Genomic DNA, 57,671 nt, shown 5'->3' with positions numbered 1-57,671 from the left:
CCTTGCCCTATGTGCCGAATTGGGAACTTTCCTGACTGTACCCATCGCATCTGCATTGGGACTGTCCTTGAAAGAAAGCGCTTCCGTAGCCATGGTAGGAGGTGCGGACGGACCGATGGTGCTTTTCACTTCCTTGGCCCTGGCCAAACATCTGTTTGTACCCATCACAGTAGTGGCCTATCTCTATCTGGGACTGACATATGGCGGTTACCCCTATCTGGTGAAGCTGCTGGTGCCGAAACGCCTGCGCGCCATCAAGATGACGAGCAAGAAGCCGCCCAAAAACTATGATGCCAAAGTAAAACTGGCTTTCTCGGCTATATTGTGTGCTGTACTGTGTTTTCTGTTCCCGGTTGCCTCACCGCTGTTCTTCTCCTTGTTCCTCGGAGTGGCAGTACGCGAATCGGGGATGAAGCATATCTACGATTTTGTAAGCGGTCCGCTGTTGTATGGTTCTACTTTCATGCTCGGCCTGTTGTTGGGCGTACTTTGCGACGCACATCTGCTGCTCGACCCTAAAATTCTTAAATTGTTGGTATTGGGCATGGGCGCACTGTTGCTCTCCGGTATCGGCGGAATCATTGGAGGATACATCATGTACTTCATCAAGCGGGGCAATTACAATCCGGTCATCGGAATTGCAGCCGTGAGCTGCGTGCCTACTACGGCGAAGGTTGCCCAGAAGATAGTAAGCAAGGACAACCCCAATTCCTTCATCTTGGGAGATGCCTTGGGGGCTAATATTTCAGGAGTAATCACTTCGGCCATCATTACGGGTATCTATATTACTATAATTCCCTATCTGTAGCCTGCGTAGTGGGTTTAGGTGACGGAAAGAGGTTGTGGTAATCACAATCTCTTTCTTTTTATGATACATGGGGCAAGCTGTTGCATTTCAGATAAAATCCTTTACCTTTGCCGGCAAACACATTTATCAAGATATCAGGATGAAGAAAGTATTTAAATTGGCCGGAGGATTCATGGTCGGGGCATGCATCGGCTTTGTAGGAATAATAGGTGTAAGAGTCCTGGTTTTGGGAGACTCGTTCGACGGTTTACACAGCAAGTTTGCCGAAACCGGCATGCTGGAGACAGTAGGAGTTTCCTTGTTAGCCATACTGATTCTGCTGTTCTCCATCTTCCTGCAAGTGCTTCTGCACGAAGGCGGGCATCTTGTCTGCGGACTGGCAACCGGCTACCGCTTCGTCTCCTTCCGCATCTTCAACCTTACCTTCATACGGAAAGACGGGAAATTATGCATCAAGCGTTTCAGCCTTGCCGGAACGGGAGGCCAATGCCTGCTTACCCCACCCGAAAGGCCTCTTGAAGATATCCCAACCACCTTGTACAACCTGGGTGGAGTGCTTGCCAACCTGCTGACCGCCATCCTTGCCTTCCTCCCCCTGCTGACCGTAGACGGGCTGCCTTACCTGCTGAAATTCTTCCTTCTGATGCTCTCTTTGATTGGCATTCTCCTTGCAGGGATGAACGGCATCCCCATGAAGATGGGCGGCATCGGCAATGATGCCGACAACATGCGCCTGCTTCTCAAGGACAGCAAGAGCAAGCAGGCACTGGTCACCCAGCTGCGCATCAACGCACTGGTGCAAGAGGGCATGCGTCCTAAGGACATGCCTGCCGAATGGTTCAGCCAAACGGAAGACATCAACTACAAAGATGCCCTGCAGGTCACCATAGCCTTGATGAGCGCCTCGCGCCTGCTCGACTGCGAAGAATGGGAAGCCGCCTACAATGCATTTGAGAAAATAATGAGCCACCGGCACGAAGTCATCGGACTTTTGATAAAGGAAAACGCTTGCGAGCTGCTCTTCACCGCATTGGTGACAAAGAGGACCGCACGGGCAGAAGAATTATATACCGATGAGCTGGATACCTACATCCGGCAATATAAGGATGTGACGTCTTCCAAACAGCGGCTGCTCTGCGCCCTGGCACTCTACCGGGACAAGGACACAGCAAAAGCAAAGGAGATTTACGAAGCCACCTGCCAACGGAAAAACAAATACTTGATGCAGGGAGAAGTCAGTTCGGACATAGCCTTGATGAAATCAATCCTTACCGCCAAGAATGCCTTGTAAGATGGAACGATATTTCTTTTACTTGTTATATCTGCTGCTTGGCTGCTCACTATGCGGTTGTAGCAGAAAACAAGCGCCAAAGCAGGCACAAGACCCAGATACGGAGACCACCATCCCGTACGCCGACACCATAGCGGCACCCGTCCCTCCGGCTCCGGTTAAAAGCCGGACAGCCCGCTACCTGGACTCCCTCGGTTTCGTCAACATCGCCGAAGCGGACAGCAGCATCGCCATCGACTTGATGTACACCCGTGCCGACAACTTCACCGGAACCCTATTATACGAAGACCTGAAAGAAGCCTACCTGCACCCCGATGCCATGAAAAGCCTGAAGCGGGCACAACGCCTACTGAAAGAACAGTACCCCGGCTACAGCCTCATCGTCTACGACGCAGCGCGCCCCTTGTCCGTACAGCAGAAGATGTGGGACGTAGTGAAAGGAACCTCCAAATACATCTATGTCTCCAACCCCTCACGCGGCGGCGGCCTGCACAACTACGGATTGGCGGTGGACATCAGCATACTCGACGATAAAGGAACTCCTCTGCCCATGGGCACCCCGGTAGACCATCTGGGCAGGGAAGCCCACATCACAGAAGAAGCCGTGCTCGTGGCACAAGGCAAGCTGACGGAACAAGAACGTGAAAACCGGCTGCTGCTCCGGCAGGTAATGAAAGAAGCCGGATTCCACCCGCTACCCAGCGAATGGTGGCACTTCAACCGCGTCAGCAGGCAGACGGCAAAGGAGCGATACCGGGTCATCCCTTAACTCTCACCCCCAGCTTGTCCGGAAACTTAAATTTGCTATCGCTTTGACGCGGATGACGCAGATGACGCGGATTTTTATATTCTTAATCTGTATTATCAGCGTCATCTGTGTCTGAAAAATAATCAGACAGAAAGCTGCGAATTTATGCCCCACTTTGTCCTTTTTGAGATAACTTTGCATCAGAATAAATAAGCCAAGCCATGCCTTTATCCCAAGACACCCTCCGCTTCATCCGCGAGCATCGCCGCGACGACGTGCGCAGCCTTGCCTTGCAGGCACGCCGCTACCCTTCGGTAGACATGCCCGCCGCCATCACACAGATTTCCGGCTGGCAGATTGCCAAAGAGAAGATACCCGCATGGGCCGAGAACGAGCATATACTCTACCCCGCCCACCTTTCTCTGGAACAATGCTCCTCCCAAGCAACGGCACAGTATAAAGCGGAGATTATAACTAACCTGCTACATACAGAACAAGAACATCCCGCGCAGAACAGTACCCCCGCATCAGCCGGCACCTTTACCGACCTCACCGGAGGTTTCGGCATCGACTGCGCCTATCTCTCCTCCCGCTTCGGGCATGCCACTTACGTCGAGCGCCAGGAAACCCTCTGCCAGATAGCCGCGCACAACTTCCCTGTCCTCGGCCTGAACCACATCTCCGTCTGCCACGCAGACAGCGTCTGCCATCTGCAAGAGATGGAGCCCGTGGACTGTATATTCATAGACCCTGCCCGCCGCGACGGACACGGTGGAAAGACCGTAGCCATCGGCGACTGCGAACCCGATATAGCCGCCCTCGAAGAACTGCTGCTGCGCAAGGCAAGACACGTACTGGTAAAACTCTCCCCCATGCTCGACCTCACCCTTGCCCTGAACGATTTGAAGCATGTCCACCAGGCACACATCGTCTCCGTGGGCAACGAATGCAAGGAACTGCTGCTCTTGCTGGGACAAGGCGAAGGAGTGCCGGCAGACGACATCCCCATCCATTGCGTCAACTTCACCGGTGTACCGGCTCCCCAAGCCCTCGTCTTCACCCGCCGGCAGGAGAAGGAGCGTGCATGCCCCTACACCCCTCAACTGAAATCATACCTCTACGAACCGAATGCCTCCGTGCTGAAAGCCAGTGCATTCCGCAGCCTCTCCTCATTGTATAAGGTGGAAAAACTGCATCCCAACAGCCACCTCTACACCTCGGACCACTTCCTGCCGGACTTCCCCGGCCGCAAGTTCCGGATTACCTCCTCCTGCGGCTTCGGCAAGAAAGAAGTGAAAGAGATGCTGGCTGCCGAGAAAAAGGCGAACCTCACCGTGCGCAACTTCCCCGCCACCGTGGCCGAACTGCGCAAACGACTGAAATTGGCCGAAGGGGGAGGCACTTATCTCTTTGCCACTACTCTGGCAGACGAGAAGAAGGTACTTATCCGCTGCCAGGCTACGGGATAAGACACCAACCCCTATACCTTCCCCTGCACGAGATGTACATCTCATGTTGCTCGATATGTACATCTCATACAGTCCGAGATGCACATCTCGTGCATCTTTAGCATCAGTCTGCCAGATGACGGCAAAGGGAGATACCGCCGAAAGGGTACTACCTTCAAGAATTTATGTAACCTCATTGTAACTGAATCGTTATCTGTTCTTCAACGCTCCGCAACCTCCACGTAACGGCAACCCTCTACTTTTGCGGCAGATTATTAACAGATAATAACAAGTATGAAACAGATTTTGAGAGCATTCTTATTCTTACTCCTATTCACCGCCACCGTCAATACGGCCATTGCCGACGAAAAAGCAAATGTCACGAAACAAGGAACTGTACGTGGACGCATCATCGACGCCACTAAACAAACTCTCCCGGGCGCATCCATCTACATCGAGAAACTACACACTGGCGTGACGAGCGACGTCAACGGCTTCTACACTTTCTCTAACCTTGACCCGGGAACCTATACAGTAAAGGTGAGCTACGTGGGCTACTCTCCCGTAGAACTGAAAATCACCATCCCCGCAGGCCGTACACTGGAAAAAGACGTCGTACTGAACGAAGGCGTGGAGTTGCAGGAAGTGGTGGTAGGCGGCGCCTTCCAGGGACAGCGCCGTGCCATCAACTCACAGAAAAACAACATGGGGATTACGAATGTAGTCTCTGCCGACCAGGTAGGCAAGTTCCCCGACTCCAACATCGGTGACGCCCTTAAACGCATCTCCGGCATCAACGTGCAGTACGACCAAGGCGAGGCACGCTTCGGGCAAGTGCGGGGCACGAGTGCTGACCTCAGCTCCGTCACCATCAACGGCAACCGCGTTCCCTCTGCCGAAGGCGATACGCGCAACGTACAGCTCGACCTCATTCCGGCAGACATGATTCAGACCATCGAAGTGAACAAGGTAGTAACCGCCGATATGGACGGCGACGCCATCGGCGGCAGCATCAACCTCGTCACCAAGAACTCCCCCTACAAGCGTACCATTGCCGCCACCGCCGGAACCGGCTACAACTGGGTGAGCGAAAAGGCGCAACTGAACCTTGGCTTCACCTACGGCGACCGCTTCTTCAACGACAAACTCGGCTTGATTGTATCGGCCTCCTATCAGAACTCACCTTCTGGTTCCTACGACACCGAATTTGTATGGGAGCAGGATGACAACGGCAAGACGTACGTCAACGACTACCAAATCCGCCAATACTACGTCACCCGCGAACGCCAAAGCTACTCCGCCGCACTGGACTGGGACATCAATGCCAACCACAAACTCACCTTCAAAGGCATCTTCAACAACCGCAACGACTGGGAGAACCGCTACCGTACCACGCTGAAAGACCTTGACCCCGACGGCAACGCCACCGTACGCATACAGACCAAAGCCGGTACGCCGGACAACCGTAACGCCCGCCTGGAACGCCAGCGCACCATGGACTTTGCCCTCGGCGGCGAACACCTCTTCGGCGCCCTCTCCATGGACTGGCACGCCAGCTATGCCAAAGCCAGCGAAGAACGTCCCAACGAACGCTACATCGACTTCCAACTGAAGAAACAGAAGTTCGACATGGACCTGAGCGACGAACGCCAACCCTTTGCCAGCCCCAAAACAGGCTCTACCATGACATTGAACGATGAATTCAGCCTGAAAGAGCTGACGGAACAGCAGGAAGACATCAAGGAGCAGGACCTGAAGTTCTCCGCCAACTTCAAACTTCCCTTCAAGAACGGCAACAAGCTGAAGTTCGGCGCAAAGGTAGTGCGCAAGACCAAGGATAAAGAAGTGGACTTCTACGAATACTCTCCTCTGGACGAGGATGCCTTCATGACGAACAGCCTAGCAAATACAGTGGACCAGACCAACAAGAACTTCATGCCCAACAACAAATACCAGGCAGGCATCTACGCCAGCAAGGAATACACCGGCTCTTTAGACTTGAACAACGCTTCCCTCTTTGAGAAAGAGCAGGTACAGGAAGAACTTGCCGGAAACTTCAACGCCCGCGAAACCGTGACTTCCGGCTACCTCCGCTTCGACCAAAAACTGACAAAAGACGTGGAACTGATGACCGGACTTCGCATAGAGAACACCAACCTTGCCTATACGGGACGCACCTACGATGCCGACGAAGACCTCACCAGCAAGACCGACCGTCAGCGCAACAGCTACATCAACTTCCTGCCGTCGCTGCTCGTAAAGTGGAATGTAAACGATGACTTCAAAGTGCGCGGTTCGTTTACCCAAACCTTGTCACGCCCCAAATACTCGGCCCTCGTGCCCAGTGTGAACATCAAGCGTTCCGACAACGAAATCACCATCGGAAACCCGGAGCTGAAACCTACCGTCTCCTACAACTTCGACTTGAGTGCCGACTACTACTTCCGCAGCATCGGTCTGATAAGTGCCGGCATCTTCTACAAGAAGATAGACGACTTCATCGTAGACCAGGTGAGCACCAACTACGAATACCAGGGTAACACCTACACCCGCTTCACCCAACCCAAGAATGCGGGCAACGCCAACCTGGTAGGGGTAGAGTTATCCTACCAGCGCGACTTCAGCTTCATTGCTCCCGCTCTGAAATGTGTAGGTTTCTACGGAACGTACACCTACACCCACTCCCGTGTGGAAGACTTCAACTTCGAAGGCCGCGAGAATGAGAAAGACTTGAGCATGCCAGGCTCTCCGGAGCATACCGCAAATGCTTCCCTATACTTTGAGAAAGGTGGTCTGAATCTGCGCCTGAGCTATAACTTCGCTTCCGACTTCATCGACGAAATGGGAGAAAGCACCTTCTACGACCGCTACTACGACAAGGTGAACTATATGGACGTAAACGCCAGCTATACCTTCGGAAAGAAGTTCAAGACTACCTTCTACGCCGAAGCCAACAACCTGCTGAACCAGCCGCTACGCTACTACCAGGGCACAAAAGACCGTACCATGCAGGCAGAATACTACGGCGTGAAAGTGAATGCGGGAGTGAAGATTAATTTTTAAACAGCGAATTCTATCTCAACAAGTTATCAACATTAACTACTCAACAATTTAATAATGACAATGAAGAAAATATTCCTTTTACTGTTTATTGCCCTACTCGGCAACGCAGCCATTGCCCAAATCACCGATTACTCCATCTTCGACAAGAAGTTCAACTTCTACGTAGCCAACGACCTCGGCCGTAACGGCTACTACGACCAAAAGCCCATCGCCGAACTGATGGGACAAATGGCAGAAGAAGTAGGCCCCGAATTCGTTCTTGCCACCGGCGATGTACACCACTTTGAAGGCGTACGTAGCGTGAACGATCCGCTTTGGATGACCAACTACGAACTTATTTACAGCCACCCGGAGCTGATGATAGACTGGTTTCCCCTGCTGGGCAACCACGAATACCGCGGTAATACGCAGGCTGTGCTCGACTACAGTAATATCAGCCGCCGCTGGACCATGCCCGCCCGTTATTATACCAAGACGTTCGAGGACAACGGCGCTACCATCCGCATCCTTTGGGTAGACACCGCCCCGATGATTGACAAATACCGCAACGAAAGCGAGACCTATCCCGATGCCTGCAAGCAGGATTACCAGCAACAACTTTCCTGGATAGATTCCGTACTGACTGCCGCCAAAGAGGACTGGGTTATCGTTGCCGGACACCATCCCATCTATGCCGAAACCCCGAAGGACGAGAGCGAACGCGCGGATATGCAGGCACGTCTCGATCCCATCCTGCGCAAGCACAAGGTGGATATGTACATCTGCGGGCACATCCACAACTTCCAGCACGTACGCGTGGCAGGCAGCGACATCGACTATATCACCAATTCTGCCGGTTCGCTCGCCCGCAAGGTGAAGCCCATCGAAGGGACCGTATTCTGCAGCCCCGAACCGGGTTTCTCCATTGTATCGGCCAGCAAAAAGACACTGGAACTGCGCATGATTGACAAGAAAGGGAATGTATTGCACACGGTGACGCGCAGCAAATAATCCAAGCCGGCACGCAAGCAGGCGCATTCCCCCGAAGCCCTGCCGAACAACCACTTTCCTCCCACGAAGCAAAAGACCATGTTTCGTAGGAGGATTTTTCCATCTCATACGACAAAAACAAAGCCTATCCGCAGGAATACAAGAAAAAGCCCTATATTTGCATTTGTCAATACATAACTATGATGAAGAAGATACACTTCCTGCTACTAATCAGCCTGCTACTTGCCGCTTGCAGTGATGACGACAAAGAGAAACAACCCGCTTTTGTGACCAATATCACCATATCCGATGCCGGAAAGACCTTCAATCCCGGTGATGCCGTGACCGTCAAAGCCGACGGCTTGCAGAGCGGCGACCAAATCATATTGGACATCTACTGGCCGATAGCCGACAATCCTCTCTTTCCCGAAGGGTATTCACGCTACACACGCGCCGTTACCACGGAGCAAACCACCAACAGCATTACTTTCCTTGCCCCCGGACACTGGCCCGCCTCACGGGTAGAAATGTTCCTGGAACGGGCAGGACAGCTTCAGCCTCTCGGCCAGATTTCGGTAGCCGACGGACAATCCCCCGAAGAACCATATCTCTACGGTATCACCAACTCCCACGCCATTTACACACCGACCGTTCCCCGCGGCATCACCCGTATCGACCTGGTAACACAAGAAATATCGGAAGTAATCCAGTTCCATGACGGCGAAGATTTCTGCCTTGCCGCCAACATCCCCGGCACCAACATCCTCTGCGGGATACGGGAGAAAGACGGCAGTAGTTTCATCGACGGATACGACCTCTGCATGCACTATTGGTGTAACCCGGTAGAACGTAACGCAATTACCATCTGCTCGGACTTCAACAACACTGTTTCCCTGGAAATGGCCGGAGATAAGCTCCTCACCTACTGTAGCATCTCTTATCCGGTATATACCCGGTTGAATATGCCACCGATACATACTCCCGAAATACCATTACCGGATGGACTGAAGCCCGAATCCCTCTCACGCTATCCGGGCGTGATAGCCGACGTCCACATGCTGCTCTCGGCCAACAACGGCGACGGCACCTTCTCGCCCGTCGTGATAGACATCGCCAAAGAAAAGATGCACTGCTACGACCCCATCAAAGCCGAAGCCTTGATACCTTTCCGGATTATGGAACCATCCCCCGAAAACCCAAACAGCCTGCAATGCAAAGGAGGCTATATCGTTTCCCGTGCCAATGGTGGAGATACGCAATTCTGCTTATGGGATACTACTGCCGGAAACTTGAAAGAGCCTTTCGCCACCTACCCCAACGCCGTACGCTCCGCTGCCATGTACTACTCCAAGGACGGGCAGACAAGGAAACTCTACGTGCAGTTTGCAGGCTATCGTGAAGGCGACTTCATCGAAACTTATGATTTCCAGACAAAGGAATGGAGGATGTTTATGTTCTACGTACCGTTTGCAGAGATTTTACTGGCACGATAACCGGCTCCCTTACTGCTTTTTCTCCCGTAAGTCATCCTTGGGTATGGTCGTCTCACTGCCGTCACGCGTAGCTATGTAGTGAGGAGACATGATTTCGATGCCTGCTTCGTTGAAGGCATCCTGGATATTCTGATGCAAATCAGAGTAAATCTGGCTAAGGCTGTTGGCATCCCTGATATAGGCATTCACTTGATAAACCGGATAATAATCCTGAAGGGAAGTCTCCAATACAAACGGACGGGGATCATCTATCACTCCAGGAGTATTCAATGCAGCCTCTATCAACAGCTGATGTGTCTTCCGCCACGGAACATCGTAGCCAATACTGACCTCCGAATGGATAATCAATCCATACTCACGGGCAGACTGGCTGTAATTGACCGTATGGGAAGACATGATGAAAGAGTTCGGAATGGTCACCACCTCATTCTTCGGAGTACGGATGCGGGTGACGAGCGGTGTTTTCTCAATGATGTTGCCCGTAGTATCGTTCAGCTTGATGCGGTCACCCAGCTTGAAAGGCCGCATGTAGGTTATGACCAGTCCTGCAATGATATTGCCGATAACCGTACTGGAACCGAGCGAAACAATCAAGCCGACAAACACGGAGATTCCCTGGAAGACTCCCGACTTGGAACCCGGCAGATAAGGGTAAATCATGGCAATCATAAACGCATAAAGCAAGAAGCGCACAATATGATAGGTAGGAATGGCCCAATCCGGATAGAAGCCGTTTATCTTCAGCCGTTCAGCCTGCACCTCATTGGCAAGATAACGCACCAGTCTGACCAGATACTTCACCGCATAGCATATCACAAAGATAGTGAACAGATTGGGTATATAGTCGGCTATTCCATTCAAGATGACCTTTATAGGATTCCAAATGTAGGAGAATAATGTATAAGCCAAGCTCTTGGTCTGAGGGAAAATGGAGAATAATAACGGAACCGTCAGCAGCAACTGCAACAGCATGACTACATAACGCACCAGGTTGGCAACAAACACCAGCAGGTTGACCTGCTTCTGCGTATCCAGCAATTCATAATCCTGAATAGAGATCGGTTTCAGCTTGGTATCCTTCAGCTTCTGAATGCGTAGTTTGAGTTTTCTGAACAGCCAGTTGGTAAACTTGAACAAGAAGAACTGTCCCACAAGCACCAGGATAAAGTACAAGATACGCTTACCCAACTGCCACAAGCTATGCTCCTTCTGCATGGCTTTCAGTTTGTCCACCACGACATGCCTCTTGCTGGCGGCCAGCTGGTCGCGGGTACAGTTTTCCCACAAAGCATCCTGATCGGTAAAGGAAATGATGACCTTTTCGCCATACATCAAGTCCGTAACAATATCCGTACTCTCTAAATAAACAGAGTCCGGACGCAGATTGAAACGCGTGCCCAATGCTTCGATGACGTTGCTTACATCTTTGGCTCGCTGTTGGGGCGTATGCCCTCCACGCTTGGCATACAGATAGAACAAAGTGTCCTTCTCCACCACCACCGGAATACCCGGTGTCACCGTCCGCAACGAATCAATGCGTTGTTTCTGCAATGCCAGCTTCACCGAATCGGCCGCATAGCCCGCCAACTTCATCTGCTCCATTTCCATCCGCAGGTTCGCCTCATTCAGCCGGGCTGTTTCCAACTCCTGCCGGACAAGCGACAACTGAATCGAATCGGAGTCAGTCCTTGCCACTGTGACACTCCCCACACTATCCTCACCTAAAACACTGAGCACTTTATCTACCAACTGAGCTGACACTCCGTCTGCCAGCATCAACAGCCAACAAAGACAGAAAGCACGGATAACCTTCATATATAAACTTCTTGATTTGATTCTTTAATTATGCAAATATACCCAATAAATGCTTCAAACATACGGAATGTTTTTAACTTCCTATCCTAATCAACATAACTTTTTCATGCAAACATGAAAGTTCTGTATCCGGTTTGCATTATCTTTGTACTCAAAATTGACATACCTATGGATATATTGTTTCTTGTCGGAGGACTGCTCCTCATTCTTCTGGGTGCCAATGGCTTGACAGACGGTGCCGCATCCGTTGCCAAACGTTTCCATATACCGTCCATCGTCATCGGGCTTACCATTGTCGCCTTCGGTACTTCCGCACCGGAACTCACCGTCAGCATATCCTCTGCCCTAAAAGGCAGTGCAGACATTGCCATCGGCAATGTGGTGGGAAGCAATACGTTCAATACCCTGATGATTGTGGGTTGTACGGCCCTTTTTGCCCCGATAGCCATTACCCGTAACACACTGAAACGCGAAATACCCCTTTGCATCCTTTCATCCTTCGCCCTGCTGATTTGTGCCAACGACGTCTTACTGGACAGCAGTGGGGAGAACATACTCAGCATCACCGACGGCCTATTGCTGCTATGCTTCTTTACCATTTTTCTGAGTTATACTTTTGCCATTGCAAAAAGGGATGGAAGTATGAAGGAACCGGAAAAGGAGCACTTACAGGAAGAAGACGAAATCAGGCTGTTACCCGCGTGGAAATCCGCCCTATACATTCTCGGCGGACTTGCCGGCCTCATCATCGGAGGTAATTTCTTTGTAGACGGTGCCAGCGGCATAGCCCGCGGATTGGGTGTCAGCGAATCCATCATCGGTCTCACGCTCGTAGCAGGCGGCACTTCATTACCCGAACTCGCCACCTCCATCGTAGCCGCCTTGAAGAAAAACCCCGAAATAGCCATCGGAAACGTCATCGGAAGTAATCTCTTCAATATATTCTTCGTACTGGGTTGTTCGGCCTCCATCACTCCACTGCGTCTGACGGGCATCACCAATTTCGATTTGTGGGTACTCGTAGGGTCCAGCATCCTGCTTTGGCTGTTCGGTATCTTTTTCGGGAAACGCATCATCACCCGGGTGGAAGGAAGCATTCTGATTCTCTGCTACATTGCCTACACAGCGGTACTGATATACAACCTCTAACAGCAAATTTACAAACACCCTACGCGGTATTTTAAAGATTATCACGTATTTTTAAATAAGGCAAGCTGTACCTCGGCATAAAAAATAAGCAAGCTTATTTTGTTCTGCTCTCAGTTTGCATTACCTTTGTGGTCTCAATATTGAACAACTATGGCAATTACAATCAAGAAAGTAACCACAAGACGGGAACTGGAGCGCTTTATCCGTTTCAACTACCTGCTATACAAAAACAACCCTTATTCCGTCCCCGACCTTTTCGATGACATGCTCAACACCTTCAACAAGAAGAAAAACGCTGCATTCGAATTTTGTGAAGCCGACTATTTCCTGGCTTATCGGGAAGGTAAAATCGTAGGACGTGTAGCTGCCATCATCAACCACAAGGCAAACCAAACCTGGAACAAAAAGGAAGTCCGCTTCGGCTGGATAGACTTCATCGATGATGCGGAAGTCTCCGATGCCCTGATTCGCACCGTGGAAGAATGGGGAAAAGAACGGGGAATGACACATATACAAGGCCCGCTGGGATTCACAGATTTCGATGCCGAAGGTATGCTCATCGAAGGATTCGACCAGCTCAGCACCATGGCCACCATTTATAACTATCCCTACTATCCGCAACATCTGGAACGCATGGGCTTTGAGAAGGATGCCGATTGGGTGGAGTACAAAATCTACATTCCCGACGCCATACCCGACAAGCACAAGCGCATCTCCGACCTCATCCAGCGCAAGTATAACCTCAAGGTAAAGAAATACACATCTGCCAAGAAGATTGCCCAAGACTACGGTCAGGCCATCTTCGAACTGATGAACGAAGCCTATCAGCCACTCTATGGCTATTCTGCACTGAGCCAACGGCAGATTGACCAATACGTCAAGATGTACCTGCCCATCCTCGACCTACGCATGGTGACATTGATTACCGATGCCGATGACCAGCTGCTTGCCGTAGGCATTTCCATGCCGTCACTCGCCGAAGCGTTGCAAAAAGCCCACGGGCGCCTGCTTCCTATGGGTTGGTATCACCTGGCCAAGACCATCTTCTTGAAGAAATATCCCAAGATGCTCGATTTGCTGCTGGTTGCCGTGAAACCGGAGTATCAGAACAAGGGGGTAAATGCATTGTTGTTCTCCGACCTTATCCCCGTCTATCAGCAACTTGGTTTCGAGTATGCCGAGAGTAATCCGGAGCTGGAGCTGAACGGCAAGGTGCAAGCGCAGTGGGAGTACTTCAAGACGGAACAGCATAAACGGAGAAGATGCTTTGTGAAAGGAATAAAATAAGTTCTAAATCCAGAATATAAGCTTGTCAGAAGTCCATAAAAGACATTATTTTTTTGCGAACCCCCGAATTTCTCATTACCTTTGTCGCAATGCGCAATATGAAGGAATAACGTACTTATGGAAGATAACAACAATATGACCCTGCCGCTGGAAGAAGCAGACAACAATATCACAGAGAGCCCCGTTTCCAGCGTGGAATATACCGACGACAACATCCGCCACCTGGACGACATGGAGCATATCCGTGTCCGTTCCGGTATGTACATAGGCCGTCTGGGCGACGGCTCACAGAACGATGACGGCATCTATGTGTTGCTGAAAGAAGTGATGGACAACAGCATCGACGAGTTCAAGATGGGTGCCGGAAAGCGTATAGAAGTGACTATAGAAGACAGTCTGCGTGTCAGCGTACGCGACTATGGACGAGGCATTCCGCAAGGCAAACTGGTAGAGGCGGTCAGCAAACTGAATACCGGGGGTAAATATGACTCGAAGGCTTTCAAGAAAAGTGTCGGACTGAACGGCGTAGGTATCAAGGCAGTCAATGCGCTGAGCAGCCGCTTCGAAGTACGCAGCTACCGCGACGGCAAGGTACGTATCGCCATCTTTGAAAAAGGAACGCTGTTGAGTGATGTGACCGAAGACTCGACAGAAGAAAGCGGAACCTATATCTTCTTCGAACCGGACGCCACACTCTTCTTGAACTATTCCTTCCAGAACCAGTTCGTAGAAACCCTGCTGCGCAACTACACCTACCTGAATACGGGCCTCACCTTCATTTACAACGGCCAGCGCATCGTTTCCCGCCACGGGCTGGAGGACTTGCTGAAAGACAACATGACCAGCGAAGGCCTTTACGACATCATCCACCTGAAAGGAGAGGACATCGAGATTGCCTTCACACACACCAACCAATACGGCGAAGAGTACTACTCCTTTGTCAACGGGCAACACACCACCCAAGGCGGCACACACCAGACTGCCTTGAAGGAACACATTGCCCGTACCATCAAGGAGTTCTACAACAAGAACCAGGAATATGCCGACATCCGCAACGGACTGGTAGCCGCCATTGCCATCGACGTGGAGGAACCCATGTTCGAGAGCCAGACCAAAACGAAACTGGGCAGCAACAACATGTGGCCTGCCGCGCCGCAGGAACACAAGCCCGCCGGCCCCACGGTGAACAAATACGTAGGAGACTTCATCAAGACGGAAGTGGACAACTACCTCCACAAGAACCCGCTTGTGGCCGAAGTGATGCTGCAAAAGATACAAGACTCCGAGAAAGAGCGCAAAGCCATTGCCGGCGTCACCAAGCTGGCACGCGAACGCGCCAAGAAAGCCAACCTGCACAACCGCAAGCTGCGCGACTGCCGCTACCACTTGAGTGACGGTAAAGGCAAAGACCAGGAAACCGAATCCTGCATCTTCATTACCGAGGGAGACTCCGCCAGCGGTTCCATCACCAAGAGCCGCGACGTGAATACCCAAGCAGTATTCAGCCTGCGTGGTAAACCGCTAAATTCCTACGGACTCACCAAGAAAGTAGTTTATGAAAACGAAGAATTCAACTTGCTTCAAGCAGCCTTGAATATAGAAGACGGCATAGAGACACTGCGCTACAACAAAGTCATCGTAGCTACCGATGCCGATGTGGACGGCATGCACATCCGCCTGCTCATCATCACCTTCTTCCTGCAGTTCTTCCCCGACCTGATAAAGAAAGGGCATGTATATATCCTGCAAACCCCTCTCTTCCGCGTGCGCAACAAAAAGAAGACAAGTTATTGCTATACAGAGGAGGAACGTGTGAAAGCCATTGAAGAACTGGGTCCCAACCCCGAAATCACCCGATTCAAAGGTCTGGGAGAAATCTCGCCCGACGAGTTCAAGCATTTTATCGGCAAGGATATGCGTCTGGAACAAGTGTCCCTGCGCAAGACAGACCTCGTAAAAGAGCTGCTGGAATTCTACATGGGTAAGAATACCATGGAACGACAAAACTTTATTATCAACAACTTGGTTATAGAAGAAGATTTGGCATCATGAGAAGAGCTATCTTTCCGGGAACATTCGACCCGTTTACTATCGGACACTCTTCGGTAGTGAGCCGTGCACTGACTTTTATAGACGAAATCGTCATAGGCATCGGCATCAATGAAAATAAGAATACGTATTTCCCCTTGGAAAAGCGCGAACAAATGATACGAGACTACTACCGGAACGAGCCGCGCATCATTGTGCAGTCCTATGACTGCCTGACTATCGACTTTGCCCGGCAGGTAGATGCCAGTCTGATAATACGCGGCATACGCACCGTGAAGGATTTCGAATACGAGGAAACCATTGCCGACATCAACCGCAAACTGACCGGCATAGAAACCATCCTGCTCTTCACCGAGCCGGAACTTACCTGCGTCAGTTCCACCACCGTGCGCGAACTGCTGCAATACGGCAAGGACATAAGCATGTTCATACCGGAGGGAATGGAGATTAGGGATTAAGGATAAAGGATTAGGGATTAAGGATAAAGGATTAGGGATTAAAATGGAAATGATGAAAAAACTATTTACTATTATAATATGTATATGCGCGGTGACGGCACAAGCGCAAAAGCCGAACAATGAAGCCCTGCGCAAACTGCAAATGGCAGAGTTTGCCATCACCAACCTTTATGTGGACAAGGTGGATGAAGACAAGCTGGTGGAAGAAGCCATCATCAAGATGCTGGCACAACTCGACCCGCACTCCACCTACAACAACGCCGAAGAAGTGAAGAAGATGAACGAGCCGTTGCAAGGCAATTTCGAGGGCATCGGCGTACAGTTTCAGATGATAGAAGATACCCTGCTTGTGATACAACCCGTGAGCAACGGACCTTCCGAGAAGGTGGGCATCCTTGCCGGCGACCGTATCGTAGCCGTCAATGACAGCGCCATTGCCGGAGTAAAAATGAGCACGGAAGATATTATGAGCCGCCTGCGCGGACCGAAAGACTCGGAAGTGAAACTCACCATCGTGCGCCGTGGCGTGGACGACCAGCTGTACTTCACCGTGAAGCGTGACAAAATTCCCATCCTCAGCCTGGACGCATCTTACATGATACAACCCAAAACCGGCTATATCCGTATCAACCGCTTCGGGGCAACCACCGCCGAAGAGTTTGCAGAAGCCCTGAAAAGCCTGCAAAAGAAAGGAATGAAAGACCTCATCCTCGACCTGCAAGGAAATGGAGGAGGGTATCTGAATGCCGCCATCGACCTTGCCAACGAATTTCTGAAGCAAAAAGAACTCATCGTCTACACCGAAGGAAGGGCCGCACGCCGCAGTGATTTCTTTGCCAAAGGTACGGGCAACTTCAAGAACGGCCGTCTCATCATATTGGTGGACGAGTACTCCGCTTCTGCCAGTGAAATCGTGACCGGAGCCATCCAGGACTGGGACAGAGGCGTGGTAGTAGGACGCCGCACCTTCGGCAAGGGATTAGTACAGCGTCCTATCGACCTGCCGGACGGTTCCATGATTCGCCTCACTATCGCCCGCTACTATACTCCTTCGGGCCGTTGTATCCAGAAGCCTTACGACAGCACCGCCAACCTCGACGGCCGCCTAACCGGCGAGAACAGTCAGGATAAGTATAACCAGGAACTGATAGACCGCTTCAATCATGGAGAAATGATTCATGCGGACAGTATCCATTTTGCCGACTCCCTGAAAGCACAGACCAAGCGTATGGGACGTACCGTTTACGGAGGTGGAGGTATCATGCCCGACTTCTTCGTCCCCATCGACACTACCCAGTACACAGACTATCACCGCAACCTCGTAGCCAAAGGCGTGGTTATCAAAGCCACTACCGGCTACATCGAGAAGCACCGGAAGGAGTTGCAGAACAAATACAAGAAATTCGAAGCCTTCAACGAGAAGTTCGAGATAGACGATAACTTCCTTGCCGAAATACGTACGCTTGCCGACAAAGAGAAAATCAAGTTTGACGAGAAACAGTACAACCAATCCCTACCGCTCATCAAGACACAACTTAAAGCCTTGATAGCCCGTGACCTATGGGACATGAACGAATACTTCCAGGTGATGAACAGCACGAACCAGAGCGTGCAGCAAGCTCTAAAAGTGTTGAACGAAGGCATCTACAGCACTATTATCCAATAGCCGACTTGAAACAAACTTAGGCGCGGATTATGCGGATTTAGTTTATCTAACTCCGCGTATTCCGCGTAATTCGCGCCTAAAATCATTCTCCGAACAGCCACTTATTCAGCCACTTGTTGACGTAGATGTTGACCACAGCACATCCAGCACCGATTGCAGCCCCCGCCAACACATCCGACGGATAATGCACTCCCTCGTTCATACGGGAAACTCCCACGGAACAAGCCCACAGGGCAGACGGAGCTATCACATACCATTTAGGATACTTTACACTGAGCGAGGTGGCAAGGGCAAAAGCCGTCGCCGTATGTCCAGAAGGAAAAGACGGGCTGCCTTCATGGCTATATGCATGCACTCTGTCGGGATATTTATCATAAGGACGCTCACGGTCCACCAGATATTTCATTCCATAAGTCACAACAAAAGCCCCCGCTACACTTGTACCTACGTAGACCGCATCTTTCAGCAAACCCTTATCATGTTTTATCCAAGCGGCAACCGCCATCGCCACCGGAACACCGACAGCAACATAGGGCTCCGAACGTGAAATTATCTTATTATAGTTACGGACAAACTTGCCATCCCAACTGTTAACCCGGTGCAAAGTGTTAATATCCCAATTCTGTGCCGAAAGACCGGATACAACAAGGCAGATAAAATATACAAAAAAAATAGCCTTTTTCATAAGTCCTTTATATTAGTTTGACGCAAAGATAGGACAAATAGATAGAGTTTTCACAAAAAAATTCTATCTTTGTTGCCACATTTATAATAATTCGCTAATCATTTCATGAGACAGGAAACTTGCTGCAACCGACAGATTGATTGTATGGTATGTCCCCAAAAATCAGAAGGAGTATTGGTTTACCGCCACTACCCCAAGGGACAACATTTCTCTGCTGAAAAGTGCACACAGAACTGCATGATATTTATGCTGAAAGGTGAATTACTTGTAAACAGTGACGAATATCCGGGCACCACTCTCCAAAGCCGCCAGCTCATCTTGCAAGCCATCGGCTCCAAAGTAGAACTCCTGGCTTTGACCGAAGTGGAATATATTGTCTATTGGTTCACCGAGCTTCCTCTGATTTGCGAAGAGCGCTACAAGGAGATACTGAAACGCTCGGAAGCCCCCTTGACTTATACCCCGCTTACCGCGATTTCCATGCTCGAAGGGCTCCTGAAAAGCCTTGCCTGCTACCTCAACGAGCAACCCTATGCGTGCAGCAAATACATTGAAATGAAATGCCAGGAATTGGTATACATATTGACATGCTACTATCCGCTACACCAAATCAGTACATTCTTCTACCCCATCAGCACTTATACGGAAAGCTTCCAATATTTCGTCATGCAGAACTACGACAAGGTGAAGAATGTGGAAGAGTTTGCCCACCTCGGCGGATATACCACTACCACATTCCGCCGTCTGTTTAAAAATATGTATGGGGTCCCGGTCTATGAATGGATTCTGGACAAGAAACGTGAAGGAATTCTGAACGACCTGCAATACACCAAACAACGCATTTCAATCATCAGCGCCCGCTATGGCTTTGATTCCCTATCCCACTTTGCCCACTTCTGCAAAGACTCTTTCGGAGACACGCCTCGCGCCCTGAGAAAACGCTTGGCAAACGGAGAAAAGATTTCCATCATATGCAAAGAGCAAGGCAAAGACCAGGAGGACGAGTAAACCTTTTACTTGTCCGCAAACTTCGCATTCTGCCGGATTACGGAATTATTTCTTTAATCGCTTGCTTTATCGCTGGATTTCTCCTATTTTTGCGAAACATTTACAGAAGTATCCTGATAGAACAAATTTTCAAACTATTAAATAACTTAAATTCAATCATTTATGTGGTTAAGTAATTCATCTGTAGGAAGGAAAGTGGTGATGAGCGTTACCGGTATCGCCCTTGTCCTGTTTCTGACATTTCACATGGCGATGAACCTGGTTGCATTAGTCTCGGCTAATGGCTACAACATGGTTTGTGAGTTCCTGGGAGCAAACTGGTACGCATTGGTGGCTACGGTAGGTCTGGCTGCCTTATTCATCATCCACATCATCTACGCTTTCTGGCTGACTATGCAGAACCGTAAGGCACGTGGTAGCGAACGCTATGCCGTTACGGAAAAGCCCAAGACTGTGGAATGGGCTTCTCAGAACATGCTCGTACTGGGTATCATCGTAATCGTGGGTTTGGGCCTGCACCTGGTAAACTTCTGGGCTAAAATGCAGCTTCCCGAGTTGATGCACAACATGGGCATGCATGCCGACACCCTCACGCTGGCATATGCAGCCAACGGTGTCTATCACATTCAAAACACCTTCAGCAATCCGGTATTCGTAGTGCTTTACCTCGTTTGGCTGGGCGCATTGTGGTTCCACCTCACTCACGGTTTCTGGAGCTCCATGCAGTCTTTGGGCTGGAACAACAAAGTATGGATTAACCGTTGGAAATGTATCTCCAACATCTATTCTACTATCGTTGTCCTCTGCTTCGCTCTGGTAGTTGTCGTATTCTTTGCAAAATCATTGTGCGGCGCTTGCTAAATTCAAATTGTAAATGACTAAATTGTAAATTGCATTATGACTAAGATAGATTCTAAAATACCGGAAGGACCGGTGGCTGAGAAATGGACCAATTATAAGGCTCACCAAAAATTAGTAAACCCTGCCAACAAACGTCGTCTGGACATCATCGTAGTAGGAACCGGACTTGCCGGTGCCAGTGCTGCCGCCTCTCTGGGCGAAATGGGTTTCAGAGTATTCAACTTCTGCATCCAGGACTCTCCGCGCCGTGCACACTCCATCGCTGCACAAGGTGGTATCAATGCTGCTAAGAATTACCAAAACGACGGTGACTCTGTATACCGTCTGTTCTACGATACAGTAAAGGGTGGCGACTACCGTGCCCGCGAAGCCAACGTTTACCGTCTGGCTGAAGTATCCAACAATATTATCGACCAATGCGTTGCACAAGGTGTTCCTTTCGCCCGCGAATACGGCGGTACACTGGACAACCGTTCTTTCGGTGGTGCTCAGGTATCCCGTACTTTCTATGCCAAGGGTCAGACCGGACAGCAGCTGTTGCTGGGTGCATACTCTGCATTGAGCCGCCAGGTGAACGTAGGCACTGTGAAACTGTATACCCGCTACGAAATGGAAGACGTTGTCCTCATTGACGGACGTGCCCGCGGTATCATTGCAAAGAACCTCGTTACCGGTAAATTGGAACGTTTTGCCGCCCACGCTGTGGTAATCGCTACCGGTGGTTACGGCAATGCCTACTTCCTTTCTACCAATGCAATGGCATGTAACTGCTCTGCAGCAATGGCTTGCTACCGTAAAGGTGCCTGGTTTGCCAACCCTGCTTACGTACAGATTCACCCCACTTGTATCCCGGTTCACGGTGACAAGCAGTCTAAGCTGACTTTGATGTCCGAATCTCTGCGTAACGATGGTCGTATCTGGGTTCCGAAGAAGCTGGAAGATGCCAAGAAACTGCAGGAAGGTACACTGCAAGGAAAAGATATTCCCGAGGAAGACCGCGACTACTACCTGGAACGCCGTTATCCGGCATTCGGTAACCTCGTTCCGCGTGACGTTGCCAGCCGCGCTGCCAAAGAACGCTGCGACAAGGGCTTCGGCGTGAACAACACCGGTCTTGCCGTATTCCTTGACTTCTCCGAAGCTATCAACCGTCTGGGTAAAGATGTCGTTGCACAACGTTACGGCAACCTCTTCGATATGTATGAAGAAATCACTGATGTCAGCCCATACGAAAACCCGATGATGATTTATCCGGCTATCCACTATACCATGGGTGGTATCTGGGTTGACTACGAACTGATGACCTCCATCAAGGGACTGTTCGCCATCGGTGAATGTAACTTCTCCGACCACGGTGCAAACCGCCTCGGTGCTTCCGCCCTGATGCAAGGTCTGGCCGATGGTTACTTCGTATTGCCTTACACTATCCAGAACTATCTGGCCGACCAGATTACAGTTCCCCGTTTCTCTACCGACCTGCCCGAATTTGCAGCTGCAGAAAAGGCCGTTCAGGAGAAGATTGACTGGATGATGAACATCAAGGGTAAGAAGTCTGTAGACTCTATCCACAAGGAACTGGGCCACATTATGTGGGAATATGTAGGTATGGGACGTACGGCCGAAGGCTTGAAGGAAGGTCTGAAGAAGCTGAAAGAAGTCCGCAAGGAGTTCGAGAAAGAACTGTTCATCCCGGGCGACAAGGAAGGTATGAATGTAGAACTCGACAAGGCTATCCGTCTGTACGACTTCATCACTATGGGCGAGCTGGTTGCTTACGATGCACTGAACCGTAACGAAAGCTGCGGCGGTCACTTCCGTGAAGAATATCAGACTGAAGAAGGCGAAGCCAAGCGTGACGATGAAAACTACTTCTACGTGGCTTGCTGGGAATATCAGGGTTCTGACGAAAAGGAACCGGTATTGCTGAAAGAGCCGCTGGTTTACGAAGCAATCAAGGTACAGACTCGTAACTACAAGAGCTAATCGGGAAGTTGAACATTTAAAGAATTAAAGAAAATGGATAAAAATATATCATTTACGCTCAAGGTATGGCGCCAGAAGGGTCCGAAAGCAAAAGGCGCTTTTGAAACATACCAAATGAAAGATATCCCGGGCGATACTTCATTCCTCGAAATGCTGGATATCTTGAACGAACAGCTGATTTCTGAAGGTAAAGAACCGGTTGTATTCGACCACGACTGCCGCGAAGGTATCTGCGGTATGTGTTCGCTCTACATCAACGGACATCCCCACGGTCCTGCAACCGGCGCTACGACTTGCCAGATTTATATGCGTCGTTTCAACGACGGCGATACCATCACTGTTGAACCGTGGCGCTCTGCCGGTTTCCCGGTTATCAAGGACTTGATGGTCGACCGTACGGCCTACGACAAGATTATGCAGGCAGGCGGCTACGTCAGCGTACGTACCGGTGCTCCCCAGGATGCCAACGCTATCCTGATTCCGAAGCCCATCGCTGACGAGGCTATGGATGCTGCCAGCTGTATCGGTTGTGGTGCTTGTGTGGCTGCTTGTAAGAACGGTTCTGCTATGCTGTTCGTTTCTGCCAAGGTGAGCCAGCTGAACCTGTTGCCCCAAGGCAAACCGGAAGCATTGCGCCGTGCCAAGGCTATGTTGAGCAAGATGGACGAACTCGGTTTCGGTAACTGTACAAACACTCGTGCGTGCGAAGCTGAATGCCCGAAGAATGTTTCCATCAGCAACATTGCTCGCCTGAACCGCGACTTTATCATTGCGAAACTGAAAGACTAATCCGGTCTTTCTGCAAATAATATAGGATGCGCTTCGGATAAACCTTTTGAGCAAGCTCAGATTTATCACTCAGCTTTCACTATATTTGATTAATATCACAAGAAACTCCTCTGCCGGGAAACCGCCGGAGGAGTTTTTTTATGACATGCCGTTTACTTCAGATAAATTGCCGGCACGCAAGCTACGGGGAGAAGCCCCGAAATTCTTTTTGCAGAAATTGGAAAAATGAGGCAGCGATTCAAAGCCATATTTATAGCAAATCTCTGATATAGAAGCATCCGTATAACGAAGTTCATAAACCACGCTTTCCTTCCTCCGTTCCATCATCCACTCGTACACCGGTTGATGAAAAACAGAATTGAATATACGCCGGAAAGTAGCTACTGTATATCCTCCCAACTGGGCAAGTTCCTCTACCGTCTTGACTTTGGCATGATTCTGCAAGACAAAGTAGTGGAAGGAATTAGTATACTGGGCAAGAGGATGTATCAGCATGGAAAGCTCATAGTCGGAGTAGTAATTTCCAAGAATGAAAGCAAGTTCTTTCCGTTTGAAACAAAGCATTTCCCGGCAAATCTTCTCCTCGGACAAATAGGCCTTGGAACTTTCCAGAAAGAGCTGCAACTCGGGAGTAATGGTCAAAGGATAGAATATCAATGGAGGGGTAACCTCTTTCATAATATGGTTATACCGGTCCTCACAGAAGAATTCAGGCTTACTGAACCGGTAACAAACGCATTCCACATCCGTCATGGCAAGTATTTCGTACTTGGAACCAATAGCTTGAAGGATGAACTCACCTGCATGCAACACAGTTCCCGCATACTCCTTACTGTTGACAAGCACTTCTCCTTTCAGCAGGAAAATTATAATATTTTCCTCACACTTTCGCGCCGGCAGATGGAATCCTCTGAGGTGGGAAGCATATATTATTGCATTGTCCACAGCCTTGGGACATTGAGCGCATTGTTTTTTACCTCTGCAAGCAGAAGAGTTGGGCATCGGCAAGTAGATTTGTTTGTTTGTTGCAGTGACAAAAATAGATAAATAATACTCATAAAAGAAACATTCCCCGAAAACTTTCATAAAGAAGTTTCGGGGAATGAATAAAATAGAAGTAATTCAGTTTTTTATTGCGGACAGTGCCGTTTTATTTTTCCACGTTCGTATCATCAGCCGTACTCCATGGACCAACTTCAGGTACAAAGGTTACTTTTGCCGCCTTATTGGCCAGCGTCAGCGTATAACGTATCTTTTTGCCTTCACCCCAGGCTTGTGTATCATTCAAGTCAATGGCGGAAGTTACAGTATCAAGAAGAACGTCTTTCTCATAGATGTCATAGACAACATTGATTTTGGCATTCGTATCCAACGTCTGGGGCATCAACATCCAGGCTGTATTCACTTCCACACCCGTTGTATTCACTTCCAATGCACCATCGTCAATCGTATGTGCATAAGTGGCTGTTCCTTCCTGTGACTTCCATATTGAATCATCAAAACCATAAGTTCCTTTATTGTGCACACCGGATATTGTAAGTGTTTTCAGTTTATAAGTCAAAGCGTCGGCTGCCTTGACAGTGAAATTTATTTGGGTCAGTATATGGCCGAATTTCAAAGATACCCCACTGGCATTTGATGCCTTGGTTGCATCCGTCACTTTCGCGGCTACCAAGTCCGTTTGGGCAGCTACATCTGCTACCGTATAAGTAATGGAAGGATATATAGCACCAGCAGCCGGTTGATTGTACGTCAAGGCTCCGGTACCCGGATTCCCGTAAGCAAAGAACTGCAAGTTATCCGTCATTGGCCAATAATATGTTCCCCCAGTCAAACTCCAGTCGGGAGCACTATAAGTTACCTTAACATCTGTCATGAATTCCTTCATCGCATCAAAAGTCGCAACGGAGGCCATTGCTGTCGCTCCCGTATTATAAGCATACACAGTGAACCCTACCTTCTGCAATTCCGGCAAATCAGTCACTGTGGCTCTCGTAGTGTTACCCACTACTGTTCCCAATTTAATCTCCGCCTTTTGTCCGGCATTCTCTATCTCCTCACTTTCCGAGCAACTCATTACTGCTGCTGCAGCCAAAGCCAAAAATAAAACCTTCTTCATAATTGTCTGTTATTAAAGTTAATATATTTATTTGTCTGTTTGCTATCAATTCACCGGTAGCTCCACATCCGTCTCATCATCCCAATCGTCCACATCGCCACCAATCCCTCCATCTCCTTCATCGGTTCCCGGTTCCAAATCATCCACTACAACCTTGTCCTCCGGTACGGGAACCTCGATATGGATTTCCGACCCAGGAACGCCCACATCAGGTTCTTCTTCGCCTCCTCCCGAGGGAGGAGCTGTTTCAATCACTTCCGTGATGTCTACCTTCACCTCTTGAACCGTTTTATCTCGTTTCACAATCTTCAGTGTCAGCAACATAGGACTATCCGCACGGGTCTTGGTATCTTTCAGTAATACAAAACTGGAGAAATACCCCCATAAAAGCCCGTTTTCACGCTTTGTATCCACACATATAGGTACCTCGCTCAAATGGCAAGCACGGTTGCCTATAAAGTAACTTCCGTTCAAGCCGTCCACATGGCAGATGATGCTCGATATTCTATCCCATCCTTCCACCTTTATATCAAAGGAATAATGGTCCACTACCGCTTCCGGCTTCCAGTCCAACGGAAGCGCCACATCACTCTGCCCTATTTCCACCTCGTCCAAAGCCACCACATACAAAGGGTCGGGCGACCAAACCATATTTTCGTGTACATCCAGCCCCGTACAGTGTCCCGTAAAAGCCTCAATCGTCTCATAACTCTCGTCGCCCCGTATCTGTATACTCTCCGTATTGAAGTTATAGGTCACCACCGCATACTTCCCCGGCGGTACCTTCACCTCACCCCCTCCGGCAGGCAGATAACTTTCAACCTTTCTCCCCTGAGTATCTTTCGGATAGAAGATAATCCGCATGGTCTGCGGCAGCTTATCCGTCACCCCTTTCCAATCCAGTTTAATCTGTACTCCGCTAACGGGATAATCATCCAGCATATCGCGGAAGTCACAGCTTCCCAGCATTGGCAACAGTCCGAAGAACAGCCAGAGAATCATATGCCGTGCATCTTTCATACCACTCATCTCCCCGACGTTAGAAGCCATACCAAAGAAATTTTTGCTTTTGTCGGCCCGATAAAGTGATACTTTCCACTACTGACCCAAACCAAGTCATTTCCATAAGAAGTATATTTCCTGTACTCCGTATCCAAGTATCCAATGCCCACACTGAATTCAATCGCCAGATGCCGAGCCAGTGGACGCACGTATCCATAAGTTATTCCTGCAGCTGCGTAATACTTCCCCCGGTATCCCTTCTCCTTTTTCAACTGAAAATCATAGGTACCTCCTTCGGCATATGCTCCCAGGAAGTGTCCGGACAATCTTCCGCGCGTATGGCGGTTTCCCAACCAGTAACGCGCCTCTGTCCCTCCCGAAAGGAGCTGATAGCAGAAATTACATCCGCTGTCAGACCACCAAGGGCATTTGTACTCAACATTCAAAGACCACCTCTTTCCCAATAGCAGCTCCACTTCTATGTTCGGAGCCAAGGCCAGGTCGTAAAGCAAATTATTTTTTAACGCCAGCACCGTTTTACAAGTATGGCTATGGGATTCTGCCGACTTATTCTGCCCTATTACCTGCCCCGACATCATGCAAAAAAGGAGTAGCCAAAAGACATATATAAAAATGCGTTTTCCCATAATTTCGCGTTGTATACAAACAAAAGTAGAAGATAATTACCGAATAAAAATCACTTTCCATCACTCTTTTCAAAGGCTGAAAGGTTCTGTGAAACGATTGAAACAGATTTGCAACTTCTGCCTTATCCGGGACGCTGTGAATAGATTCTTCTCTCTCAAAAAGTCAATCCGTGTGCGAAAACAGTAAAATTCAGTGAAAGAAATACAAAAGAAGTAGCAGGAACATTCTGAAATTTGGAAGATAACAACGGGAACCTTACATTTGTAATGTGATTTTTTTCATAGTATTAGATTTAAGGTTAACAAAGGTTGGAGTACAGCGGTACTCCTTTTTTTATGCCCATACGTTTCTCCGAATGACAAAAAATAGCTATCTTCGATGGCTTTTATAACTGTTAAAGAAGAAAACATCACCACTTGAGCCCATTATGAAAAAACCGGTACTCGCATTGCTTTCCATAATCCTACTTACCGCAGGATGTTCCCAACGGCCTGCCGCCACCACCAAGATACCCCTGACCAGCGCACACCGTGGTGCCGCCACCATCGCTCCCGAAAACACAATGGCATCCGTAGATTCGTGCATCAAATACGGTGTAGGCAATATAGAATGCGATGTCTGCATCAGTAAGGACAGTGTCTTCTACGTACTGCACGATTCCACCCTCGACCGTACCACCAACGGTACCGGCGCCATCTCCCAATGGCTGTCCACCGACATCGACACACTGGATGCCGGCTCTTGGTTTGCGCCCCGATTTGCCGGACAACGGGTACTACGCCTTACCGACCTGCTACGCAAGGCCAAAGAGCACGGTTTAAGAATCACCATCGACTACCGCAACGGCGGTCTGCACCAATTACTGAACTTGATAAAGGACGAAGGCATGCTGGAAAACTGCAACTTCACCTTCAGCAAGGAGTATCATGCCAAATGCTTCAGAAAGATGGCACCCGAGGTAAGAACCCTGCAAGCCTACATCAAAAGTGAAAAGGACATAGAGCATGTCGTAAAGGAACTGCATCCCGACATCGCTGTCGTCTGGATTGACTCCCTTACCCCGCAATTCGTAAAGAAATGCCGTGAGCACAACCTGCAGGTACTGGCACTTGTCCTGGGGCTGGACGACAAGACGGAAGAGAACCAGAAGGCAGTCGACCTGGGGGTAGACATCATAGCGACAGACCACCCGGAAAAGTTCATCATGAAATACGGGAAACCGTCCATATAAGGCAAGAGACCTGCCGCGCTCAAGTCAGCAAGTGATAGACACCACCCACCATTGCCTTGACCACTCCCTTCATCTCCAATTCAAAAAGCAAGGCACTCATCCGGTTGACGGGTATGTCCGCTTCCACCACCATCGCATTGATATGGAGGTCTCCCTGCCGCATAAGGATGCGCACAACGAGCTCCTCCTCTTCCGTCAGTTCCGGGAAGAGATTACGCTGAATACCTTTTGTCCGGGCAGGCTGCTCCGCTACGGCCCAGCCCATAATCTGCACAAACTCTTCCGCACTCTGGATAAGGGCGGCCTTGTTGTCGCGTATCAACCGGTTGCAACCGATGGAAGATTCGTCCGTAACACGTCCCGGAACGGCAAAACAGTCACGATGGTATCCCTCCGCCAACTCTGCAGTGATAAGGGAACCTCCCTTTGCGGCAGACTCCACCACAATGGTAGCATCACTCATACCCGCCACAATACGGTTACGGCTAACAAAGTTATGCTTGTCCGGATTCGTCCCGGTAAGGAATTCGGTCAGCAGTCCACCTTGTGCCAGCATGTCGATGGCTGTTTTCCGGTGGACATACGGATAGATGCGGTCCAGTCCGTGAGCAAGGACAGCAACGGTAGGGAGATGATTTGCCAAAGCGGCCCGATGGGCATGGATATCTATCCCGTAAGCCAGTCCGCTTACTACCAGCACATCGGGACAAAGAACGGCCAAATCGCGCAGGAAGTCGGCACAGAATTGCTTGCCGTAATCGGTGGCACGGCGTGTACCTACCATATCGATGACATGCAGGCGGTTGAAATCGGTGTTTCCTTTAAAGAAAAGTACAATCGGCGCATCCTCACATTCGCGCAAGCGGGAAGGGTAAGCCTCATCCTTCAACGTCAGGCAGGAAAGACGATTCTTCTCTACAAACTCCATCTCCTGCTCGGCACGCAGAAAGGCAGCGGGACAATCAAGAGCCGTCACTACCCCCGGATTCACACCGGGCATGATTTCGGGGAGCTCCTTCCGCCGACTGAATACTTCGGCAGCACTGCCCATACCCTCTATTAAACGCTTTGCCCCGATATGTCCTATACCGGGGCAAAGTGTGAGAGCTATGCTGCAAATCCGTTCGTCACTGTTCATTCCACCACAGATTACACAGATTCACACGGATTGAGATAAGGGGCAAAGAGACGGTCGAACAGTTCGCTATCGCTTAACCGTCCGTTCACCACACATACGGTTTCAACTATGCCTTTGAGACAGACTTTGCCGTCGGAAGCACGGAAGATATCTTGGTAAAAGACGTACTTGATACCCTCCTTCTTCATGTAGAGTTTGGAGACAAACTCGTCACCACTCCTCAGGGGAGTCTTGAAAGCCATATTGATACGTGCCACTACCGGGTCTACCCCCTGCTCGTGCAGTCCGGCAAAGCTGACGCCGGCACTCAACAGAAACTCATGGCGCGTATGCTCCAGATAATGCTGATAATTGGCATTATTGACGATGCCTTGCAGGTCGCATTCATAGTCGCGCACCTTCATGGGAAGTTCATAGATATAATTCATATTTACTATTGGACTATTTACTATTTGATACTTAGCCACGTTGTTTCTCCACATCCAAGCCTTTGAACTTCTTCAGTTCCTCTACGCTGACCAGCTTGTAGAGTTTGTCACTGGGACGTATTTTCACCGATTTCATCGAGAAATGCTGGCCTTTCTTTACAGTCTGCACGGGTTTCAAATCGACGCGTGCCTCGTCCAAAGTGACGAATTCGGCACCCGTTGTGGGACCCGTAATCAGCAACTTGTCGCCTACGCTCACTTCGGCTGCTTCTACCAGGAACTCTGCCACACCGATGTTTGAGAAGTAGCGGATGCCCTTACCCACATAGATTTTACGTTCCGTAGCGGCAGAGCCGTAGTTCTTGGTCCATTCGCCCAAGCGTTGTCCCAGGTAGTAGCCGTCCCAGAAACCACGATTGAAGACCGTCTTCAAACGTTCGTCCCACCGGGCAATTTTCTCATCGGTGAATGTATCGTCCAGATAGGAACGGATGGCTTCTTTGTAACACTCCACTACCGTGCGCACGTACTCGGGTCCGCGGGCACGTCCTTCTATTTTGAAAACACGAACACCTGCATCCAGCATCTTGTTCATGAAGTGGATAGTTTTTAAGTCTTTGGGGGACATGATGTATTGGTTGTCCACCTCCAATTCCACATCCGTCTCCTTGTCGCGCACCGTATAACTACGGCGGCATACCTGCATGCAAGCACCACGGTTGGCAGAGTGGTTCATCTCATGCAATGAGAGATAACACTTTCCGCTGACTGCCATGCAAAGGGCACCGTGGCAGAACATCTCTATACGTATCTGCTCTCCGCTGGGTCCACAGATATTCTCCTCACGGATATGGCGGTAGATTTCTGCCACTTGCTCCAGATTCAACTCACGCGCCAGCACCACCACATCGGCAAACTGCGCATAGAAGCGCAGGGCTTCCACGTTGCTGATGTTGAGCTGTGTGCTGAGGTGTACCTCCTGCCCTATCTGCCGGGCATAACTCATCACTGCCACATCAGCGGCAATGACTGCCGAGATGCCTGCCGCCTTTGCCGCATCTACAATGGTACGCATCAGCGGAATGTCATGGTCGTATATAATGGTATTGACGGTGAGGTAGCTCTTCATGCCATGTTCGTCGCACGTCCGGGCTATTTCCCGCAAATCGTCGATAGTGAAGGTATTTGCCGAACGGGCACGCATGTTCAGGTTCTCGATACCGAAATAGATGGAGTCGGCACCTGCTTGTATGGCTGCTGCGAGAGATTCGCGCGAGCCTACCGGTGCCATGATTTCGAAGTCACTGATTGAGTGTTTCATCATTTCTTTTTGAATTAGAGTATGCAAAGGTAGGCTTTTTTCTGTACTTTTGCGGACAAATCCGCTTAGATTATGAAGATTAAAGATATAGACCTGGGCCCACGCCCCGTATTCCTCGCCCCGATGGAGGACGTCACCGACCCTGCTTTCCGCCTGATGTGCAAGCACTTCGGAGCAGACATGGTATATACCGAGTTCGTTTCTGCCGATGCCTTGATACGCTCCGTAGGCAAGACCCAGCAGAAACTGAACATCAGCGATGAAGAGCGGCCCGTAGCCATACAGATATACGGACGGGACACCGCCACCATGGTAGAAGCCGCCCGCATTGTGGAGCAGGCACATCCGGACACGCTGGACATCAACTTCGGCTGCCCCGTGAAGCGCGTTGCCGGCAAGGGTGCCGGTGCCGGTATGCTACAGAACATTCCGCTGATGCTGGAAATCACTCGTGCCGTGGTAGATGCCGTGAAGATTCCCGTCACCGTGAAGACCCGCCTGGGCTGGGATGCCAACAGTAAAATCATCGTAGACCTTGCCGAGCAGTTGCAGGACTGCGGCATTGCCGCCCTCACCATCCACGGCCGTACCCGCGCCCAGATGTATACCGGCGAGGCGGACTGGACACTTATCGGCGAGGTGAAAAAGAACCCACGCATGCACATTCCCATCATCGGCAACGGTGATATCACCACTCCCCAACGGGCCAAAGAATGCTTCGACCTCTACGGTGTGGACGCCATCATGATAGGCCGTGCCAGCTTCGGCCGCCCGTGGTTCTTTAAGGAAGTGAAGCATTATTTGGAGACGGGCGAAGAACTCCCTCCGCTGAGTTCCGAATGGCGGCTGAACGTACTCCGCCAGGAAGTGGAAGACAGCGTCAACCTGCTGGATGAACGACGGGGCATACTGCACGTGCGCCGCCACCTGGCAGCAAGCCCGCTCTTCAAAGGGATTCCCAATTTCCGCGACACCCGGATAGCCATGCTGCGGGCAGAGACGAAGGAGGAACTGTACCGCATCTTCGAAGAGATAGAACCGTTGCTGCCATAGGAGAAAACCGCATACGATTTTTACCATCGAGTCCGATACTTGAGCAATCATCCTCACGCCCCTTCTTGAATAGCTTCTGAGAGGGGGGCTATTCAGACGCAGATGACACGCTTTGTTGCCATCCGCATAACTCACTGTCTGTCAGCAAGAAATTTTGCCAACCACTTGCCTTGCCCTTGGCAAACTTTTGCCATGCCTATGGCAAAGTTTTGCCAACGCGGTGGCAAAGCCTTGCCAATGGGAAGGCAAAACCTTGCCAACAAGGAGGCAAGAAAAAAAACATTGTTTCTTTGGCAGAAAGAAACAAGTCCCTATATTCGTCTTCCCAAGAAAGAAAGAATCCCATAAATATGTCTTTATGAAAAAGAAAAAACTGCTCAAACAGCTCATCGTAAACTTCCAGCATTCACTTCCGGCAGAAGTTTATCCGCGTACATTGGTATTGCCCACAGACAGTGGAAAGATAATCACCGTGCCCGACTAGCGGAACATCGGCTGCGCAAACCATCGCTTGAACATCCACGTGGCCAGGATATAAATGCCGAAAGCCGATACGAAACCCACGATAGAGTCTATCAGGTAATGTGCCTGGATATAGACCGTAGCCCCGCACAACAGCAGATAGAAAGGAAACAAGCAGGCAAACAGACGCTTGCTGCCACGCCATGCCATAATCATCAGTACCGTAGACATTCCGACGTGCGAACTGGGAAAAGCAGCCGTGGGGCGCTCACCCACCTGCTGGGAACTCTCCACCAGGTTGTAGAAGAAGCCGTGCTCATAGCCCGGACCGGGAAGAAGTTCCTGATGGTGATGGAAATAGTCACCGATGGACGGGAAGATACCTTGCGCCACATGGTCGCTTCCAATGGCGGGGAAGTAGAACTGCGGCCCGGCAACGGGGACGAAGATATAAATAAGGTAATAGATGAAGAAAGCGGTGACGATGACGAACGAAACCTTCTCGAAAAGGTCGAAACGATAAAGGAAATACCACACCACCACCAGCAGAATCATCGGATAATAGAAGAAGTATCCCATATTGAACGGCTCGCTCACCCACATCTGCGGAAACCTTTCACAGAACCATACAGCAGGCTGTCCGCCAAACATCCACTGCTCCACCGACGCGAACACGTGGTCGAGATTGGGGAATATCCGGTTGAACTCAAAGGTGTCGGGATACCAATAGGAAAGCAGTGACATCTGGATGGCTATGCGCACAAAGGCAGAGAACTTGCAGGGTGCCAGCCGGTAAAGATACATCAGCAGGAACGTCATACCCGCAATGACAACACGGTCTGCAAGCATCTGCACCGGATGATCCATTTCCTGAAAAAGAAACAGAATGAGAATGGAAGTCAGCAAATTGTATATCAGCGTAATCTTCTCTACCGCAAAAAGCCCCTTACGGGTTTCTACCCTTTTAAATAAATCTAAAGCCATCCCTTATCCTTATACCAGGCAATGGTTTCCTTTACACCCCGTTCCAGGTCGTACTCAGGACTGAAGCCCAGTTCCTCGACGGCCGGTGTGATGTCACACTGCCAGTTGCGTTGTTTCATTATTCTATACTTGTCCGAATTGAGCGTACTGGTCTTGTTCTGCCGCTTCGCCCAAAATTCAGCGAGCAAAGATACGACTTTCAATACAATTAACGGACATCTCAAGCGAATAACAAACGGATTGCCCAATTCTTTCCTTATCAAATCGGAAAAAGCACGGCTGCTATACACCTTCCCGTCAGCCAGGAAATAGGCGCGGCGGGACACCTGCTTCTCTATCCCGAGGAAGACGGCTTGCACGATATCCTTTACATATACAAACGTCAAGTCCTGGCGGCAGAAGCCTACAGAAAAGTCCGTATGCTGCCGGATGGACTTTGCCATAAGATAATAATCCTTCTCACGCGGCCCGTATACACCCGTCGGCCGGTAGATGACGTAGGGGAAACCCGGAATACTCTGCAAATAAAGTTCTGTTTTCAGTTTACTGAGTCCGTAGGCGGTATTGGGTGAAGGGGGGTCACTCTCCATAATCGGGTCGTAGGTCCTCTCGCGTACCGGGCCGAACACACTCAGCGTACTGATGAAGATAAACTGCTTGGGAATCATGTTCAGCTCCCTCAGCGTATCGATGAAGTATTTGGTCTGCAGATAATTCACCAAATCGAATTCGTTCTTGTCCACACACTTCGTCACACCGGCACAATGGACAATATAATCAAACTTATTGTAGGTCCCTTTATGTCCCGAGAGTTGTGCCCTCAGTTCATTGGGGTGCGCAAAGTCCAGTTCGAGGAAATGTATCTTGCGGTCACGCAGATACTCGCGGCTGCTGGATGAACGTACACCCGCCCACACACCGAACTTGCGCTTCAACGCCTCCTCCACGATGAAACTTCCGATAAATCCGCTTGCTCCTGTAATTAAAATCGATTCCACTTCTTCAGTTACAAATTACTAATTACTTTTCATCCGGTCCGTCACCTTGACGCTCCTTGTGTTACTCTGTCGCCTCGTTACTCTTCTTCACCGGCTCCACATGGATGCTGACCAGTGTTCCTTTGCCGAACTGCCTTTTCAACTTGTTCTCCACCGCCGTTGCCGTCTCGTGGGCTTCCTCCAGCGAGATGCTGCCATCCATACGCACATGCACCTCGATGGCACAATAACTGCCGATGCGGCGCGTACGAAGGTGATGCGGCGAGCTGATACCGGGAAAAGAGAGAATCGTCTTCAGTATCTCATCCTCCACCTCGGCAGGCAATGATTTCTCCAACAGTTCGTCCACACACGGTATCAACAACTGCACAGCCACCTTCATAATGAAGAAGCTGACAATAACCGCTGCCACCGGGTCCAGCACCCGCCAATGGTCACCCAAAAGAATGGCGCCACCTATACCCGCTGCCGTGCCTATGGACGAAAACGCGTCACTCCGGTGATGCCAGGCATTGGCAACAACCGCCTGCGAATTCAACTTCCTGCCCTTGAATACGGTATATTGATAAAGCACTTCCTTGAAAACGATGGATACCAATGCAGCCACCAGTGCCAGTATACCGGGTTCCTGCAGAGAGCCGCCTTGCAGGAAGCGGTAAATGGAGGAAGCCCCGTTCCAGAAAATGCCGAATCCCACAAACAACAGAAAAATACCGATAATGGCAGTTGCCAGCGTCTCGTACTTGCCATGACCGTAATCGTGTCCTTCATCTTCGGGCTTTGCCGAAATGCGCACAAAAACAATGACAATAATATCTGTAATGAAATCCGACAAAGAATGTACCGCATCCGCCAGCATGGCGGCACTGTGACCTACAATACCTGCAAAGAATTTGAAGACAAGCAAGAGAAAGTTTACCACACTTCCCACAACCGTCACCCGGTAAATGTCTTTTTCCCGTGTGGCATCTGCTTTTTTGTTCAGAGTTTGCATTTCCATCTGCTTTTCGTCTAAGGTACAGCCTATCTTCACTTTGTGTGCAAATATAGTACATAAATCCATTACAATCTGTCGTTCCTTCATTATTTTCAATAGAATGATAATATTTTGAAGTCTGAGTGAACGAAGGAACGTATTTATTTGTTTACTTTGCAAGAGGTAATCACCACAGATTACACAGATTGACACAGAATCTCTATTTATACATAAAATACATCATAACATTATGGCCAAAAAGAAAGAAAAGAAAGCCGGCAAACGCATGAAGAAGAAAGAGCTCGTCAAAGTACTGCTGGAATTCTTCCACACAAAGCAAGACGAAGTATTATCCCTGAAATACATCTTTGAACAACTCCACCTCACCACACATCCGCTGAAGATGCTGTGCATGGACATCTTGTCCGAACTGTCGATGGACGACTACATCACAGAAGTGGACAAGCACAAATACAAGCTGAACAACCACGGCGTGGAAATGACCGGAACCTTCCAGCGCAAGAGCAACGGCAAGAATTCCTTTATACCGGAAGGTGGAGGCGAACCGATATTCGTGGCCGAACGCAACTCGGCACACGCCATGAACAATGATAAAGTGCGTATCGCCTTCTATGCCAAGCGTCGCGGACGCGAAGCCGAAGGAGAAGTCATCGAGATACTGGAACGTGCCAACGACACCTTCGTGGGTACCCTGGAAGTTGCCAAGTCATACGCTTTCCTTGTAACGGAAAACCGTACGCTTGCCAACGACATTTTCATCCCCAAAGAAAAGTTGAAAGGCGGCAAGACGGGCGACAAAGCCATCGTAAAGGTGGTGGAATGGCCCGACAAAGCTAAGAACCCCATCGGCCAGGTAATCGACATCCTGGGGCGCGCAGGAGACAATACCACCGAGATGCACGCCATCCTGGCGGAATTCGGCCTGCCCTATGTCTACCCCGCTGCCGTAGAGAAAGCTGCCGACAAGATACCCGCCGAAATCTCCGCCGAGGAAATAGCCCGACGTGAGGACTTCCGGGGTGTGACCACCTTCACCATCGACCCCAAGGATGCCAAGGACTTCGACGACGCCCTCTCCATCCGCAAACTGAAAGGGGGACTTTGGGAAGTAGGCGTACACATTGCCGACGTGACCCACTACGTGAAAGAGGGCGGCATCATAGACAAGGAAGCCGAGAAGCGTGCCACATCCGTCTACCTCGTAGACCGCACCATCCCAATGCTCCCCGAACGGTTGTGTAATTTCATCTGTTCACTCCGCCCCGACGAAGAGAAGCTTGCCTACTCCGTCATCTTTGAAATGACGGAAAAAGGCGAAGTGAAGAACTCACGCGTGGTACATACCGTCATCAAGAGCGACCGCCGCTTCACCTACGAAGAAGCCCAGGAGATTATAGAAACCGGCAAAGGAGACTTCCAGGAAGAGGTGCTCCAACTGGATAAGCTTGCCAAAATACTGCGTGAGAACCGCTTTAAGGCAGGAGCCATCAACTTCGACCGCTACGAAGTGAAGTTCGAAATTGACGAGAAGGGCAAACCCGTCAGCGTCTACTTCAAGGAGTCGAAAGATGCCAACAAGCTGATAGAGGAGTTCATGCTGCTTGCCAACCGCACCGTAGCCGAAAAGATAGGCCGCGTGCCCAAAGGCAAGAAAGCCAAAGTGTTGCCATACCGTATTCACGACCTCCCCGACCCGGAGAAGCTGGACAACCTGGCACAGTTCATCGCCCGTTTCGGCTACAAGCTGCGTACCAGCGGTACAAAGACCGACATCTCCAAGTCCATCAACCACCTGCTGGACGACATCCAGGGCAAGAAGGAGGAGAACTTGATTGAAACCGTCTCCATCCGCGCCATGCAGAAGGCACGCTACTCCGTGCATAACGTGGGGCACTATGGTTTGGCTTTCGATTACTATACCCATTTCACCTCGCCCATCCGCCGCTATCCGGATATGATGGTACACCGTCTGCTCACCAAGTACTTGGACCAGGGAGGCCGCACCGTGTCCGAACAGAAATACGAAGCCCTCTGCGAACACAGCAGCAGCATGGAGCAGATAGCCTCCAACGCGGAACGCGCCTCCATCAAGTACAAGCAAGTAGAATTCATGACCGAACGCCTGGGACAGACCTTCGACGGTGTCATCTCCGGCGTAACGGAATGGGGACTCTACGTGGAGCTGAATGAGAACAAGTGCGAAGGCATGATTCCCATCCGCGACCTCGACGATGACTATTACGAATTCGATGAAAAGAACTACTGCCTGCGCGGACGCCGCAAAAATAAAATTTATAGTCTGGGAGATGCCATTACCATTAAGGTGGCACGCGCTAACTTGGAAAAGAAGCAGTTGGACTTTGCACTGGTGTAACCTCACCCCCTCTCCCCTCTCCGATAGAGAGGGGAGAGGAGAGCAATGAATTGAAAACTTGCGAAACTTGAGTGAAGTGAAATAAAGAATAACCCTACAATATTTAAATATCCCCACTCCCCTCTCTTTCGGAGAGGGGCCGGGGATGAGGCTTTGCACATGAAGACAATTACTATTACAGACCCTACACAGATTGAGGAAATTATCCGTAAATGCCCATACTGCATAGTGGGCATCACAGACCTTGAAGGAAACCCATATGCGGTTCCCATGAACTTTGCCTATCAAGACGGGGTAATATACTTGCATTCCGGCCCGGAAGGCAGTAAAGTGGAGATGGTAACAAAGCACCCGCAAGTTTGCATCACCTTCTGCGAAGGACACGAGCTGGTTTATATGCACCGGCAAGTGGCATGCAGCTACAGCATGAAGTCGCGCAGTGTTATCTGTCGTGGGAAAGTACACTTCGTGGAAGACATGGAAGAGAAGCGACGCGTACTCGACATGCTGATGAAGCAATATACGGAAAATGAATGCAAATATGCTGAACCCGCCGTACGCAATGTCAAGATATGGGAAGTAAAAGTAGAGAAAATAAGCTGCCGGTCATTCGGGTTAAGACCAAGCGAACTATAAATACCATCTGCCGGTCACCTGCTCCACATTGATGGAGCGGATAACCGGCAGAAATATTTACTTTTACAACGGATATTCCTCAAATGCATACAACAGCGTCGAAAGATACCGTTCTCCCGTATCGGGCAGCAGCGCTACAATCGTCTTTCCTTCATTCTCGGGCAACCGTGCCAAGCGGGTAGCTGCAGCAACGGCAGCTCCCGAAGAGATGCCGACCAGCAATCCCTCATACTTCGCCAGTTCGCGGCCCGTACGTATGGCGTCATCATTAGATACCTGCAGAACTTCGTCTATTACGGCACTGTTATAGTTCTTTGGCACAAATCCGGCACCGATACCTTGTATTTTATGGGGACCGGGCTTCCCACCGGAAAGTACGGGAGAATCTTCGGGCTCCACAGCCACAATCTTTACCTTCGGGTTATTGGCTTTCAAGGCTGCACCCACACCACTCACTGTGCCTCCCGTACCTACACCGGCCACGAAAATATCCACCCGGCCGTCTGTATCACGCCAGATTTCTTGTCCGGTAGTACGCTCGTGCATTGCCGGATTGGCAGGGTTGTCAAATTGCTGTAGAATCAGCGAGCTGGGGTTGGCGGCTTTCAGTTCTTCGGCACGGGCTATGGCGCCTTTCATACCGTCGGCACTCGGAGTCAGTACCAATTCCGCACCGAGGGCTTTCAAGAGGTTGCGGCGTTCCAAGCTCATTGTGTCGGGCATCGTCAGTATCAGCTTGTAACCTTTGGCGGCGGCTACAAAAGCCAGCCCCACGCCCGTATTGCCACTGGTAGGCTCGATGAGGGTGGCGCCGGGCTTCAACAGCCCTTTTGCCTCGGCATCTTCTATCATGGCAAGCGCCACGCGGTCCTTCACACTGCCGGCAGGGTTAAAATATTCCAATTTGGCAATAACACGGGCTTTCAGACCCTTATTCTTGTTATAATTATTCAACTCCAGCAAGGGAGTGTTGCCTACCAGGTCGGTAAGGCGTTCTGCTATCTTCTTCATAATCCAACTGTTTTTAAATTCCTCATTCCCCTAAGGGAAAAGACTAACAATCCGGAGTGGAACGAGGTATGTTATTTCTTACAAGACAAAAGTAGCGCAAAATTGGTTCGTAGAAAATACCACAAATATGGTAAATACGTACTATAAATGAGGGATATGTAGGATATTTGACGAGTATTTCCTATCTTTGTTGCCACTTTTAAACTTAAGGATATCATAATGAGTCCACTCAACTTTACCCACATTTTGACACAAGCAGTCGATGAGCTATCGGAAAGCGAATCATACAAAGGACTGTTTCACCAGCATACGGACGGCAACCCGCTGCCTTCGGCAAAAGTGCTGCGCGACATCATCGAACTGGCGCGAGCCATCATCTTCCCCGGATATTTCGGAAATTCTACGGTCAACAGCCGTACGGTGACTTACCATATCGGTGTCAATGTCGAACGCTTGTTCGACCTGCTGACCGAGCAAATCCTTGCCGGCCTCTGCTTTGCAGGCGACGGCGAATGCAACTGTTGTACCGAGCTCCAACGGGAAGAAGCCGCCTTATTGGCTGCCAAGTTCATCAGCAACCTGCCGGCAATGAGACGTACACTCGCCACAGATGTGGAAGCCGCCTACAACGGTGACCCCGCCGCACAGTCGTTCGGCGAAGTCATCAGCTGCTATCCGGCCATCCGCGCCATCAGCAACTACCGCATCGCACACGAGTTGCTCAAGTTGGGTGTTCCCCTCATTCCCCGCATCATCACCGAGATGGCGCACAGTGAAACGGGAATCGATATCCATCCAGGAGCGGAAATAGGTGGTTATTTTACCATCGACCACGGTACGGGTGTGGTAATCGGCGAGACCTGCATCATCGGCAACAACGTGAAGCTGTACCAGGGTGTGACCCTCGGTGCCAAGAGCTTCCCGCTAGACGAAGACGGCAAGCCCATCAAGGGTATTCCCCGCCATCCCATTCTGGAAGACAATGTGATAGTCTATTCCAACGCCACCATATTGGGACGCATCACCATCGGACAAGGAGCCACCGTAGGCGGCAATATCTGGGTGACAGAAGATGTTCCCGCAGGAGCAAGGATTGTACAGACAAAGGCCAAGAAGTAAGTCACAAACAACCAATAAACAATTAAAATCGTAAATAACTCAAATCAGCAGTTCAAGTAGTTAAATGGTTATCAGCCACTAATGAGAGAAACGAGTGACAACTACCCAGATTGCCGATTCACATAAAGTAAATGCATAGATGAGCGAACAATCTTTTGAAATGATTGCCAAAACCTTCCAAGGACTGGAAGAGGTACTGGCACAAGAGCTGACTGCACTGGGCGCCAACGAAATAGAAATAGGCCGCCGCATGGTATCTTTCAGTGGTGATAAGGAAATGATGTACAAGGCAAACTTCTGCCTGCGTACAGCCATCCGGATACTGAAACCCATCAAACACTTCACAGCCAAAGATGCCGACGAGGTTTACGAACAGATTAAAGCCATCCGATGGGAAGACTATCTGGATACGGACAAGACCTTTGCCGTGGACGCGGTTGTATTCAGTGAAGAGTTCCGTCATTCCAAGTTCGTTTCCTACAAGGTGAAGGATGCCATCGTGGACTATTTCCGCGAGAAGACCGGCGAACGTCCCGGCGTGCGTGTCAACAAACCGGACGTGCTGCTGAACATACACATTGCCGAGACCAAATGTACGCTGTCTCTCGACTCCAGCGGCGAATCGCTGCACCGCCGCGGTTATCGCCAGGAAGCAGTAGAGGCCCCGCTGAATGAGGTGCTGGCCGCCGGCATGATATTGATGACCGGCTGGCGTGGCGAATGCGACCTGATAGACCCGATGTGTGGTTCGGGAACCATTCCCATCGAAGCGGCGCTGATTGCACGCAACATCGCTCCGGGCGTATTCCGCAAGGAGTTCGCTTTCGAGAAGTGGGTGGATTTTGACCAGGAGCTGTTCGACACGATATACAATGACGACAGCCAGGAACGTGAATTTACGCATAAGATATACGGTTACGACAACAGCCCGAAGGCAAACGAAATTGCCACACACAATATAAAGGCTGCCGGCGTAAGCAAGGACGTGGTATTGAAGCTGCAACCTTTCCAGCAATTCGAGCAACCTGCGGAGAAATCCATCATCATCACCAATCCTCCCTACGGTGAGCGTATCTCTACCAACGACCTGCTGGGCCTTTACTCCATGATTGGCGAGCGTCTGAAACATGCCTTTACGGGCAACACCGCATGGATTCTTTCTTACCGGGAAGAGTGCTTCGACCAAATCGGGCTAAAAGCCACCTCCAAGATACCTTTATTCAATGGTGCGCTGGAATGCGAATTCCGCCAGTACGAAATCTTCGATGGAAAGTACAAGGAATTTCGTGCCGAAGGCGAGGAGTTGAGCAAGGAGCGCAAAGAATTTCGTCCGGCTTCAGGAGAAAGGAAAGAGTTCAAACCCGGAGAAAGACGCGAATTCCGTCCCCGATTCAGCGGAGAGAGACGTGAATTCGGTGGCGAAAGACGCGAATTCAACGGTGAACGCAGACCAAGAGAATTCAAGGACAGCGAAAAGCGCGAATTCCGTCCGCGTGAAAGAAGAGAGTTCAAAGACGGGGAAAAACGGGAGTTCAGACCGAGGGAAAGACGCGAATTCGGTGGAGAACGCAGAACAAGGTCAGGTGAATCTTACCCGGAAAGAAAAAGAAGAGAGGCGGGAAAGAAGGAAGAAGAATAACACGAACAATGACAAGGAGAATGAATGCAAAGAAAATAAGTAAGAGCATTCTTGCACTGCTGATGGCAGTGCCTGCTCTGTTTACAACAAACGTCATGGCACAAGAACTGAAAAAGCCGACCCTGGAAGACCTTATTCCCGGAGGTGAAACCTACCATACTGCCGAAAACAAGTGGTACCAGTGGTGGGGCGATGCCGCTTGTCTGGAACTTGGCATCGACAATATAGAAGGTACATGGGCTGTCAAAGGATTAGGTGCCAAGCCCGGAGAGAAATTCACTGCCATCACATTGGAAGAAGCCAACGCGCTGCTGGAAGAAAAAGGACTTGGAAAACTGCGTCACTTTCATGCTGCAAAGGCTGTCAACGTACCCCGAGGCGTCAATCTGGGTATTCAAGTCCAAATAGACCCACTCCTACTGCTGAACACCGGCAAGTACCGTGCCCTCGTCGACTGGAAGAAGAAAAAAGTCATCTGGAGCCAGCCTTGCCCCGCCCAAGCCGAAAATGAGGATTGGAACGAAGTAAGCCGCCATTTGGCTTATACTATCGGCAATAATCTCTATGTGATGACCGGTGACGGGCAAACCCTGAAAGTCACCAACGAACCGGAAGGCATCGTCTGCGGTCAAAGTGTGCACCGCAATGAATTCGGCATTTCAAAAGGCACTTTCTGGAATCCTGCCGGGGACCTGCTGGCTTTCTATCGAATGAACGAAAGCATGGTTACCCCCTATCCATTGGTTGACATCACGACAAGAATAGCACTGGTGGATAAAATACGCTACCCCATGGCCGGCATGCTCAGCCATCAGGTAAAGGTAGGTATCTACAATCCTGCTACTCAAAAGACCATCTATCTGGACATGGGCGACCCAAAAGACCGCTACTTCACCAACATCACCTGGGCACCGGATGGCAAAAGCCTCTATCTGATAGAGCTAAACCGAGACCAAAACCACTCCAAACTGTGCCGGTACGATGCTGAAAGCGGAAAGCTGCAACAAGTGCTCATCGAAGAGAGACATCCCAAATATGTGGAGCCGCAATCTCCCATTCTATTCCTGCCATGGGACAGCCACAAGTTCATCTATCAAAGCCAGCGTGACGGCTTCAACCATCTATACCTATACAATACGGAAGGGGAACTGCTGAAGCAACTCACCTCCGGCCCCTGGCTTGTACAAGACATCGTAGGTTTTAACCGGAACACGAAAGAGCTCATCATCAAGAGTACGGAAATCTCTCCTTTGCAGAGCAACCTTTACGCTGTCAACCTGAAGAATGGCAAACGCAGCTTGATAGGAGACCCAACCGGCATGCACTCGGCACAAATCTCCGGTTTCATGGGAACTTACCTCATCGACAATGCCTCTTCGCCCACTTGCCCCCGTATCATAAAACTGATGTCCACCAACCCGAAAAAACAACGGGAACACACACTGCTGACAGCCAAGAACCCCTACGAAGGCTTTGAAATGCCCAGCATAGAAGTAGGCACCATCAAAGCCGCCGACGGCAAGACAGACTTATACTACCGCCTGATAAAGCCTACCGACTTCGACCCGGCAAAGAAGTATCCCGCCATCGTCTACGTATACGGCGGCCCGCACGCCCAGATGATAACGAACGGCTGGATGAACGATGCCCGCGGCTGGGACATCTACATGGCAAACAAAGGCTACATCATGTTCAGCCTCGACAACCGTGGCAGCAGCAACCGTGGACTGGAGTTTGAAAACGCCACCTTCCGCCAGCTGGGCATCGAAGAGGGCAAAGACCAGGTGAAGGGCGTAGAATTCCTGAAAAGCCAGCCTTATGTGGACGGAGAGCGTATCGGCGTGCACGGCTGGAGCTTCGGAGGACACATGACTACGGCGCTGATGCTGCGCTATCCCGAAATTTTCAAGGTAGGCGTTGCCGGCGGACCGGTTATCGACTGGGGATACTACGAGATAATGTACGGTGAGCGCTATATGGACACTCCGCAAGCGAACCCGGAAGGCTACAAGCAGACAAATCTGAAAAACCTTGCCGGTAACTTGAAAGGACATCTGCTCATCATACACGACGACCACGACGACACCTGCGTGCCGCAGCACACCCTTTCATTCATGAAGGCGTGCGTGGATGCCCGTACCTATCCCGATTTGTTTATCTATCCCACGCACAAGCACAACGTCCTGGGACGCGACCGTGTGCATCTGCACGAGAAGATAACAAGATATTTTGAAGAATATCTTTAATGTACAATGTACCGTACAATTTGCTATGCAGTGCGGGCGTGCAAATAGGGAGTAGATGGTAGAAGAAAGAAGAGAATAAAAGAGAGAATAAATCATTAAGTATAACAATCTGTACAACTTACCTGATGCCCCACAGCACAGACAAATTGTACATTGTAAATTGTAAATGAACCCATGAAAGTATTATTATTAGGCTCCGGTGGCCGCGAACACGCTCTGGCATGGAAGATTGCCCAAAGCCCGAAAGTAGAGAAACTATATATTGCGCCCGGCAATGCAGGTACAAGCGAAGCAGGCGAGAATGTGAACCTGAAGGCGACAGACTTTCCCGCACTCAAGGCCTTTGCCCTTGAGAAAGAAATCGACATGATTGTTGTGGGTCCCGAAGACCCGTTGGTACAAGGCATCTTCGACAGCTTCAAGGAAGACCCTGCCACCTGCCATATCGACATCATCGGCCCCACCGCCAAAGGTGCCACACTGGAAGGTAGCAAGGAATTTGCCAAAGGCTTCATGATGCGCCACAACATCCCCACTGCCCGCTACAAGAGCATCACCGCCGACAACTTGCAGGAGGGACTCGACTTCCTCGCTTCCCTCGAAGCGCCTTACGTACTGAAGGCCGACGGACTGTGTGCAGGCAAGGGCGTGCTGATTCTCCCCACACTGGAAGAAGCTCAGAAAGAGCTGAAGGAAATGCTGGGCGGCATGTTCGGCGATGCCAGCGCCACGGTAGTCATTGAAGAGTTCCTCAGCGGCATCGAATGCTCCGTATTCGTGATGACAGACGGCCGCCACTATAAGGTATTGCCCGTAGCCAAAGATTACAAGCGTATCGGCGAAGGCGACAAAGGCCTCAACACCGGCGGTATGGGCAGCGTTACTCCCGTACCTTTTGCCGACGAAACATTTATGGAAAAAGTACGCACCCGCATCATCGAACCTACCGTAAACGGTCTGCTGGAAGAAGAAATCGGCTACCAAGGCTTCATCTTCCTGGGACTTATCAACGTGAAGGGCGAACCGATGGTAATTGAATACAACGTCCGCATGGGCGACCCCGAAACCGAAAGTGTAATGCTGCGTATCAAGAGCGACCTGGTAGACCTACTCGAAGGCGTTGCCCAGGGCGACCTCGACCAGCGTACACTGGAATTCGACTCACGCACAGCCGCTTGCGTCATGCTGGTAAGCGGAGGATATCCGGAAGCCTACGAAAAGGGCAAGGTGATGACCGGATTCGAGAAGGCTGCCGAAACGGACAGCATCCTCTTCCATGCCGGAACAGCCACCAAAGACGGACAGACCGTAACTGCCGGTGGCCGTGTCATCGCCGTCTGCTCCTATGGTGAAACAAAGGAAGAAGCCTTGCAGAAGAGCTACCGCGTGGCCGACATGATAAACTTCGAGAAGAAATATTTCCGTCGCGACATCGGATTTGACTTATAAATGAGAACGAAGAGATTCCAGAACCGGATAACGGCAGGGCGGTTCACACTACCCACCGCTATCCTGATTTCAGTATCCTGCTGGATACTGACCGCTGTTCTGTTGCCCGAGACGGAGACACAGCAAAGCGGATATTCCCTTTGGGAAACATTCTGCGACTTCTGCATCCCCACCTGGGCAAACCGTCTCTTCAGCTTTATTCTGTATGCCGTCATCGGGTACTTCCTAATACAGCTCAACAATACGTTCGCCATCATCCGGATGCGGGCATCGGTACAGACTTCTGTCTACTTCCTGCTGATATCCGTCTGCCCCAGCCTGCACATGCTGTATGCGGGAGACTTGGCAGCCGCCTCCTTCCTGGTGGCACTGTTTTTCCTCTTCAAGAGCTACCAGCAGGCACGGCCCACAGGCAGTCTCTTCCACGCCTTTGTCTTCATCGGACTGGGCAGCCTGCTTTTTCCGCAGCTCATGCTGTTTGCCCCCATCTTCTGGATAGGTGCCTACAACTTCCAGTCTCTCCAACCCAAAAGTTTCTTCGCTTCCTTGGTAGGATGGAGCGTACCCTACTGGCTGTTGCTGGGACACGCCCTCTACTACGGGCAAATGGAACTCTTCTGCCAGCCCTTCCGCGAGCTGGTGACCTTCGCTCCCACCCGGTTCGACTATCAGCCGTGGGAACTCGCCACCCTCGGGTATCTCCTTGTTCTGTTCATCGTCAGCGCGGCACACTGTCTCATTGCCGGCTATGAAGACAAGATACGCACCCGAAGCTATCTACACTTCCTCATCCTGCTGAATTTCTGCATCTTTGTCTATATCGGACTGCAACCGGTATTGAGTGTCCACCTGATGTCCTTCCTGCTCATCGGTGTCAGCATCCTGGCGGGACACTTGTTTGTACTGACAAATAGCCGCAGTTCCAATATATTCTTCATTTGTGCATTTATCGGATTATTCATTCTATTAGGATTCAACATATGGACGCTTTTGTAGATACACTCGTACAGCTGCTGATTGACTGGGGATATGTCGGTCTGTTCATCTCTGCCCTATTGGCAGGAAGCATCATTCCGTTCAGTTCCGAGATAGTGATGGTAGCACTGGTCAAGGTCGGTCTAAGCCCGGCACTGTGCGTACTCTCCGCCACCTTGGGAAATACGCTGGGAGGCATGACGTGCTACTACATGGGACGTCTGGGACGTATAGACTGGATTGAGAAATATTTCAAGGTAAAAAGGGAAAAGATAGAACGGATGCAGCATTTCCTCCAAGGGAAAGGGGCACTGATGGCTTTCTTCGCCTTTCTGCCTTTTGTGGGAGAGGCCATAGCCATTGCACTGGGCTTCATGCGCAGTAATCTGATGCTGACCACCACTTCCATGTTTGCAGGGAAGCTGGTGCGCTACATAGCTATGCTGTGGGCACTGCAAGGAGCCATTTCGATGATGAATTATTGACATGTAGTGAGTTTGAGCAATAGATGTATAGATACAACGCGTTGGATGTATAGATGCAACGTGCTGGATGTATAGATGCAGCACGCTGGATATATAGGCGCAACAACACGCTGAATCACAGAGAATTAAACTAAATAAAAACATTCAACAAAAGCAGAAGTGATGCAACGAATCATAGAGAAGACGGAAGACGGAAGTGCGACACTGTTTGTACCGGAACTGAATGAACATTATCATTCGGTAAAGGGGGCACGTACAGAATCACAGCACATCTTCATCGACATGGGACTGAAAGCATCCGCTACTGCCCGCCCGCATATCCTTGAAATCGGTTTCGGCACCGGACTGAATGCCCTGCTTACACTGGAAACTGCCGAAAAGGAAAAGAGACCTGTGCACTATACCGGTATCGAACTCTATCCGCTTGCATGGCCGGAGGTGGATGCGCTAAAATATAGCGACAATCCTCTGTTCGAGGAACTGCATCGGGCTGCGTGGGAAGAAGAAGTTGCCATAACTCCTTATTTCACACTGAGAAAAGTGCGGGCAGATGTCGAAACAATAAGCATTGACAGTTTGTTAATGATTAATAAATCTCCGTTCGATGTTGTCTACTTCGATGCCTTTGCACCCGAAAAGCAACCGGGAATGTGGGAGGAAAAAGTCTTCCGGAATATCCATGCCGCCATGAGCACTGATGGCGTGCTGACCACCTACTGCGCCAAAGGAGTAGTACGCCGCATGCTGCAAGCCGTAGGATTCAAGGTAGAGCGTCTCCCAGGTCCCCCCGGAGGGAAACGGGAGATACTGAGGGGAAGGAAAGAGGAAGTGATAAATGGATAAGGAATAGTTGATAATGAATAGTTGATGCCCCCTGCCACAGCGCAGCCAAATTGTAAATTGTAAATAGTAAATTGTAAATGAAAAAGTTTTGTTTTTTACTCCTCATAGCCACCTTGCTCTTCTCGTGCAAGCAAGGAGGCCAACAGAACAAGAAGAATGACGATAAACCCGTGATTACCGTCACCATCGAGCCGCTGCGGTATTTCACCGAAGCCATTGCCGGCGATGAATTCACCGTCGTCAGCATGGTGCCCAAAGGTTCAAGTCCGGAAACCTACGACCCCACGCCCCAGCAGCTTGTCGACCTTGCCCAAAGCAAGGCCTATTTCCGCATCGGCTACATCGGTTTCGAGCAGACATGGACGGAAAAACTGACGGACAATGCTCCCCACCTGCAATTCTTCGATATGTCCGAGAATGTGGAACTCATTCTGGACGATACCCATGCACATCATCATAAAGACGGGCATGTACACGAAGGCCATACGCACGCCGGTGGTGTGGAACCCCACATCTGGAATTCCACCATCAACGCCCAAATCATTGCCGGAAACATTCTGAATGCACTCTGCGCCATAGACAAAGCCAATGAAAGCGTCTACATGGAACGTTACAACGTACTCATCCGGCAGATAGAGCATACAGACAGCCTCATCTGCCAGATGCTTTCCAGCCCGAATGCCGACCGTGCCTTCATGATTTATCATCCGGCACTTTCCTACTTTGCCCGCGACTACAACCTGAACCAGATTCCTATCGAGGCAGGTGGAAAGGAGCCCTCCCCCGCCCATCTGAAGAGCCTGATAAACTCCTGCAAGAAGGAGAAGGTACGCATCATCTTTGTACAGCCGGAATTCGACCGCCGCAATGCCGACCTTATCGCCCAGCAGACCGGAACCCGGGTAGTGGCTATCAATCCCCTCTCATACGACTGGGAGGAGGAGATGATGAATACGGCCAGAGCGCTTGTAAAAGAGTAAACGATGATTCTGTCCATTTAACGAAGAAGAAGCTATGCCTGCATCCCCCATTATAGAGATAAAGAACCTCAGCGCCGGATACGATAACCGGACCGTACTGCATGATATAAACCTGACTATCTACGAACGTGATTTTCTGGGTATCATCGGTCCCAACGGTGGTGGAAAGACTACCCTTATCAAATGTATACTGGGACTGCTGAAACCCACTACCGGGGAGATTCTATATCACTCCTGCCCTCCATCCCCCTCCGAAATTGCCAATTGTCAATTATCAACTGTCAATTGTCAATTATCCATGGGTTACTTGCCCCAGTACAGCAGCATCGACCGGAAATTTCCCATCACCGTAGAGGAGGTCATCCTTTCAGGACTCAGCAGCAAGAAGCCGCTGGCTTCACGCTTCACCGCCCGACACCGCGAGAAAGCCTCTGCCGTGATAGCCCGCATGGGGCTGGAAGGCATGGAGCAGCGTGCCATCGGCGCTTTGAGCGGCGGACAGTTGCAACGTGCCCTCCTGGGCCGTGCCATCATCTCCGACCCGCAGGTGGTGATTCTCGACGAACCCAGCACATACATCGACAAGCGTTTCGAAGCCCGCCTCTACGAACTGCTGGCAGAGATAAACAAGGATTGCGCCATTATTCTCGTCAGCCACGACATCGGCACGGTGTTGCAGCAAGTCAAGTCCATTGCCTGCGTCAACGAAACCCTGGACTACCATCCCGATACCGGCGTTACGGAAGAATGGCTGGAACGCAACTTCAACTGCCCGATAGAGTTGCTGGGGCACGGGACACTGCCGCACAGGATATTGAAAGAACACAAGCATTCTCACGGATGACTGGAAGCAAAGGAGGCCGACCCATTGTAGAACCGACCTCCCGTTACCCTTCCGAATAACTATCCGACAATCTTCTTACCCGTCATTTATATTGGAAAGCCTTATACGAATGGGGTAGTAATGACAAACGGAAAGAGTTCTTTGGTGTCACCGGACGCCTGCTCTGTACGGGTTCGGCAGGAAGGGGAGCCAGAATATCTCCATTCTCCAGATTTTCCAACCTCGTCACCTCATCATCGGTAACAATACGCACTTCCACCGGTTCATCATTGAAGTTCTCCACCACCAGTGTTTTATTGTCATACACAAACAATCCGACTTTGGAGGGAGCCTCCAGATAGATATCCATATCCCTACTCATAATGCGGCGAATCTCATTCAAGGCTTTTGCCGGAAAATCATATAAATTTCCCATATCATCGGGAATGGTCAATACATATAGATTGCCGGCGGCATAGGGAGCTCTCAACAAAATAGGATACCCCGATACTCCTCCCGTCAACGGACGGCCCGCACTGACTACTTCCCAAGCATCATTCGTATAATACTGAACCTGCGGTATCAATAAATCGCGTCCGGCTTGTCCATATCGGCCAAAATCATTGACAAGAGCTTTCAAATCGGTACAACGCAACTCTACTATTTCGGCAATTTTTTCAGGAATGGCTTTCAGCAAGCCGCTTGTAATCACCACATCCCGTCCGCTTTGCAATTGCTTCCTAATGTCGGTCATGAGCTCCGGAGCTTGAGCCGCCTGGGCAGTCAGCAGCACCACTTGTTGGTCTTTCGGAAAAACGGGACGTATATCCATCGGCAAACCTATCATGCCCAGATAATTCTGCAAGAAATCATCACCCGCCACATGAAAAGGCTTGTAGGACTTGATGCCAATGGGGTTACCCAACTTACCTACCAGTTTATCAGTCTGTTTCAATACAACATCCGCAATGCGTGCCATGGTGGTAGGCTCTATGGAAGTTCCGTTCTTCTGCCGGATAGGGGCAGTCATCTCATCATAATTAAAGCTGGTGCCCATGCCCTGCCAAGGGGTACGGAACCTGGGAGACAACTTCACGCCCAGAAGCTGGTTATAGGCAAAGAGAATGATTTCGGGAGCCTTGGCAAGCATGGTCAGATGCAGCTGCTCAGCATAGCGGTCCATACCCAGATTCAGTCCACCGGAGTCCACCCATCCTCCACCATTGTAGCCCGGACGCAGATTATCAAAATAACGGATAATATTATAGCTTAGATAATTCTGCAGATGCTGGTTGCCGGCAGGGTCCCTTGTTTCGGTACCCGTCCAGACACCGTCAAAGAGTTGGGGACCTTCCTCCAGATTAAAGCCCAAACCTTGGAAATGGTCGTACCAGTTGGGATACTTGATGATTACCTTTACACGAGAATTCACCTTCTTGGCAGGTTTCAGCACAAGGTCGCGCCCGGCTTCAGTCATCAGCTTCAAACGGTATTCCGTCCAGCTCTGCGTACCTTTGGCTTTTATCTCTATGTCCGACTTGCAACTGGTGAAGAAAAAGTCATCCAGAATAAACTCGTCAAAGTGCTTTGCCGTATGTTCTGCAATCTTTCGCACCATCTCACGATGCTCGGGATTGGAATAGCAGAACGTCTCGAAACTGTTCGCCTCGTTGATGGTGTAGGTAATTCCTCCGGCAGTCTCTATTCCCCGGTCATGGAAAAATTTCTTAGCTTGCTCCAGGGTGGCGTCATCCACAATCAGTAAATCACGATGTGTTTCCAAATAAATCTTGTCCACTTCCAACTGTTGTGAAATCACATTCCAAGTCGAATCCAGCCAATGGATGTCCTTCATCTTGTCTACCTCGTAGGCACGTACATAGACCGATACCTTAAAATTGTCATAAGCTTTTGCCTGCATGGCCATAGTGCAGACCATGCAGAGCAGAAAAGCTACAATTACAAACTTATCTACCTTTATTTTACTGTTCATTACCATTCAATATTTTCTGAGATGCCAATACCATATACATAAACCACGTAGCATGTCCGCCCAAACAGTACTCACCTTCCTGCCATAAGAACGGGAAATGAAGTAATTCGGGCAAGTCGGGACGAATCAGATTTGTACCCGGAGACACTCCACCCGGAATATAAGACCAGTCGGCACGGTTGACACCATAGGCGGCTTTCACCGTTTCGGCACCGACTCCCGTTACAAACGCTGCCTGATTACGTCCCGGATGCATACCGAGCAGGTATTGGACAGCATTGAAAATATAGTCCGGTGCAAACAAGTCAGGATAGGCAGCATGCAGGTAACAGTAATTGTAGCCCAGATGCTGGGGTTCCCATGAACCGGAAGAACGGTTACCTCTGTCATGCGGCACTCCATACGGAGTTTTACTGCTATACTCCTGATACATAGCCTGCAACTCCGGCAGTGCTTTGCGAACAGCCTTGCTGAAACGTGCATTTCCCACAGCCTTGTCGAAACGTCCGATGAACCAACCCGTCTGACGGATATTCTTGCAGATGAAATCCTGCTGCTGCAAAACGAAATCACGGTACTCCACTTCCTTTGTCGCCAGATAAAGTTCTACGGCAGCATGTACCTTGGCTGTCAGCACCCGGTTGTTGTCGCAGCGGGTAATCCTGAACAATTCACGGGCTATCTCCAGACAATCCGCTCCCAATGCATCGTTATGTCCCTTCAAGACACGTGAAATACCTGCCAGCCAGGCAGCCACCTGAAGTTCCCTACCAGGGTTGTCCTCCGTAAACACCCAGCGGTCGTCGGCAGTCCCACTGACATGGTCTGTATGGGCCGACGCATCACCCAAGTGTGCATACTGGCGTACGGTAGGACACAGAATCCCTCTGTAGAGACGCCCCAGAGCCTTCCAACCCGCCACTATCGTCAAAGCACCGTTTTCCACCTGCTGCAACAAGTCATTCTTTCCATCCGGCTGGTGAATCTCGACTATCTTCTTTTCAAAATCTATGGAAGTCTCGTCCCAATAGGCACCAAAGTTCTCACAAGCCATGGCAAGTATATAGGCCTCGCCTGCCTGGGATTCCACACGCAGGTCATAGTCCCCCGCATCGTGCCATCCACCCACATTCAGCCCTGGAACCAAATCACCCGGCTGGTACTTACAAAGAGTAGAGGTTCCCTGAGTATATCCGTCTATATGGTTGATATCGGTTTTGGCCATACGTGCATCGTCATGATGACAGAAGTCATGCCATACACGGTATTTTTCGTTCACACGCATGTGGCACATCTGTACCGGCAAGAAGTATTCCACCTCTGCCTGCCAGATACCCTTGTCCCACACATCTTTGGCAATGCGGAACACCGGAGAAGCAGCATCGCCGTACATTACCTGATAGAGCCCTTCTTCCGTCACTTCCGTGAAATCGAACTGCAGATAGTGGTAGCGTTGGAAATCTCCCCAATCCTTGGCAGCCTGCTGCTTTACCAGTTTCCTGCCATCGGCAGCAATGCGATAAAGGGCAGGTTGCTTGAAGTCTGTATCCCGTTTATCCAACTCTATGACAGCCACTTTCTTCTGTCCAGGATGGTAACCTACTTGAGAGGCTTGCACCACCGGTGCATAACGCCAGTCTTTAGTGACTGTCGGACGGATTATCCATTTCACCGCACCTTCCTTTGTCCCTGCCGGGAACTCCGAACGGAGCACAAACCAACCGTTGTTATGATTTATCCTTCCATCATACAGCAACAAGTCTCCTTTCTCACTTTCAATCGTAATCTTTGCCAAATCATCCTGAGGATTGAGTACAAACTTTTTCCCTGCGGCCAAAGGAGCAGAGACGATATCATCGGCAATCATCGGGTTATAAGTCTTTCTATCCAACAGCAACTGGTCCAAATCAGCTTTCCCGTCAGGATTGAAATCTCCGATATGCTCCATATTGGAAGACTGTTTCATGGTGGGCCCCATCGCCTGGTGGGGAAAGACTCCCGTCCGGTTGTCCATAATCCACGGCTTGCCCAGCAAAGTGGAAGGTACCAATTCCAGATTAAAGCCCAACTTGCCGGCAAACCGCTCGGGCACTGGTTGGTCCAAATCAACGGTCAATACCAGATAATCCTTCTCGCCTTTGACCTTAATGGTATAGCCAAAAACAAAATCCGGATAAAGCATCGGATTAAAGCCTGCCATGTGTTTGGCCGAATCCGGATAACTCAATGTGACACGGATTTCATTGTCAGCCTCATCCACCACCCGGCTTCTCATCTTGGGCAATCCCTGCCACTGCCCTTGCGAGATTTCAAAGCGCACATCTCCATTGGCAGCCCTGCGGTCTCCATTCAAAACAAGGGTCAGTCCTCCCTGGTGTCCTTCAGGGTAGACGTCACTGAACACCATCACATTGGCCCCGCCATTCTCAAAATATCCCGATGGATTGATTCTGAAATCCTGGGCGTGCAGCCCCATACAAAGCATCAGTGATGCTGCACCTGCTATAAATTTTTTCATAAATACTATTTTAAACGATTATGTATTTCTACTCCCAAGCGTACCGTATGATATGGGCAACGCCACATACTCACTTTGGGAGTATCCTTCTTGGGTTCTCCATCAAAACAATCACTGTACCATTCACCGTATTCCCGGTCTATCATACAGTCCTTTACGAAAGTCCAAACCGTATCGGCCGATTGCAGATAAACGTCATTCCCGCTGATTTGCCAGGCATTGACACAAGCTATCATCGTTTCAATCTGGCCCCACCATGAGGCATGCCCGGTTGTTCTTCCGCCCTTCTTTTCATACATCATATACCCTTTGTCACTCAGTCCTTCCGCCAAGCAAGCATCCGTCACATCCAGCGCAAGCCGATTCGCCCTATCCATCAGTTGCCGGTCTTCTAACACACGGGCAGCCTCACAAAGCAGCCATCCCGCCTCTACATCATGTCCATAAGAGTCCATCTCAACCAGACTGTTCCATGCATTATCAAAGAACAAATTAAAATGTCTCTTTGAAGAGTCATAAATGCGGTCCATAAACAACTCGGTGCAGAATTCGAGTCTTTTCCTCAGTCCGTCGTCTTTCCAGCACTGATATAAAAGGGTATAAGCCTCCAGCACGTGCAAATGCGCATTCATAGTCTTGGGTGCATTGTTATCATAATTATCCAGTTGTTTCCAATCTTCAGTAAAAGATTCCACATAACCGTCATATTGCGGTTCGCGGCCTTTCTCCTCCAAGGTATGATATAAACCGACAGCCATATCCAGACTCTCGCTGTTACCTGTTGCCAGATAGTGTTCAGCCAGCCCATAGATGGCGTAGGTCATGGCATACGTATATTTGGAAGCATTCAGCACCTCACCGTCAGGATTGACCAGCCAATATACCCCACCATGTTCCTTGTCTATAAATGTATCAATGAAGTAGCGTTGCGATTTATCCGCAAGCTTCAGATAAGCCTCATCCTTAAACGTACGGTATGCGGCAGAAAAACTCCACAGAATCCGGGCATTCAGAACCCCTCCTCTCGGAGCATCCACTACCGGAGTACCATTCCGCAATACAGTTCCATAAAAACCGCCGTCGGGAGCCACTGCATAATCCATCCAAAACGGCAACACGCTGTCTCTGACATTCGTGACAATCTCTGTACGCATGCGTGTCTGCATATCTGTCTCCCCTGAATGCGACCGGCAGCCTGCCAGACAAGACGCAACCAGCAGTGCTATCCAATAAAACATCTTCCTTTCCATAATTATTCTCTAAAACCATCAAACTTTTCCTTGTATAATTCCCCGTTTATCAGAAACTGGTGTTCGTCGTCTCAAGTACTGGTGTTTGTCATGTCAGACACCGGCTTTCATCACGACAGACCCTGACGTCTATCACAACAACTACTGGTGCCTGACATTTCACTCACAAATATTTTATTATTAAGTGTTTATTTATAATTTATCAATATCCCGGATTCTGGTCAGCCTGATTGATGAGCGGGTTGGTCAGAATCTCATTCGTCGGAATCGGGAAGATTTCCTGATAAGCCTCGTGCTCAAAGAAACGGAATGAGTCACCAGTCTGCAGACAAGCCTCTTGTGAAGAGTTGGCTACTGTTTTCGGATATTCGGCGGCAAACCATTCTTTGCACATACCCATACGGCACAAATCATGGTAAAGCGAGAACTCGGCATTGAATTCATGGCGACGCTCTATAATCAGCGCCACCTTCCATACCGGAGAAGTATAGCCTTTGGCTGCTTTATAGCTTGTATAATAGGTCTCTGCATCCGGCACTTCCACCGTCTGGGTATTCAACATGTCGGCGGGTAGGTCAATCATCGTCGCTCCCATCTCCAAATTACCCCAAGCACGGTTACGTATCTGACGTATCATGTTCCATCCGGTAGCGTTGTCACCTGTCTCGAAACAACATTCTGCATAGTCGAGCATGATGCCTGCATAACGCTTCAAAGTCAACGAAATAGGATTGAATACTTTGTTGTTCTCACCTGGCTTGCATCTCCAGTATTTCAAGGAATAAACAGTAGGCATATTTTCGGAACCTTGGAAAAGACCGTCAAAACCACTTGTCACCCCTACAGTCTGCCCGGTAATGGGATGCGTATCCCCTTTGGCAACAGCAGAGTATTGGCGGCGTTTGTCACCCGGTTCAAAGGAACGTACAAACTCCCAAGAAAGACAGAGAGACCCCCAGCCTCCCCATTCGGGTGCCGCACACATATATCCGTACCACATCATGGCATCTGAAGACGAATCGGCTCCCCAGCCCATATATCCTTGTTCATGATACATCACCTCAAATACAGATTCTTTGGTCCAATGTGTATCCCAGGCATGCAGGTTACCGAAGCAGGGCTCCAATGAATAGGTTCCACTGTCCACTATATCCTTTAGTTCCGTCTTGGCTTTCGTAAAGTCTTTCTTCAACATATACAGCTCGGCCAAATAAGCTTTGCAGAACCCCTTGGTTATACGTCCGTATTCACCATTCATGGGTAACCAGTCCAGATGGTCGCGTCCAAAAGACAAATCTTCCTCGATAGCCGCATAAGTCTCATCCACGGATTCCGGACGTGCCTTTCCTACCGAAGTAGTATAGGTTTCACCGGTAAAC

Annotated in this window: 47 protein-coding genes and 1 pseudogene (2 of these 48 only partly in view); 31 read left to right on the top strand and 17 right to left on the bottom strand. The window is 50.0% G+C overall.

What is annotated here, in order from left to right:
• The 7 genes from DWX62_RS16065 to DWX62_RS16030 form a co-directional block, all read left to right on the top strand.
• Positions 1-808 carry the 3' portion of a sodium ion-translocating decarboxylase subunit beta gene (locus DWX62_RS16065; protein WP_005830884.1) on the top strand. 407 nt of this gene lie to the left of the window's left edge, so only the last 808 of its 1,215 coding nucleotides appear in the window; the start codon falls outside the window, past its left edge; the stop codon is at positions 806-808.
• Between the two features lie 139 nt (positions 809-947).
• The gene (locus DWX62_RS16060) at positions 948-2,099 is read left to right on the top strand and encodes a hypothetical protein (protein WP_034526008.1); all 1,152 of its coding nucleotides are present in this window, start codon (positions 948-950) and stop codon (positions 2,097-2,099) included.
• Between the two features lies 1 nt (position 2,100).
• Entirely contained in the window at positions 2,101-2,868 is a 768-nt protein-coding gene (locus DWX62_RS16055; RefSeq protein ID WP_034529238.1) for a M15 family metallopeptidase, read from the top strand.
• Positions 2,869-3,068: 200 nt separating this feature from the next.
• A complete protein-coding gene (locus tag DWX62_RS16045) occupies positions 3,069-4,316 on the top strand; it encodes an SAM-dependent methyltransferase (RefSeq protein WP_009037583.1) in 1,248 nt (415 codons plus the stop codon).
• 273 nt (positions 4,317-4,589) lie between these two features.
• Positions 4,590-7,358, top strand: coding sequence for a TonB-dependent receptor (locus tag DWX62_RS16040; protein WP_005834321.1), 2,769 nt, complete (start codon positions 4,590-4,592; stop codon positions 7,356-7,358).
• A 60-nt stretch (positions 7,359-7,418) separates the two neighbouring features.
• Positions 7,419-8,348, top strand: coding sequence for a metallophosphoesterase (locus DWX62_RS16035; RefSeq protein WP_005830908.1), 930 nt, complete (start codon positions 7,419-7,421; stop codon positions 8,346-8,348).
• Positions 8,349-8,527: 179 nt separating this feature from the next.
• A complete protein-coding gene (locus tag DWX62_RS16030; protein ID WP_057253895.1) occupies positions 8,528-9,820 on the top strand; it encodes a WD40-like domain containing protein in 1,293 nt (430 codons plus the stop codon).
• A gap of 9 nt (positions 9,821-9,829) precedes the next feature.
• Here the strand turns inward: DWX62_RS16030 and DWX62_RS16025 are convergent, their stop codons facing one another.
• Positions 9,830-11,635 carry a mechanosensitive ion channel family protein gene (locus DWX62_RS16025; protein WP_005830910.1) on the bottom strand — a complete coding sequence of 602 codons (1,806 nt, stop codon included), beginning with the start codon at positions 11,633-11,635 and terminating at the stop codon, positions 9,830-9,832.
• 168 nt (positions 11,636-11,803) lie between these two features.
• Between DWX62_RS16025 and DWX62_RS16020 the strand changes: the two genes are divergently transcribed.
• The 5 genes from DWX62_RS16020 (at position 11,804) to DWX62_RS16000 (ending at position 18,244) form a co-directional block, all read left to right on the top strand.
• Complete coding sequence (locus DWX62_RS16020) at positions 11,804-12,784, top strand: calcium/sodium antiporter (RefSeq protein WP_050756856.1); 981 nt, start codon at positions 11,804-11,806, stop codon at positions 12,782-12,784.
• 150 nt (positions 12,785-12,934) lie between these two features.
• Positions 12,935-14,071 carry a hypothetical protein gene (locus DWX62_RS16015; protein WP_005830912.1) on the top strand — a complete coding sequence of 379 codons (1,137 nt, stop codon included), beginning with the start codon at positions 12,935-12,937 and terminating at the stop codon, positions 14,069-14,071.
• Positions 14,072-14,206: 135 nt separating this feature from the next.
• The gene (locus DWX62_RS16010; protein WP_050756855.1) at positions 14,207-16,123 is read left to right on the top strand and encodes a DNA topoisomerase IV subunit B; all 1,917 of its coding nucleotides are present in this window, start codon (positions 14,207-14,209) and stop codon (positions 16,121-16,123) included.
• A complete protein-coding gene (gene coaD, locus DWX62_RS16005; protein ID WP_005830918.1) occupies positions 16,120-16,578 on the top strand; it encodes a pantetheine-phosphate adenylyltransferase in 459 nt (152 codons plus the stop codon). The genes DWX62_RS16010 and coaD overlap by 4 nt, the downstream gene beginning before the upstream one ends.
• Positions 16,579-16,630: 52 nt before the next feature.
• Entirely contained in the window at positions 16,631-18,244 is a 1,614-nt protein-coding gene (locus DWX62_RS16000) for a S41 family peptidase (protein ID WP_034529349.1), read from the top strand.
• Between the two features lie 82 nt (positions 18,245-18,326).
• Here DWX62_RS16000 and DWX62_RS15995 read toward each other — a convergent pair whose 3' ends face one another.
• Entirely contained in the window at positions 18,327-18,929 is a 603-nt protein-coding gene (locus tag DWX62_RS15995) for a phosphatase PAP2 family protein (protein WP_005830921.1), read from the bottom strand.
• Positions 18,930-19,034: 105 nt separating this feature from the next.
• On the opposite strand from DWX62_RS15995, the gene DWX62_RS15990 reads away from it, so the two are divergent.
• The 4 genes from DWX62_RS15990 (at position 19,035) to DWX62_RS15975 (ending at position 23,570) form a co-directional block, all read left to right on the top strand.
• On the top strand, positions 19,035-19,937 hold the full coding sequence (locus DWX62_RS15990) for an AraC family transcriptional regulator (RefSeq protein ID WP_120173012.1): 903 nt from the start codon (positions 19,035-19,037) through the stop codon (positions 19,935-19,937).
• Between the two features lie 162 nt (positions 19,938-20,099).
• Positions 20,100-20,798: a succinate dehydrogenase/fumarate reductase cytochrome b subunit gene (locus DWX62_RS15985; protein WP_005830923.1), complete on the top strand. Its 699-nt coding sequence runs from the start codon at positions 20,100-20,102 to the stop codon at positions 20,796-20,798.
• 36 nt (positions 20,799-20,834) lie between these two features.
• Positions 20,835-22,781 carry a fumarate reductase/succinate dehydrogenase flavoprotein subunit gene (locus DWX62_RS15980; protein WP_005830924.1) on the top strand — a complete coding sequence of 649 codons (1,947 nt, stop codon included), beginning with the start codon at positions 20,835-20,837 and terminating at the stop codon, positions 22,779-22,781.
• A 33-nt stretch (positions 22,782-22,814) separates the two neighbouring features.
• On the top strand, positions 22,815-23,570 hold the full coding sequence (locus tag DWX62_RS15975) for a succinate dehydrogenase/fumarate reductase iron-sulfur subunit (RefSeq protein ID WP_005830925.1): 756 nt from the start codon (positions 22,815-22,817) through the stop codon (positions 23,568-23,570).
• A gap of 138 nt (positions 23,571-23,708) precedes the next feature.
• Here the strand turns inward: DWX62_RS15975 and DWX62_RS15970 are convergent, their stop codons facing one another.
• From DWX62_RS15970 to DWX62_RS15955, 4 genes and pseudogenes are all read right to left on the bottom strand, one after another.
• Entirely contained in the window at positions 23,709-24,572 is an 864-nt protein-coding gene (locus DWX62_RS15970) for a helix-turn-helix transcriptional regulator (RefSeq protein WP_005834297.1), read from the bottom strand.
• A 148-nt stretch (positions 24,573-24,720) separates the two neighbouring features.
• Entirely contained in the window at positions 24,721-25,689 is a 969-nt protein-coding gene (locus DWX62_RS15965; protein WP_120173011.1) for a fimbrillin family protein, read from the bottom strand.
• 45 nt (positions 25,690-25,734) lie between these two features.
• Entirely contained in the window at positions 25,735-26,739 is a 1,005-nt protein-coding gene (locus tag DWX62_RS15960; RefSeq protein ID WP_120173010.1) for a DUF5119 domain-containing protein, read from the bottom strand.
• A pseudogene (locus DWX62_RS15955) lies at positions 26,715-27,281 on the bottom strand (DUF3575 domain-containing protein); the annotation flags it as partial. The pseudogene DWX62_RS15955 and the gene DWX62_RS15960, both read right to left, overlap by 25 nt.
• A gap of 485 nt (positions 27,282-27,766) precedes the next feature.
• Between DWX62_RS15955 and DWX62_RS15950 the strand changes: the two are divergent.
• Positions 27,767-28,570: a glycerophosphodiester phosphodiesterase family protein gene (locus DWX62_RS15950; RefSeq protein WP_008662450.1), complete on the top strand. Its 804-nt coding sequence runs from the start codon at positions 27,767-27,769 to the stop codon at positions 28,568-28,570.
• Positions 28,571-28,589: 19 nt separating this feature from the next.
• Here the strand turns inward: DWX62_RS15950 and dprA are convergent, their stop codons facing one another.
• From dprA to DWX62_RS15935, 3 genes are read right to left on the bottom strand one after another with little or no spacing between them, the layout of a single operon-like run.
• The gene (gene dprA / locus DWX62_RS15945) at positions 28,590-29,708 is read right to left on the bottom strand and encodes a DNA-processing protein DprA (protein ID WP_120173009.1); all 1,119 of its coding nucleotides are present in this window, start codon (positions 29,706-29,708) and stop codon (positions 28,590-28,592) included.
• A gap of 11 nt (positions 29,709-29,719) precedes the next feature.
• Positions 29,720-30,136: an acyl-CoA thioesterase gene (locus DWX62_RS15940; RefSeq protein WP_005834284.1), complete on the bottom strand. Its 417-nt coding sequence runs from the start codon at positions 30,134-30,136 to the stop codon at positions 29,720-29,722.
• A 31-nt stretch (positions 30,137-30,167) separates the two neighbouring features.
• Positions 30,168-31,460, bottom strand: a complete 1,293-nt coding sequence (locus tag DWX62_RS15935) for a peptidase U32 family protein (protein WP_005830944.1) — start codon at positions 31,458-31,460, stop codon at positions 30,168-30,170.
• Positions 31,461-31,529: 69 nt separating this feature from the next.
• Here DWX62_RS15935 and dusB point away from each other — a divergent pair, with 69 nt between their 5' ends.
• From dusB to DWX62_RS22505, 3 genes are all read left to right on the top strand, one after another.
• Positions 31,530-32,510: a tRNA dihydrouridine synthase DusB gene (gene dusB, locus DWX62_RS15930; RefSeq protein WP_005834282.1), complete on the top strand. Its 981-nt coding sequence runs from the start codon at positions 31,530-31,532 to the stop codon at positions 32,508-32,510.
• A 102-nt stretch (positions 32,511-32,612) separates the two neighbouring features.
• Positions 32,613-32,858 (top strand): hypothetical protein, encoded by a 246-nt coding sequence (locus DWX62_RS15925; RefSeq protein WP_055288301.1) that lies wholly within the window; start codon positions 32,613-32,615, stop codon positions 32,856-32,858.
• A gap of 10 nt (positions 32,859-32,868) precedes the next feature.
• A complete protein-coding gene (locus DWX62_RS22505) occupies positions 32,869-32,994 on the top strand; it encodes a hypothetical protein (protein WP_005834280.1) in 126 nt (41 codons plus the stop codon).
• On the opposite strand, the gene DWX62_RS15920 is transcribed toward DWX62_RS22505, so the two are convergent.
• From DWX62_RS15920 to DWX62_RS15910, 3 genes are all read right to left on the bottom strand, one after another.
• Positions 32,991-33,956: a phosphatase PAP2 family protein gene (locus DWX62_RS15920; protein WP_005830954.1), complete on the bottom strand. Its 966-nt coding sequence runs from the start codon at positions 33,954-33,956 to the stop codon at positions 32,991-32,993. The genes DWX62_RS22505 and DWX62_RS15920 overlap by 4 nt on opposite strands.
• Positions 33,947-34,954 (bottom strand): NAD(P)-dependent oxidoreductase, encoded by a 1,008-nt coding sequence (locus DWX62_RS15915; RefSeq protein ID WP_005830955.1) that lies wholly within the window; start codon positions 34,952-34,954, stop codon positions 33,947-33,949. Before DWX62_RS15915 ends, DWX62_RS15920 begins: the two co-directional genes overlap by 10 nt.
• Before the next feature lie 61 nt (positions 34,955-35,015).
• The gene (locus DWX62_RS15910) at positions 35,016-35,954 is read right to left on the bottom strand and encodes a cation diffusion facilitator family transporter (RefSeq protein ID WP_034523299.1); all 939 of its coding nucleotides are present in this window, start codon (positions 35,952-35,954) and stop codon (positions 35,016-35,018) included.
• Between the two features lie 226 nt (positions 35,955-36,180).
• Here DWX62_RS15910 and rnr point away from each other — a divergent pair, with 226 nt between their 5' ends.
• Both rnr and DWX62_RS15900 read left to right on the top strand, forming a co-directional pair.
• Positions 36,181-38,325 carry a ribonuclease R gene (gene rnr, locus DWX62_RS15905; protein WP_005830959.1) on the top strand — a complete coding sequence of 715 codons (2,145 nt, stop codon included), beginning with the start codon at positions 36,181-36,183 and terminating at the stop codon, positions 38,323-38,325.
• A 159-nt stretch (positions 38,326-38,484) separates the two neighbouring features.
• The gene (locus DWX62_RS15900) at positions 38,485-38,961 is read left to right on the top strand and encodes a pyridoxamine 5'-phosphate oxidase family protein (protein ID WP_005830961.1); all 477 of its coding nucleotides are present in this window, start codon (positions 38,485-38,487) and stop codon (positions 38,959-38,961) included.
• A 63-nt stretch (positions 38,962-39,024) separates the two neighbouring features.
• Here DWX62_RS15900 and cysK read toward each other — a convergent pair whose 3' ends face one another.
• On the bottom strand, positions 39,025-39,972 hold the full coding sequence (cysK, locus tag DWX62_RS15895; RefSeq protein WP_120173008.1) for a cysteine synthase A: 948 nt from the start codon (positions 39,970-39,972) through the stop codon (positions 39,025-39,027).
• Positions 39,973-40,191: 219 nt separating this feature from the next.
• Between cysK and epsC the strand changes: the two genes are divergently transcribed.
• From epsC to DWX62_RS15850, 9 genes are all read left to right on the top strand, one after another.
• Positions 40,192-41,091, top strand: a complete 900-nt coding sequence (gene epsC, locus DWX62_RS15890; RefSeq protein ID WP_005830965.1) for a serine O-acetyltransferase EpsC — start codon at positions 40,192-40,194, stop codon at positions 41,089-41,091.
• Between the two features lie 139 nt (positions 41,092-41,230).
• Positions 41,231-42,730: a THUMP domain-containing protein gene (locus DWX62_RS15885; RefSeq protein ID WP_005834267.1), complete on the top strand. Its 1,500-nt coding sequence runs from the start codon at positions 41,231-41,233 to the stop codon at positions 42,728-42,730.
• 20 nt (positions 42,731-42,750) lie between these two features.
• Complete coding sequence (locus DWX62_RS15880; RefSeq protein WP_057256568.1) at positions 42,751-44,976, top strand: DPP IV N-terminal domain-containing protein; 2,226 nt, start codon at positions 42,751-42,753, stop codon at positions 44,974-44,976.
• Between the two features lie 174 nt (positions 44,977-45,150).
• A complete protein-coding gene (gene purD / locus DWX62_RS15875) occupies positions 45,151-46,425 on the top strand; it encodes a phosphoribosylamine--glycine ligase (protein WP_057256569.1) in 1,275 nt (424 codons plus the stop codon).
• Positions 46,426-47,421 (top strand): hypothetical protein, encoded by a 996-nt coding sequence (locus DWX62_RS15870; RefSeq protein WP_005830973.1) that lies wholly within the window; start codon positions 46,426-46,428, stop codon positions 47,419-47,421. It abuts the gene before it with no gap.
• Complete coding sequence (locus DWX62_RS15865; RefSeq protein WP_005830979.1) at positions 47,406-47,885, top strand: YqaA family protein; 480 nt, start codon at positions 47,406-47,408, stop codon at positions 47,883-47,885. The genes DWX62_RS15870 and DWX62_RS15865 overlap by 16 nt, the downstream gene beginning before the upstream one ends.
• Positions 47,886-48,047: 162 nt before the next feature.
• Positions 48,048-48,728 (top strand): tRNA (5-methylaminomethyl-2-thiouridine)(34)-methyltransferase MnmD, encoded by a 681-nt coding sequence (mnmD, locus tag DWX62_RS15860; protein ID WP_005830981.1) that lies wholly within the window; start codon positions 48,048-48,050, stop codon positions 48,726-48,728.
• Between the two features lie 77 nt (positions 48,729-48,805).
• Positions 48,806-49,708, top strand: coding sequence for a zinc ABC transporter substrate-binding protein (locus DWX62_RS15855; RefSeq protein ID WP_005830983.1), 903 nt, complete (start codon positions 48,806-48,808; stop codon positions 49,706-49,708).
• 34 nt (positions 49,709-49,742) lie between these two features.
• Positions 49,743-50,552, top strand: coding sequence for a metal ABC transporter ATP-binding protein (locus tag DWX62_RS15850; protein WP_005830985.1), 810 nt, complete (start codon positions 49,743-49,745; stop codon positions 50,550-50,552).
• An 82-nt stretch (positions 50,553-50,634) separates the two neighbouring features.
• Here the strand turns inward: DWX62_RS15850 and DWX62_RS15845 are convergent, their stop codons facing one another.
• From DWX62_RS15845 to DWX62_RS15830, 4 genes are all read right to left on the bottom strand, one after another.
• A complete protein-coding gene (locus DWX62_RS15845; protein WP_207806025.1) occupies positions 50,635-52,524 on the bottom strand; it encodes a hypothetical protein in 1,890 nt (629 codons plus the stop codon).
• A complete protein-coding gene (locus tag DWX62_RS15840) occupies positions 52,514-55,042 on the bottom strand; it encodes a glycoside hydrolase family 9 protein (RefSeq protein WP_057253907.1) in 2,529 nt (842 codons plus the stop codon). Before DWX62_RS15840 ends, DWX62_RS15845 begins: the two co-directional genes overlap by 11 nt.
• 5 nt (positions 55,043-55,047) lie before the next feature.
• Positions 55,048-56,292 carry an AGE family epimerase/isomerase gene (locus DWX62_RS15835; RefSeq protein WP_035447357.1) on the bottom strand — a complete coding sequence of 415 codons (1,245 nt, stop codon included), beginning with the start codon at positions 56,290-56,292 and terminating at the stop codon, positions 55,048-55,050.
• Positions 56,293-56,494: 202 nt separating this feature from the next.
• Positions 56,495-57,671, bottom strand: the 3' portion of a protein-coding gene (locus DWX62_RS15830; RefSeq protein ID WP_057256579.1) for a RagB/SusD family nutrient uptake outer membrane protein. 503 nt of this gene lie beyond the right edge of the window; 1,177 of the gene's 1,680 nt are visible here — the last part of the coding sequence; the start codon falls outside the window, past its right edge; the stop codon is at positions 56,495-56,497.

This window comes from Bacteroides sp. AF20-13LB (genome assembly GCF_003603065.1).
GTDB classification, from domain to species: Bacteria; Bacteroidota; Bacteroidia; order Bacteroidales; family Bacteroidaceae; genus Bacteroides; species Bacteroides uniformis.
Note: the sequence above shows the minus strand (reverse complement) of the source record. Positions and strands in the feature narration are given on the sequence as shown.

Bases quoted from the DNA above. Each gene is read 5' to 3' on its own strand.
- DWX62_RS15840 (WP_057253907.1), bottom strand. From the start codon at position 55,042: ATGAAAAAATTTATAGCAGGTGCAGCATCACTGATGCTTTGTATGGGG.
- DWX62_RS15960 (WP_120173010.1), bottom strand. From the start codon at position 26,739: ATGGCTTCTAACGTCGGGGAGATGAGTGGTATGAAAGATGCACGGCAT.
- DWX62_RS16030 (WP_057253895.1), top strand. From the start codon at position 8,528: ATGATGAAGAAGATACACTTCCTGCTACTAATCAGCCTGCTACTTGCC.
- epsC (WP_005830965.1), top strand. From the start codon at position 40,192: ATGAGTCCACTCAACTTTACCCACATTTTGACACAAGCAGTCGATGAG.
- DWX62_RS15985 (WP_005830923.1), top strand. From the start codon at position 20,100: ATGTGGTTAAGTAATTCATCTGTAGGAAGGAAAGTGGTGATGAGCGTT.
- dusB (WP_005834282.1), top strand. From the start codon at position 31,530: ATGAAGATTAAAGATATAGACCTGGGCCCACGCCCCGTATTCCTCGCC.
- DWX62_RS15900 (WP_005830961.1), top strand. From the start codon at position 38,485: ATGAAGACAATTACTATTACAGACCCTACACAGATTGAGGAAATTATC.
- DWX62_RS15990 (WP_120173012.1), top strand. From the start codon at position 19,035: ATGAGACAGGAAACTTGCTGCAACCGACAGATTGATTGTATGGTATGT.
- DWX62_RS15940 (WP_005834284.1), bottom strand. From the start codon at position 30,136: ATGAATTATATCTATGAACTTCCCATGAAGGTGCGCGACTATGAATGC.
- dprA (WP_120173009.1), bottom strand. From the start codon at position 29,708: ATGAACAGTGACGAACGGATTTGCAGCATAGCTCTCACACTTTGCCCC.
- DWX62_RS15995 (WP_005830921.1), bottom strand. From the start codon at position 18,929: ATGAAAAAGGCTATTTTTTTTGTATATTTTATCTGCCTTGTTGTATCC.
- DWX62_RS16010 (WP_050756855.1), top strand. From the start codon at position 14,207: ATGACCCTGCCGCTGGAAGAAGCAGACAACAATATCACAGAGAGCCCC.
- rnr (WP_005830959.1), top strand. From the start codon at position 36,181: ATGGCCAAAAAGAAAGAAAAGAAAGCCGGCAAACGCATGAAGAAGAAA.
- DWX62_RS15965 (WP_120173011.1), bottom strand. From the start codon at position 25,689: ATGAAGAAGGTTTTATTTTTGGCTTTGGCTGCAGCAGCAGTAATGAGT.
- DWX62_RS16035 (WP_005830908.1), top strand. From the start codon at position 7,419: ATGAAGAAAATATTCCTTTTACTGTTTATTGCCCTACTCGGCAACGCA.
- cysK (WP_120173008.1), bottom strand. From the start codon at position 39,972: ATGAAGAAGATAGCAGAACGCCTTACCGACCTGGTAGGCAACACTCCC.
- DWX62_RS16060 (WP_034526008.1), top strand. From the start codon at position 948: ATGAAGAAAGTATTTAAATTGGCCGGAGGATTCATGGTCGGGGCATGC.
- DWX62_RS15845 (WP_207806025.1), bottom strand. From the start codon at position 52,524: ATGAACAGTAAAATAAAGGTAGATAAGTTTGTAATTGTAGCTTTTCTG.
- coaD (WP_005830918.1), top strand. From the start codon at position 16,120: ATGAGAAGAGCTATCTTTCCGGGAACATTCGACCCGTTTACTATCGGA.
- DWX62_RS15925 (WP_055288301.1), top strand. From the start codon at position 32,613: ATGACACGCTTTGTTGCCATCCGCATAACTCACTGTCTGTCAGCAAGA.
- DWX62_RS15835 (WP_035447357.1), bottom strand. From the start codon at position 56,292: ATGGAAAGGAAGATGTTTTATTGGATAGCACTGCTGGTTGCGTCTTGT.
- DWX62_RS15910 (WP_034523299.1), bottom strand. From the start codon at position 35,954: ATGGAAATGCAAACTCTGAACAAAAAAGCAGATGCCACACGGGAAAAA.
- DWX62_RS16020 (WP_050756856.1), top strand. From the start codon at position 11,804: ATGGATATATTGTTTCTTGTCGGAGGACTGCTCCTCATTCTTCTGGGT.
- DWX62_RS16040 (WP_005834321.1), top strand. From the start codon at position 4,590: ATGAAACAGATTTTGAGAGCATTCTTATTCTTACTCCTATTCACCGCC.
- DWX62_RS15870 (WP_005830973.1), top strand. From the start codon at position 46,426: ATGAGAACGAAGAGATTCCAGAACCGGATAACGGCAGGGCGGTTCACA.
- DWX62_RS16015 (WP_005830912.1), top strand. From the start codon at position 12,935: ATGGCAATTACAATCAAGAAAGTAACCACAAGACGGGAACTGGAGCGC.
- DWX62_RS16055 (WP_034529238.1), top strand. From the start codon at position 2,101: ATGGAACGATATTTCTTTTACTTGTTATATCTGCTGCTTGGCTGCTCA.
- DWX62_RS15935 (WP_005830944.1), bottom strand. From the start codon at position 31,460: ATGATGAAACACTCAATCAGTGACTTCGAAATCATGGCACCGGTAGGC.
- DWX62_RS15970 (WP_005834297.1), bottom strand. From the start codon at position 24,572: ATGCCCAACTCTTCTGCTTGCAGAGGTAAAAAACAATGCGCTCAATGT.
- DWX62_RS15850 (WP_005830985.1), top strand. From the start codon at position 49,743: ATGCCTGCATCCCCCATTATAGAGATAAAGAACCTCAGCGCCGGATAC.
- DWX62_RS15865 (WP_005830979.1), top strand. From the start codon at position 47,406: ATGGACGCTTTTGTAGATACACTCGTACAGCTGCTGATTGACTGGGGA.
- DWX62_RS16000 (WP_034529349.1), top strand. From the start codon at position 16,631: ATGAAAAAACTATTTACTATTATAATATGTATATGCGCGGTGACGGCA.
- DWX62_RS15855 (WP_005830983.1), top strand. From the start codon at position 48,806: ATGAAAAAGTTTTGTTTTTTACTCCTCATAGCCACCTTGCTCTTCTCG.
- DWX62_RS22505 (WP_005834280.1), top strand. From the start codon at position 32,869: ATGAAAAAGAAAAAACTGCTCAAACAGCTCATCGTAAACTTCCAGCAT.
- DWX62_RS16045 (WP_009037583.1), top strand. From the start codon at position 3,069: ATGCCTTTATCCCAAGACACCCTCCGCTTCATCCGCGAGCATCGCCGC.
- DWX62_RS15880 (WP_057256568.1), top strand. From the start codon at position 42,751: ATGAATGCAAAGAAAATAAGTAAGAGCATTCTTGCACTGCTGATGGCA.
- mnmD (WP_005830981.1), top strand. From the start codon at position 48,048: ATGCAACGAATCATAGAGAAGACGGAAGACGGAAGTGCGACACTGTTT.
- DWX62_RS15980 (WP_005830924.1), top strand. From the start codon at position 20,835: ATGACTAAGATAGATTCTAAAATACCGGAAGGACCGGTGGCTGAGAAA.
- DWX62_RS15920 (WP_005830954.1), bottom strand. From the start codon at position 33,956: ATGGCTTTAGATTTATTTAAAAGGGTAGAAACCCGTAAGGGGCTTTTT.
- purD (WP_057256569.1), top strand. From the start codon at position 45,151: ATGAAAGTATTATTATTAGGCTCCGGTGGCCGCGAACACGCTCTGGCA.
- DWX62_RS15975 (WP_005830925.1), top strand. From the start codon at position 22,815: ATGGATAAAAATATATCATTTACGCTCAAGGTATGGCGCCAGAAGGGT.
- DWX62_RS15885 (WP_005834267.1), top strand. From the start codon at position 41,231: ATGAGCGAACAATCTTTTGAAATGATTGCCAAAACCTTCCAAGGACTG.
- DWX62_RS16025 (WP_005830910.1), bottom strand. From the start codon at position 11,635: ATGAAGGTTATCCGTGCTTTCTGTCTTTGTTGGCTGTTGATGCTGGCA.
- DWX62_RS15950 (WP_008662450.1), top strand. From the start codon at position 27,767: ATGAAAAAACCGGTACTCGCATTGCTTTCCATAATCCTACTTACCGCA.